This window comes from Acidocella aquatica (assembly GCF_030160635.1).
Lineage (GTDB): Bacteria > Pseudomonadota > Alphaproteobacteria > Acetobacterales > Acetobacteraceae > Acidocella > Acidocella aquatica.
In genome coordinates, this window is record NZ_BSOS01000006.1 from 1 (window position 1) to 57671 (window position 57671).

Annotated in this window: 43 protein-coding genes (1 of these 43 running past the window's edge); 8 read left to right on the forward strand and 35 right to left on the reverse strand. The window is 64.5% G+C overall.

The genetic code is table 11. From position 1 onward, the window contains the following. Positions 1–59 precede the first annotated feature (59 nt). The 5 genes from QQJ84_RS01515 to QQJ84_RS01535 all read right to left on the reverse strand — a co-directional run bounded on the left by QQJ84_RS01515 (position 60) and on the right by QQJ84_RS01535 (position 4156). Positions 60–551 (reverse strand): flavodoxin family protein, encoded by a 492-nt coding sequence (locus QQJ84_RS01515; RefSeq protein ID WP_284256149.1) that lies wholly within the window; start codon positions 549–551, stop codon positions 60–62. Positions 552–555: 4 nt separating this feature from the next. Continuing rightward, positions 556–1422, reverse strand: a complete 867-nt coding sequence (locus QQJ84_RS01520) for an efflux RND transporter periplasmic adaptor subunit (protein WP_284256150.1) — start codon at positions 1420–1422, stop codon at positions 556–558. 12 nt (positions 1423–1434) lie between these two features. Beyond that, complete coding sequence (locus QQJ84_RS01525; protein WP_284256151.1) at positions 1435–1641, reverse strand: DUF1656 domain-containing protein; 207 nt, start codon at positions 1639–1641, stop codon at positions 1435–1437. Continuing rightward, complete coding sequence (locus tag QQJ84_RS01530) at positions 1638–3641, reverse strand: FUSC family protein (protein ID WP_284256152.1); 2004 nt, start codon at positions 3639–3641, stop codon at positions 1638–1640. Before QQJ84_RS01530 ends, QQJ84_RS01525 begins: the two co-directional genes overlap by 4 nt. 221 nt (positions 3642–3862) lie before the next feature. Then, positions 3863–4156, reverse strand: coding sequence for a PAAR domain-containing protein (locus QQJ84_RS01535; protein WP_284256153.1), 294 nt, complete (start codon positions 4154–4156; stop codon positions 3863–3865). 129 nt (positions 4157–4285) lie between these two features. On the opposite strand from QQJ84_RS01535, the gene QQJ84_RS01540 reads away from it, so the two are divergent. The 4 genes from QQJ84_RS01540 (at position 4286) to QQJ84_RS01555 (ending at position 18056) form a co-directional block, all read left to right on the forward strand. Continuing rightward, a complete protein-coding gene (locus QQJ84_RS01540; protein ID WP_284256154.1) occupies positions 4286–6040 on the forward strand; it encodes a ShlB/FhaC/HecB family hemolysin secretion/activation protein in 1755 nt (584 codons plus the stop codon). A gap of 63 nt (positions 6041–6103) precedes the next feature. Then, complete coding sequence (locus QQJ84_RS01545; RefSeq protein WP_284256155.1) at positions 6104–13129, forward strand: two-partner secretion domain-containing protein; 7026 nt, start codon at positions 6104–6106, stop codon at positions 13127–13129. A gap of 13 nt (positions 13130–13142) precedes the next feature. Beyond that, positions 13143–16241: a CHAT domain-containing protein gene (locus tag QQJ84_RS01550; RefSeq protein WP_284256156.1), complete on the forward strand. Its 3099-nt coding sequence runs from the start codon at positions 13143–13145 to the stop codon at positions 16239–16241. A 6-nt stretch (positions 16242–16247) separates the two neighbouring features. Then, positions 16248–18056 (forward strand): serine/threonine-protein kinase, encoded by a 1809-nt coding sequence (locus tag QQJ84_RS01555; protein WP_284256157.1) that lies wholly within the window; start codon positions 16248–16250, stop codon positions 18054–18056. 26 nt (positions 18057–18082) lie between these two features. On the opposite strand, the gene QQJ84_RS01560 is transcribed toward QQJ84_RS01555, so the two are convergent. The 10 genes from QQJ84_RS01560 to tssA form a co-directional block, all read right to left on the reverse strand. After that, the gene (locus tag QQJ84_RS01560) at positions 18083–18961 is read right to left on the reverse strand and encodes a hypothetical protein (RefSeq protein ID WP_284256158.1); all 879 of its coding nucleotides are present in this window, start codon (positions 18959–18961) and stop codon (positions 18083–18085) included. 137 nt (positions 18962–19098) lie between these two features. Further along, positions 19099–19740: an OmpA family protein gene (locus QQJ84_RS01565; protein ID WP_284256159.1), complete on the reverse strand. Its 642-nt coding sequence runs from the start codon at positions 19738–19740 to the stop codon at positions 19099–19101. A gap of 84 nt (positions 19741–19824) precedes the next feature. Continuing rightward, entirely contained in the window at positions 19825–20868 is a 1044-nt protein-coding gene (gene tssG / locus QQJ84_RS01570) for a type VI secretion system baseplate subunit TssG (protein WP_284256160.1), read from the reverse strand. A gap of 13 nt (positions 20869–20881) precedes the next feature. Next, a complete protein-coding gene (gene tssF, locus QQJ84_RS01575; protein ID WP_284256161.1) occupies positions 20882–22705 on the reverse strand; it encodes a type VI secretion system baseplate subunit TssF in 1824 nt (607 codons plus the stop codon). Beyond that, positions 22698–23243, reverse strand: coding sequence for a type VI secretion system baseplate subunit TssE (tssE, locus tag QQJ84_RS01580; RefSeq protein ID WP_284256162.1), 546 nt, complete (start codon positions 23241–23243; stop codon positions 22698–22700). Before tssE ends, tssF begins: the two co-directional genes overlap by 8 nt. A 31-nt stretch (positions 23244–23274) precedes the next feature. Beyond that, positions 23275–24081: a type VI secretion system accessory protein TagJ gene (locus QQJ84_RS01585; protein WP_284256163.1), complete on the reverse strand. Its 807-nt coding sequence runs from the start codon at positions 24079–24081 to the stop codon at positions 23275–23277. 43 nt (positions 24082–24124) lie between these two features. Continuing rightward, positions 24125–25798, reverse strand: coding sequence for a type VI secretion system contractile sheath large subunit (gene tssC / locus QQJ84_RS01590; RefSeq protein ID WP_284256164.1), 1674 nt, complete (start codon positions 25796–25798; stop codon positions 24125–24127). A 53-nt stretch (positions 25799–25851) separates the two neighbouring features. Beyond that, complete coding sequence (gene tssC, locus QQJ84_RS01595) at positions 25852–27345, reverse strand: type VI secretion system contractile sheath large subunit (protein WP_284256165.1); 1494 nt, start codon at positions 27343–27345, stop codon at positions 25852–25854. Between the two features lie 3 nt (positions 27346–27348). After that, positions 27349–27933, reverse strand: a complete 585-nt coding sequence (gene tssB, locus QQJ84_RS01600) for a type VI secretion system contractile sheath small subunit (protein WP_348522655.1) — start codon at positions 27931–27933, stop codon at positions 27349–27351. A 74-nt stretch (positions 27934–28007) separates the two neighbouring features. After that, the gene (gene tssA, locus QQJ84_RS01605) at positions 28008–29111 is read right to left on the reverse strand and encodes a type VI secretion system protein TssA (RefSeq protein WP_284256166.1); all 1104 of its coding nucleotides are present in this window, start codon (positions 29109–29111) and stop codon (positions 28008–28010) included. Positions 29112–29351: 240 nt separating this feature from the next. On the opposite strand from tssA, the gene tssH reads away from it, so the two are divergent. The 3 genes from tssH to QQJ84_RS01620 all read left to right on the forward strand — a co-directional run bounded on the left by tssH (position 29352) and on the right by QQJ84_RS01620 (position 33274). Further along, complete coding sequence (gene tssH / locus QQJ84_RS01610) at positions 29352–31994, forward strand: type VI secretion system ATPase TssH (protein ID WP_284256167.1); 2643 nt, start codon at positions 29352–29354, stop codon at positions 31992–31994. A 34-nt stretch (positions 31995–32028) separates the two neighbouring features. Beyond that, on the forward strand, positions 32029–32514 hold the full coding sequence (locus QQJ84_RS01615) for an Hcp family type VI secretion system effector (RefSeq protein ID WP_284256168.1): 486 nt from the start codon (positions 32029–32031) through the stop codon (positions 32512–32514). Between the two features lie 97 nt (positions 32515–32611). Beyond that, the gene (locus QQJ84_RS01620) at positions 32612–33274 is read left to right on the forward strand and encodes a M91 family zinc metallopeptidase (protein ID WP_284256169.1); all 663 of its coding nucleotides are present in this window, start codon (positions 32612–32614) and stop codon (positions 33272–33274) included. A 269-nt stretch (positions 33275–33543) separates the two neighbouring features. Here the strand turns inward: QQJ84_RS01620 and QQJ84_RS01625 are convergent, their stop codons facing one another. The 15 genes from QQJ84_RS01625 to QQJ84_RS01695 form a co-directional block, all read right to left on the reverse strand. Further along, on the reverse strand, positions 33544–34263 hold the full coding sequence (locus QQJ84_RS01625) for a PP2C family protein-serine/threonine phosphatase (protein ID WP_284256170.1): 720 nt from the start codon (positions 34261–34263) through the stop codon (positions 33544–33546). A 6-nt stretch (positions 34264–34269) separates the two neighbouring features. Continuing rightward, a complete protein-coding gene (gene tagF, locus QQJ84_RS01630; protein WP_284256171.1) occupies positions 34270–34836 on the reverse strand; it encodes a type VI secretion system-associated protein TagF in 567 nt (188 codons plus the stop codon). Position 34837: 1 nt separating this feature from the next. Continuing rightward, a complete protein-coding gene (gene tssM, locus QQJ84_RS01635; RefSeq protein WP_284256172.1) occupies positions 34838–38377 on the reverse strand; it encodes a type VI secretion system membrane subunit TssM in 3540 nt (1179 codons plus the stop codon). Between the two features lie 8 nt (positions 38378–38385). Continuing rightward, positions 38386–39792 carry a type IVB secretion system protein IcmH/DotU gene (icmH, locus tag QQJ84_RS01640; protein ID WP_284256173.1) on the reverse strand — a complete coding sequence of 469 codons (1407 nt, stop codon included), beginning with the start codon at positions 39790–39792 and terminating at the stop codon, positions 38386–38388. 44 nt (positions 39793–39836) lie between these two features. Beyond that, on the reverse strand, positions 39837–41168 hold the full coding sequence (gene tssK / locus QQJ84_RS01645; RefSeq protein WP_284256174.1) for a type VI secretion system baseplate subunit TssK: 1332 nt from the start codon (positions 41166–41168) through the stop codon (positions 39837–39839). A 62-nt stretch (positions 41169–41230) separates the two neighbouring features. Then, a complete protein-coding gene (tssJ, locus tag QQJ84_RS01650) occupies positions 41231–41677 on the reverse strand; it encodes a type VI secretion system lipoprotein TssJ (protein WP_284256175.1) in 447 nt (148 codons plus the stop codon). Further along, positions 41674–43197 (reverse strand): type VI secretion system-associated FHA domain protein TagH, encoded by a 1524-nt coding sequence (tagH, locus tag QQJ84_RS01655; RefSeq protein WP_284256176.1) that lies wholly within the window; start codon positions 43195–43197, stop codon positions 41674–41676. The genes tssJ and tagH overlap by 4 nt, the downstream gene beginning before the upstream one ends. Beyond that, positions 43194–43787 carry a DUF6931 family protein gene (locus QQJ84_RS01660; RefSeq protein ID WP_284256177.1) on the reverse strand — a complete coding sequence of 198 codons (594 nt, stop codon included), beginning with the start codon at positions 43785–43787 and terminating at the stop codon, positions 43194–43196. The genes tagH and QQJ84_RS01660 overlap by 4 nt, the downstream gene beginning before the upstream one ends. Before the next feature lie 21 nt (positions 43788–43808). Continuing rightward, complete coding sequence (locus tag QQJ84_RS01665; protein WP_284256178.1) at positions 43809–45752, reverse strand: type VI secretion system Vgr family protein; 1944 nt, start codon at positions 45750–45752, stop codon at positions 43809–43811. 222 nt (positions 45753–45974) lie between these two features. Continuing rightward, positions 45975–47129, reverse strand: a complete 1155-nt coding sequence (locus QQJ84_RS01670; RefSeq protein ID WP_284256179.1) for an acyl-CoA dehydrogenase family protein — start codon at positions 47127–47129, stop codon at positions 45975–45977. A 64-nt stretch (positions 47130–47193) separates the two neighbouring features. After that, on the reverse strand, positions 47194–48414 hold the full coding sequence (locus QQJ84_RS01675; RefSeq protein WP_284256180.1) for an acyl-CoA dehydrogenase family protein: 1221 nt from the start codon (positions 48412–48414) through the stop codon (positions 47194–47196). A gap of 46 nt (positions 48415–48460) precedes the next feature. Further along, the gene (locus QQJ84_RS01680; RefSeq protein ID WP_284256181.1) at positions 48461–49549 is read right to left on the reverse strand and encodes an NAD(P)-dependent alcohol dehydrogenase; all 1089 of its coding nucleotides are present in this window, start codon (positions 49547–49549) and stop codon (positions 48461–48463) included. A 23-nt stretch (positions 49550–49572) separates the two neighbouring features. Further along, the gene (locus tag QQJ84_RS01685; protein WP_284256182.1) at positions 49573–51024 is read right to left on the reverse strand and encodes an aldehyde dehydrogenase family protein; all 1452 of its coding nucleotides are present in this window, start codon (positions 51022–51024) and stop codon (positions 49573–49575) included. A gap of 281 nt (positions 51025–51305) precedes the next feature. Beyond that, positions 51306–51899 carry a glutathione S-transferase family protein gene (locus QQJ84_RS01690; protein WP_284256183.1) on the reverse strand — a complete coding sequence of 198 codons (594 nt, stop codon included), beginning with the start codon at positions 51897–51899 and terminating at the stop codon, positions 51306–51308. An 18-nt stretch (positions 51900–51917) separates the two neighbouring features. Continuing rightward, positions 51918–52703 carry an SDR family NAD(P)-dependent oxidoreductase gene (locus QQJ84_RS01695; protein WP_284256184.1) on the reverse strand — a complete coding sequence of 262 codons (786 nt, stop codon included), beginning with the start codon at positions 52701–52703 and terminating at the stop codon, positions 51918–51920. Positions 52704–52888: 185 nt separating this feature from the next. Here QQJ84_RS01695 and QQJ84_RS01700 point away from each other — a divergent pair, with 185 nt between their 5' ends. Beyond that, a complete protein-coding gene (locus tag QQJ84_RS01700) occupies positions 52889–54028 on the forward strand; it encodes a CaiB/BaiF CoA transferase family protein (RefSeq protein ID WP_284256185.1) in 1140 nt (379 codons plus the stop codon). A gap of 42 nt (positions 54029–54070) precedes the next feature. On the opposite strand, the gene QQJ84_RS01705 is transcribed toward QQJ84_RS01700, so the two are convergent. The 5 genes from QQJ84_RS01705 to QQJ84_RS01725 all read right to left on the reverse strand — a co-directional run. Then, positions 54071–54406: a DUF1330 domain-containing protein gene (locus tag QQJ84_RS01705; RefSeq protein ID WP_284256186.1), complete on the reverse strand. Its 336-nt coding sequence runs from the start codon at positions 54404–54406 to the stop codon at positions 54071–54073. 21 nt (positions 54407–54427) lie between these two features. Next, complete coding sequence (locus QQJ84_RS01710; RefSeq protein WP_284256187.1) at positions 54428–55183, reverse strand: SDR family NAD(P)-dependent oxidoreductase; 756 nt, start codon at positions 55181–55183, stop codon at positions 54428–54430. A gap of 66 nt (positions 55184–55249) precedes the next feature. Continuing rightward, positions 55250–56392: an acyl-CoA dehydrogenase family protein gene (locus QQJ84_RS01715; protein WP_284256188.1), complete on the reverse strand. Its 1143-nt coding sequence runs from the start codon at positions 56390–56392 to the stop codon at positions 55250–55252. A gap of 77 nt (positions 56393–56469) precedes the next feature. After that, positions 56470–56871 (reverse strand): nuclear transport factor 2 family protein, encoded by a 402-nt coding sequence (locus tag QQJ84_RS01720; protein WP_284256189.1) that lies wholly within the window; start codon positions 56869–56871, stop codon positions 56470–56472. After that, positions 56868–57671 carry the 3' portion of a hypothetical protein gene (locus tag QQJ84_RS01725; protein ID WP_284256192.1) on the reverse strand. 438 nt of this gene lie beyond the right edge of the window, so 804 of the gene's 1242 nt are visible here — the last part of the coding sequence; the start codon falls outside the window, past its right edge; it ends in the stop codon at positions 56868–56870. Before QQJ84_RS01725 ends, QQJ84_RS01720 begins: the two co-directional genes overlap by 4 nt.

A 57671-nucleotide genomic window follows, 5' to 3' on the forward strand; every position in this document is an offset into this window, starting at 1 on the left:
GCGGTTGTGCAGGGATGGCCAAAGAAATCAAACCAAAACAGCTTCGTGAATAATAGCGGCTAGAAAATTCCCATCGCCAGCCCGGCGCCCAGCGAGGCGCCAAGTTCCCGGCAGCGTGCCAGCGCGGCGGCGCTGATGGTTTTTGGCGCCAGGATCGCTTCGGGCGTTTGCGCGTGGGTGCAGATGATCAGCGGGTCCGCCACAGCTTTCAGCCGCCAGCCGGTGGCGATGCGTTCAATCTGGCGCGCCGCGTTCTGGCCGTCGCTGCCGGCACAGATCAGCGTGGCGTAGGGGCGGCCGTTGATGCGTTCCAGCGCGGGGTAATAGCTGCGGTCGAAGAAATCCTTCATCATGCCGGACATGGCGGCGAGATTCTCCGGCGTGGCGAAGATATAGCCGTCCGCCGCCAGCACATCTTCAGGCTTGGTTGCCACCGCACTCTGCAACAATACGCGCAGCCCGCTCTCCGCCCGCGCACCGGCGGCAGCGGCCTGGGCCATCTGCCGGGTGCCGCCGGTGAGGGAGTGGAAGACGATCAGCAGAGTCTTCATGGCGTTATTGCTGGTTTATGGCCACGGTGCAGGTCAACCCCGCCACCAGCGGGGTGCCGGGGGGAACATGGTCGAGCGCGATGCGCACCGGCACGCGCTGCGCCAGGCGCACCCAGGTGAAGGTTGGGTTCACATTGGCCAGCAGGGTCGGGCTGGGGCCGCGCTCGGCATCGCTGATGCCCGCCGCCAACCCGGTGACATGGCCGCTGATCGCCGGGCCGCCGCCCAGCAGTGTTACGGTGGCCTTGTCGCCCACCGCGATGTGGCGCAGCTTGGTCTCCTCGAAATAGCCGTCCACATAGAGGGAATCGGTATCCACGATCGCCACGTCGGGCGTGCCCGCGCTCACGAAATCGCCCGGCTGCATCGAGAAATTGGTGACCACGCCGTTCACGGTGGCGAGCACCGTGCTGCGTTGCAGGTTGAGCTGCGCCACCGCCTCGTTGGCCTGTGCCTGCTGGTAGTCGGCGGCGGCCTCCATCGCGGCGGTGCCGGCGGTATCGCGCGTCAGGCTGGAGACGGCGTTGTTGGAGACGGCGGCATAGCGGCTGGCGGTGCGCTGCGCATCCTCCATCGCGGCCTTGGCTTTCAGCATTTGCGCCTGCGCCTGGGCCAGTGCGATGGTAAAGCGCGTGGGGTCGATCTGGAACAGTTTATCCCCCGCCTTCACCACTTGGTTGTCCTGCACGAAGACCTGCACCACCGGGCCGGAGACATCGGGCGCCAGGGCCACGGTGTCGGCGCGGACGCGGCCATCGCGGGTCCAGGGGTCTTCCATGTAATAAATCCAGAGCTGCCAGCCGATCACGGCGGCGATCAGCACGATCACCAGGGTCACGAGGAAGCGGAGCGGAAACGATACGGTGTTCATGGGGATCCGTTTCTAGAAAAAGCGGTTCATAACCAGGCTGACGCAGCCCAGCAGCACAATCAGCAGCGCCAGGTCAAACAGGGGGCGGTGCCAGACGAAGCGGTAGAGGCCAAGGCGCTTGATTGCCGCGCGCAGCAGGGTGGAGAGCAGCAGGGCGATGCCGAGCCACACCAGCAAAGGGGGCATCAGCACGCCGTAAAAGTCGATCTCGCCGATCATGGGCTGGTCCACCCCGCCAGCGCGGGCGGCGGGGCGGGGGCGAACAGCACGCTGCGCAGTCCCGATAACATCATCAGCGCCTCCTTGTGCACATGGGTATCAAATGCGGCGGCATGTGTCGCGGCATCAATGGCGGTGAGCAGGCCGGGCGGCGGCGGGGCCAGCGGGTTGCCCCGGTAGTGCGCGGCGACACCTTCCAGCACGGCGGCGCTCTGCGCCTGCGCCTGCGGAGAGAGCGTGGACATGCAGCGTTGCAGGCCGATCACGTTCAGCCCCACGCGCAGGTCTTGCAGCACGTCGGCGGTGGCGATGTCCGTCCCGGCGGGAATTGAAGCGAGCCTTGGCACCAGCAGGCCGAAGCGGTCCAGCATCCGCCCGCTGAGCACGGCGGGGTCGCCCGGCTCGCTGGCCCCGGCGGCGGCGGCGATGTCGCGCCAGCCGGCCTTGATGACGCGCCGCGCGCTCCAGGCCGCGCCCACGGAGCGGATCAGCCGGGTCACCACCAGCGCGGAGGTGATGCCGAGCAGCAAGGCGGCGGTGTTGTTGAGATAGGTGGCGAAATTGCCGGAATAGGTGTTGTCCAGCGCCAGATTGGTGGAGCCGATGGCGCCCAGCAGCATGCCGGTGCCAAAAGTGGCCGGGCGGGAGACGAGGATGCCGATGATGAGCCCGGCGGGCAGCAGCACCAGCACCAGCTCGGCGAAGGTCTCCATGCGCGGCAGCACCAAAAAGGTGTAGAAACCCGACCCCAGGGTGGCGATCACCGCGTTGCGGCTCATCTGGGCGATGGCGGGGGCGGGGTCGTCCTGCGCCGCGAAAAACGAGCCGGCGACGGCGACCATCACGGCCGCCCCGGCGCCGGCGGGCCAGGCGGTGACGATCCAGACCGCGCAGACCAGCAAAATCGCCAATGCGGTGGAGAGGGCGGAGAAGAGCGCCAGCCCGTGGTCGCGCAGCTGCGCCGCCACGGCGATGAACTCCGCCTTTATCGCGGCGCTCTGCGGCGCCACGTCGCCCTCGAACACATGGCGGCGGATGGCGCGCTCATGGCGGATGATGCTCACCAGCTCGCCGAGCCGCATGGCGAGGCTGGCGCGCAGCAGCCCGGTCCAGGAGAGATCGGCATCCTCCAGCGCGTTGATCTGGCCGTGCAGGGCGTCAGCATCTTCCGGCCCGCCGATCTGGATCCAGGCGGCTGTGGCATCCAGCACTTTTTCCAGCGCCGGGGTGATGCCGCCGTGGCGGCGCAGCTGGGCCACGCGGTCGCCGATGGAGCTGAGCACCGGCATCATGCTCAGCATGTAGATCCGCAGCTGGGCGATATAGGGCACGGCCGATTGCAGGTTCGAGGTGTCGTAGGCGAGCTGTGTCGTCATCATCGCCACATCGGTCGCCTCCACGGCCAGCTTGCGCCGCGCGGCATGAACCTCCGGGGCGTCGCCGCGGCCCTCGAGCGCCGCCGTTGCCCAGTCAATGCCCGGGCGCACCCAGCCGGCCACGCGCCGGGCCAGCACCGGCCCCAGCCCGCGCGGAAATATCACGGTGCCGACCACCGTGGTGCAGGCGATGCCGATGTAGATTTCCTCAACGCGGGTGAGGGCTGTTTCGAAGATGAGCCCGGGGGCGGCGACGCTAGGAAAGCCGATGATCCCGGCCGTGTAGCCCGCCAGCATGAACATATAGGCGCGCGGCGTGCGGTCCAGCAGGGAGAGATAGAGGCAGAAGCCGACCCAGAGCGCCATCGCCAGACTGGCCAGCAGCGGCGCGTTGACCAGATTGGGGATGATGGCCACAGCGGCGGTGGCGCCGACCAGCGTGCCGATGAAACGGTATACGGCCTTGGAGCGCATGGCCCCGGTGAGCGGTTGCGCGACGATGAAGGCGGTCGCCATCGCCCAATAGGGATTCTCAAGCCCCAGCCACAGCGAAATCCATAGCGCCGTCATCGCGCCGGCGAAGGTTTTCAGCGCAAAGAGTAATTCGTCAGTCTTGGGCATCATCGGGAAGAAGCATGAAATTGCGCGGTAGAGATAGGCACAAACCGCATCGCGGCAATGCGGGGAGCCTGATCGGCGGCATGGTCAGGAGCCGCGCGGCGGCTCTCTGCCGTGGATCAGCGTGTTTGGCAGGCCGGGGTGGCGTTGTTGCGGGTTAGCGAGGGGTGGTTCAATTCCGCCCGCGGTGCGTCTGGCTGGTTTTCGGCCGGTTTCCGCGGCTGAGCTTAGCCGCCGATCAATACGGTGAAACAACCTAATACGATCGAGCCGCCGTGGGCGCAGGAGTCGAGCATGCGCGCGGCGGGACGGCCGCCGATCAGGACGGTTGCGGAGCCTTTGACGATGGAATCCGGCGGGCCGACGCAGGTGACGATATCGCCGAGGCAGGCGGCGGGGAGGCCGCCGATGAGGACGGTGGGGGCGCCCGGCGCGGTGATCGGGCCGCCGACATGCGGCACCAGGACCGTCACCATCGGGCAGACGTGCATGTCAGTGAGGCGGGCTGCGGGAAATGCCATATTGTAACAATATCATTTTCAATCAGGGGCGTCACCTGATATACAGGAGAACATGTAGAGAGTGTTAAAAATCGGAAGTGCATAAGGCCGAAGTGGCTTTGGGCTGAATTTATGTGACGGGTGGGGTGGATGCGAGAAACGGACGGTCTTCCTTTGCGCGTTCCTGAAGCCGTTAGACTGGCTGCTGGCGCCCTGTTGCTGATGTTGGCTGGTGCGCATAAGGCGGCGGCGCAGAGCGCTGTGCCGAGTTTTCCCCAGGCATCGCCGTTGCCGCATATCGTGCCGCAGAGCCCGCCGCAGCTGGGGGCGGGGCTGCCGAGTTTTCAGGCGCCGGCGGCGGAAGGGGCGCTGCCCAGCGCGGTGATCCAGGTCCGTTCGGTCACGATCATCGGGGCGACGGCCTTCCCGCAGGCGCGGTTGGACGGATTGACCGGCGGGCTGGCGGGGCAGAGCGTCACGTTGCAGAAAATTGCGGCGGCGCGGCGGGCGTTGCTGGATTTGTACCGCAGCCATGGATTTATCCTGACGACTGTTTCGCTCGATATCGATGCGGCGGGCAATGTGCGGTTCATTGTCACCGAGGGGCGGATCGTGGAGGTGAAGCTCTCGCAGGATATCGGCCCGGCCGGGACGATGGTGCTGCGGTTTCTCGACCATCTGACCACGGAGCGGCCGTTGCGCGAGGCGTCACTGGAGCGGTGGTTGCTGCTGGCGCAGCAGGTGCCGGGGGTTTCAGTGCATGCGGTGCTGCAATCAGGCAGTGATGACCCGGGCGCGCTGACCCTGGTGGCGGAGGTGAGCAAGCAGAGTGTCTCCGGGGTGGTGACGGCGGATAATCGCGGCTTCAAGGCGGCGGGGCCGGTGGAAGGGCTGGCGGTGGCTGATCTGAACAGCATGACCGCGCAGGGCGACCAGACCGAGATTTCAATGTTTCATACCGACGTCGGCACCGATAATTTTGGCCAGATCGCGGAGAGTTTTTTTGTTGGTAATGATGGCCTGCGGTTGAAATTTTATGGTGGCGCCGGGCGGGCGAACCCCAATGGCGTGCTGGGCACGGTGCATTATCAGAGTTCCATCACAGTGTTCGGCGCGATGGCGAGTTATCCGCTGATTCTGCGGCGCAATCAGGCGTTGAATCTGATGCTGCATTTTGATGGCGTCGAGGATGCAATCAGCATAGCGGGGATTCCGACCAGTTATGACAGCCTGCGGGTGGCGCGGCTGGGGGGGCAATATGCCTGGCAGGATTTATGGGCGGGCAATGCGCGCGATGCGCTGAGTGTGCTGAACCTGCAGGTGTCGGAGGGAGTTCCGTATTTTGGCGCCTCGCCGGATGGAAGGACAGCGCCGCCGGCCGGGCGCAGCGAGGAGAAGTTTGATTTTTGGAAGGTGGGCGGCTCGATCAGCCGGACGCAGACGTTGTTCTCGCCGTTTACCGGCGCCACGGTGGCGCTGCGCACAGAGGCGGGGGGGCAGTATGCCAGCGAAATTTTGCCCTCGGAGGAGGAGTTTTATCTCGGTGGCAACCGGTTCACCCGCGGGTTTTATTCCGGCCAGGTGGTGGGCGACAAAGCCCTGTATGCGACGGCGGAACTGCAGCTCAACACCGGGTATGATTTTTCGGTGCTCAGCCGGGACATTGACCTGGGGACGCAGTTTTATGGGTTTTATGATTGGGGTGAGACCTGGTCGAACCTGCACACCGACCTTGAACATCGGGTCAGGTCTGTGGGCGGCGGGGTGCGGATGGGGCTGACCCGGTATCTGGAGATGGACGGCGAGGTGACGGAACGCCTGACGACGCGGCTGGAGCCGGCGGCGACCAAGCTGAGGCCGTTGGCGGAGACCGTGGTCTATTGGGGTGTTACGGCCCGTTATTGAATGTTGCCGTCGCCGCGGCGTTGGATATGCGCGCGATATGAAAGCGCGATGTGAGAGGGTGTGATGGAACGCAAAACACAGCGGTTGGCAGGGGCTGGGGCGAACGGGCGCATTGCGCGCGCGGCTTGGCTGGCGACAACGGCGCTGACGGCGATTCTGTTTGTTCCGGGCGCATTGCGGGCACAGACGGCGCTGGCGCCCGCAACGACCCCGCAGGGCGGCGTGGTGGTGGGCGGCAGCGCCACCATTACGCAAGGCACGGGCAGCACCACGATTGACCAGGGCAGCCAGCTTACCGCGATCAACTGGCAGAGCTTCAACGTGGGCAGCGCGGCGACGGTGCAGTTCAATCAGCCCTCCTCCAGCGCGATTGCGCTGAACCGGGTGGTGACGCCCGAGCCTTCGGTGATCGCCGGGAAGATCAACGCCAACGGGCAGATCGTGCTGGTCAATCAGTCCGGGGTGGTGTTCACCAAAGGCTCGCAGGTGAATGCGGAGAGCATTGTCGTCTCGACCTCCAACGTGGCGACCAAGGATTTCATGGCGGGGAAACTGGTGTTTTCCGGGGCGCCGAATCCGGGGGCGAAAATTATCAATGATGGGGCGTTAACCGCGCGCCAGGCGGGGCTGGTGGGGCTGGTGGCGCCGCAGGTGGCCAATAACGGGGTGATAACGGCGCAGCTGGGCCAGGTGGTGCTGGCCGGGGCGAGTGCGTTCACGCTCGATTTGTACGGCGACCGGCTGGTCTCGCTGGATGTAACGCAGGCGGTGCGCGCGGTGGATGTGGGCGGCAGGCTGGTGCCGGCGCTGGTGACCAACAGCGGGTTGATTCTGGCCGATGGCGGCAAGGTTACACTCACGGCGCAGGATGCTGACGCGCTGGTGACGCAGCTGATCAACGCTGGCGGGACGATCCGCACGAATACGGTGGGGGCGAATACGGGGACGATTTCCATCCAGGGGGTGGGCGGTGATATTCAGATCGCCGGGAATCTTCTGGCGCAAGGGACGCAGGCCGGAAGCAAGGGCGGCGCGGTCGAGGTGTTGACGACAGGCACGGTGAGCGTGGCGCCGGGAGCGGTGATCAACGCCTCGGGCGATGCGGGCGGCGGCGTGGTGGCGTTGGGCACGGATTTGCAACGGGCCACGGCGGGAGCCGTGGATACAACGGCGCCGCGCGCGGCGGCGGTGGTGGTGGCGGCTGGCGCGGTGGTGAAGGCCGATGCCACGGGCAGCGGCAATGGCGGCAGGGTGACGCTGCTGAGTTCGCAGGCGACGAATTTTGCCGGGGCGATTTCGGCGCAGGGCGGGCCGCAGGGCGGCAATGGCGGAATGGTCGAGATTTCCAGCGACGGGGTGATTTCGCTGGGCGGCACGGTGGTTGATACCGCGCTCAATGGCCAGCCCGGCGAGATATTGCTCGACCCGCAGACGCTGATCGTGAGCAGTTCGGGAACCAGCAGCGGGCAGACGACTTATATCGATCCGGCTTCGCTGGTAAGCCTGGCCGGCTCCATCGTGCTGAGCGCGAACAAGCTGGTGGATGTGGCGAGCGCGGTCAACCTGACCGGGGCCTCGGTTCTGACGTTGAGTTCGGGCGGCGATGTGACCATCGGTGCGTCAATTGATACGGTTGGTTCCTTGGAGATCGATGCGGCTGGGACGCTGTTGGTGGGGGCGGGGCTGACGGCCGGAAGCATTGCGTTGCTGGATCCTGGCGCCAAGACCTTGATTGATATCGGTGCGCCGGTTGTGGGGACGGCGCTGGTGGCGTTGGAGAGCGGCGGCGGGATCAGTGAAACCACCGGAGGCGTTATCGCTACGGCTTCGCTGGTGAGCGGCGCGGCGAATAGCGGTAACGATATGCTGGGCGGGGCGAACAGTGTGACCTCGCTGGGCGTGTTCACCTTGGGCGGCGCCGGGACGCTGACCTTTGCCGATACCGGATCGCTGAATGTGGCGGGCACGGTGAGCGCGGCAGATATGATTCTGGAGAGCAGCGGCGCGGTGAGCGAAGTCGCGGGTGGCACGCTGAACGTCGGCAGGCTGGGCAGCGGCGGCACGACGATTGGCGGGGCGGTGTCGCTGGGAAATGGCAATAATATCGGCACGCTGGGGGCGTTCGCGGCGGCGGGGGATATTCTGCTGGCTGACAGCACCGCGCTGGATATTGCCGGTGTGGTGCAAACGCCGGGGTTGTTGACGCTGCAGGATGGCGGGGCGGTGAGCGAAGCGAGTGGCGGCACGCTGAACGTGGGGACGCTGAGCAGCGGCGGCACGGCGATTGGCGGGGCGGTGTCGCTGGGCAATGGCAATAATATCGGCACGCTGGGGGCGTTCGCGGCGGCGGGGAATATCCTGCTGGCGGACAGCACCGCGCTGAATATTGCCGGTGTGGTGCAAACGCCGGGGCAACTCAAGCTGCAGGATGGCGGGACGGTGAGCGAGATCACTGGCGGCACGCTGAACGTGGGCACGCTGAGCGGCGTTGGGACTTTTGGCGGCGATGTGTTGCTGACCAATGGTAACAGCATCGGCACGCTGGGGAATATGACGCTGAGCGGCACGCATGTTCTGGCCGTGAGCGATGCCGGGTCTCTGAATGTGGCGGGCACGGTAGTTGCGCCGGCCGCGACTCTGAGCGCCGGAACGCTGGTTTTGGCGGGGCCGGTGTTGGTGACCAACGGCTTGGCGCTGGAGGCGGGCAGCGGCGGCATCAGCGAGGCAGCGGGCGGTACGCTGAATACCGGCACGCTGAGCAGCGGCGGCACGACGATTGGCGGTGCGGTGTCGCTGGGCAATGGCAATAATATCGGCACGCTGGGGGCGTTCGCGGCGGCGGGGAATATTCTGCTGGCGGACAGCACCGCGCTGAATATTGCCGGTGTGGTGCAAACGCCGGGGCAACTCAAGCTGCAGGATGGCGGGACGGTGAGCGAGATCACTGGCGGCACGCTGAACGTGGGCACGCTGAGCGGCGTTGGAATTTTTGGCGGCGATGTGTTGCTGACCAATGGCAACAGTATCGGCACGCTGGGGAATATGACGCTGAGCGGTACGCATGTTCTGGCCGTGAGCGATGCCGGGTCTCTGAATGTGGCGGGCACGGTGGTTGCGCCGGGCGCGACTCTGAGCGCCGGAACGCTGGTTTTGGCGGGGCCTGTCTCGGTGACCAACGGGCTGGCGCTGGAGGCGGGCAGCGGCGGCATCAGCGAAGTCGCAGGCGGCGCGTTGAATACCGGCACGCTGAGCAGCGGCGGCACGACGATTGGCGGTGCGGTGTCGCTGGGCAACAGCAACAATATCGGCACGCTGGGCGCATTTGCGGCGCTGGGGAATATTCTGCTGGCTGATAGCGGCGCGCTGGATATTGCCGGTGTGGTGCAAACGCCGGGGTTGTTGACGCTGCAGGATGGCGGGGCGGTGAGCGAGATCACCGGCGGCACGCTGAATGTGGGGACGTTGGGCAGCGGCGGCACGACGATTGGCGGCGATGTGTTGCTGACCAATGGAAACAGCATCGGCACGCTGGGCAATCTGCTCGCGGCGGGGAATTTGGTCCTGGACAATGCGGGAAGTTTGACGGTGGCGGGGCCGGTGCAGGCCAATGCGGTGACGCTGGTTGATAACGGTACGGTGACGCTGGGCGGGTTGTTGCGGGCGACGGGCGGGCAGGTGGCGCTGGTGGCTGACGGGCTGCTTGAAGCGACGGGCGGCGCGGTGAGCGTGGGCAGCGGCGGGACCATTGATATCGCGCCCTATATCGCCGGTGGGGTGGTTGATGTGGGTGGCACGGCGGCGGGCGGGCTGGAACTCTCCAGCCTGCTGTTAAGTGGGCTGGACCCGGCCGGGACGCTTGTCATCGGCAGCGCGGGCAGTTTTGGCGCGGGAAGTATCTACACTGAAGGGCTGCTGATTCTCTCCAACCCGGCGCTCGTGCTGGATGCCGCCGGGCCGATTACCCAGACCGGGATTTTGATCGGCAAAGTGATTGATATGAGCGGGAGCAGCCTGGCGCTGGATGGCGGGCTGGAGGCGAACACGCTGAATCTGGCGAGCGGCGGTAATATTACTCAGCCCAGCACGGGTGAGTTGTATGTCGGCACGTTGAGCAGCGGCGGGACGACGATTGGCGGCGATGTGGCGCTGAACGGATCGCTGAATTTGGTGTTTACGCTGGGCGGTTTTGCGGATGCGGGGAATTTCAACCTTGTTGACGCCGCGGCGCTGGTGGTGGACGGGCCGGTGACCGCCCGCAATATTGCGTTGAGCGATGGTTCGACCAGTGCCAGCAGCCTGGCGATTAACGGTACGCTGGCGGTGGGTTCAGGCGGCACGATCAGCCTCGCCGCGAATTCCATCACCTCCAGCGGCGCCAGCCTTGTGGCGCCCGGGGGAACCGTGGCGATTGCGCCTTACACCAGTGGCACGGCGATTGATCTGGGCGGCACGGCGGCGGGGTTGGACCTGAGCGGGGCGCTGCTGGGCGCGGTCAGCGGTTCGACATCGCTGGTGGATATCAGCACCACGGGCAGCATTGCCGCCGATGGCGCGGTGAGCGTGGCGGCGGGCGCGTTGTTGTTGAGCGGCAATGGCGTGACGTTTAATGGCACGCTGGCGGTTCCGGGGGCGCTGGAGCTGGCGAGCACGAACGGGGTGACCACCTCCTCCGGGGAGTCGCTGAGCGTTGGCACATTGCTGGCGGGCGGTGCGATCAGCGGGCCGGTGAATATGGCGCTGGGCAATAATGTGATCGGGACGCTGGGGGCTTTTTCGCTCTCGGGGGGCGATCTGGCACTGAGCAGCCAGACGCCATTGCTGGTGAACGGGGCCCTGAGCGCGGGCAATATCACCTTGAATGCTGCTGGGCTGACGCTGGCCAGTGTTGTCAACGCCGCCTCGGCGGTGACGCTGAACAGCGGGGCCGGGGTGGTCGAGACCGGCGGCGGCGCGATTGACGCGCCAAGCCTGACCACCGGGGGCGCCACGATTACTGGCGCCGCGCTGCTGGGCGGGGCCAATACCATTGGCACTTTGGGCGGGTTCATGGCCAGCGGGGATGTGCTGGTGAACGATGCCAGGGCATTGAGCGTGGCCGGGAGTGTGGCGGGGGCGGATATCACGCTTGATGCGGCCGGGCTGACCTTTGCAGGTGACGTTACCACGCCCGGCCTGTTGGCTTTGGCGAGTAGCAGCGGGGTTACGCAGAGCGCCGGTACGATCAGCGCCGCGACGCTGAGCAGCAATGGGGGGACGATTGCCGGGGGCGTGGATATGGCCTTGGCTGGGAATGCGTTGCGCACGATCGCCGGGTTTGCCGCGAGCGGCGATGTGAGGCTGGTTGACACTGGCCCGCTAAGTGTGACCGGGCCGTTCAGCGCCGCGAATATCGCGCTCTCGGCGGCCGGTATTGCGGTGGATGGCGGGATTTCAACCGGATTGTTGCAGCTTGCGAGCAGCGCCGGGGTGAGTGAGGGCGCGGGTGGCCAGGTGAGGGCGGCGACGCTGAGTAGCGGTGGCACGACGATCGCGGGCGATGCCGTGTTGAATACAGCGGGCAATCTGGTCAACACGCTGGGTGCTTTCGCCGCCACTGGCGGGTTGACCCTGAACAACGCCACGGACCTGACGTTAGCGGGGCCGGTGAGCCTGGGGGGGACGCTGGCGCTGCTCGATACGGGCAATATCACGCAGACGGGCGGCGCGATTACGGCGGCGGCGCTGACCAGCGATGGCGGCACCATCGGCGGCAATGCGCTGTTTGGCGGGGCGGGCAATGCGATACCCGTGCTTGGCGCGTTCGCGGCGGGGGGCAATGTGCTGCTCAACGATACCGGGGCGATGACGCTTGAGGGGAATATAAATGCCGGGAACATGCTCAGCCTGGATGCGGGCGGGGCCATCACGCAGGGCAGCGGCATTGTTTCCGCCGCGTTGCTGAATGCGGCTGCTGCGTCGCTGACGCTGCCGGATGCGAACCTGATTGGCGCGCTGGGCAGTGTGACGGCCAGCGGTGATATCAGCGCGGCGGGCGTTGGCGGCATCGCCGGGCCGGTGAGCGCGAATAACGCGACACTCTCCACCACGGGGAATTTCACGGAAACCGGCAATGCGCAGATCGCGAACGCGCTGTATGTGACCGCCGGGGGGAGTGTGATCCAGAGCGCGGGCAGCGTGAGCGCGCAGACCGCCACGCTTTCGGCCGGCGGGAGCATGAGCCTGTCTGGCACGACGGCGATAGCCAATGAGGTGGATTTGATCGCGGCCAACAGCATTACGCATGCGGCGGGCGCACTGAGCGCGGCGACGCTGGTGGGCTCGGCTGGGACCCTGGCTTCATTCGGCGCGTATACGAATATCGGCACGCTGGGCAGCTTTATCATGCATGACAGCCTGTTCGCGCTGGCAAATGCCGGGGCGTTGACGATTGTGGGGCCGGTTGTCGCCAATACCGTGACGATCACGGCGCAAGGGCCGATCACCCTGGCGGGGAGCGCCACGGGCGGGTTGTTCATAACGGGGACCATTGCCTCGAGCACGGCAACGGCGCCATCGCCGCTTGACTCGGTGATAAGCTCGAACGGAAGTGCGGCATCGATTTTGCAGACGGGAACCTTCCTGGTTAATTCAGGGCCGAATGCGCTGACCTACCTGAACAATGCGAGCCAGCCAGCCACGCTCTTTCTCTATACGCAGCCCAGCGGGACCATGAATTTCGCGGCGAATACCGGCGGGAGCCTGTATGCGCCGAGTTTGGATCTGGTGTTGGCGGCGGGGGCGGCCGGTGTGGTGACGGGCAATGTCAATCTTCAGCATCTCGAGGTTTTGAGCGCGCTCTCGGTTAATCTGAATGGGACGATCGCCGGTATTCCAGGGCCGACGGCGGCGGGCGGCGGCACGGCCTTTCCGTTCCCGCAGCCGGGTTACCGGTTTAATACGTGCCCGATCGGTTCGGTGAATTGTACGATTTTGCCGATCGAGATGCTGCCCGAGGGCAATCCGCTGGAGAATTTTGATATCTCGCCGCGCAAGCGCAAGCGGCTTGACCATGGTGTCCAGCTTCCCGGCATTGCGACACGCGATTTTTGAAGGCAGGCAGCAGATGACCGGTAAGCGGGTGAAATTGGTCAAGGCCGGGTTGGCAATGATGATGGGGCTGGCCCTGGCAAGTTGCGCCAGGCCGCCGGTGTCGGCCTATGATAATCCGGGCGGTGGCGCGAGTGCGGCTGCCAGCCTGCCGGTTGGGCAGAATACCGCGGGGGAGAGTTGCACGATCCAGCGCAGCGGCGATAGCGCCGATGTTTATTGCGGATCATGGGACCAGCCGAGCGCGCATGTGCGCAATGGCGGCCCGGCGGCGGCGGGGGATTTGGCGGCGCTGGCTGCGACCAGCACATGGCGGGCCTCACTGGAGGGCAGCTATGCCTGCAATGCGCCCACGCCGGCGACGATTTTGGATGGCGTGCCTGCCGAGGTGCTGGCCTGTACACAGCGTTTTGGCGGGTGGCCGCATGTGGCGGTGGCGAGCGTGATTAACGGCAATGTGTATTATGCCGATGGCGTGTTGCCAGCGCTGCCGCCGATGCAGCGGGCGATGGGCGTGATGAGCGGCAAGATCGCGGCGAGCGAGGCCGGGCAGGCAACGGTGGCGGCGTCTGACCAGATATTGGCGCAGCGGCTGGCGGCGCAGGCGTTCAGCTCCGGCGATATCGGCCATTACGAGGCGCTGATGGCGCTGGGGACCAAGGCCAACCAGGCGGAGGATTTCCCCGCCGCGGTGATTGCGTATCGTGCCGCGCTGGCGTTGCAGCAGAAGAAAATCGGCGCGGATAATCCGGGCACGGTGGCGCCGATGCTGGAACTGGCGCTGAACCTTTCGGACCAGGCGCAATATCCGCAGGCGGCGAATATGTTTGCGGCGGTGGCGAAGCTGGCGCCGCGGGCGAGTGACCCGACCGCGCAGGCGAGGCTGTTGCATTATGAGGGGCTGGACCAGTTGAACCAGAACCACCCGGCGCAGGCGCTGGATTTGCTGCGTCAGGCGGAGGCGCTCTACGCGGCGCTGCTGCCGCCGGAGTTGTTGCAGGCGCAGCCTGCGGCAAAGACCAATGAAGCGTTGTTCAGCGTGAGCGCGCAGCCAGGCATAAGTGGCCTGCTGGCGGAGCAGGCGACGTTGAATACCCCGGTGATGCAAAGCGCGCTGCTGGGGGTGATTGAAACGTGGCGTTATCAGGCCATCGCGCTTGATGCCAGCGGCGACAAGGCCGGGAGCGCCAAGGCGATGGCGACGGCGAACCGGATTGCGCTGGCCAATGATATCGCGCCGCCGATGCTGAGCGGGAGACTGAACCGGACCAGCGCAACGCTGGCGGTGGCGCAGGGGCAGACCGGCAGCGCGGTGGATTATCTGCAGGGGGCGGCAACGGATTTTGCAACCGCGATACCGGGCTCGCGGCCGGTGGCGGAGACGGCGCTGTTGCAGGCCGCGGCGTTGCATGACGGGAAAGATGACAAGGCGGCGCTGGCGGCCTGCCGCAGCGGTATTAGCCTGTTGACGAAGTTGCAGCTCGGAACCTCGGCGAGGCTGATCACGCCGTGCCTGGATGTGTTCGCGGCGGTGGCGGCTGGGGATCAGCCGGATGCGCAGGCGCTTTACGGCGAGATGTTTGCCGCCGCCGAGCTGGCGCAGGGCAGTGTGACGGCGCAGGAAATTGCCGAGGCGGCGGCACGGCTTTCGACGAGTTCGTCCGACCCGAAAGTGGCGTCGGCGATCCGCGCGCAGCAGGATGCGCAGGCGGCTCTGGTGAGCCTGTATCAGCAGCGCGACGAGTTGGCACACACGACGGGGGCGGGCGCCACGGCGGCTTTGACCGCGCTGGACAAGAAAATCGCCGGGGCCAATGTGGATTTGCAGCAGGCGACGCTGGCGGAACAGGCGGCGGCGCCGAATTTCGGGCAGTTGGTGCAGCAGGTGGTGCCGGCCAAGGCGGTGTTGGCCTTGTTGCGGCCTGATGAGGCGTTTTTGGGAATTACGGCGGGGCCGGACCATAGCTGGCTGTTTTTTCTGCATGACGGCGCGATGCGGGTGGCACGCAGCCAGACCAATGATTTCAGCATGGCCACGCTGGTTTCCGCCGTGCGCGACAGTATCGAGCCGACGCAGGCGGGGCTGCCGGCGTTTGATATGGCGGATGCGGCGGCGATCTATCAAGCGACGGTGGGGCCGTTCGCGGATGATATGAAGAATGTGCATGAGTTGGTGGTCGCACCCTCCGGCCCGCTGCTGGCGCTGCCGTTCGCATTATTGCCCACCGGGCCGGCTAGCGCCACTGACCTGGAGAACGCGCCCTGGCTGGTCCGCGAGACCACGCTGGCTTATGTGCCGGCCGCGGCGAATTTCGTTTCATTGAGGAAAGTGGCGGGAACTTCGGCGGCGGCGAAGCCATGGTTCGGGTTTGGCGATTTCAGGCCGGTGACGCTGGCGCAGGCGCAGGGGACGTATAACGTGGCGGCTTGCCAGGATAGCGCGGCGCTGTTCGCGAATTTGCCGAATTTGCCGTACGCGAAGCTCGAGCTGCAGGCGGCGGGCGCGATTTTTGGCGCCGGGCCGGGCGATGAGCTGTTGGGTACGAATTTTACGGTGCCGAATGTGGAAAAGGCGGACCTGAAGAATTTCAGAATTCTGCATTTTGCCACGCATGCGCTGCTGCCGACGGATCTGCCGTGCCAGAGCCAGCCCGCGATTGTGACATCGGCGCCGCCGGGTGCGGCCACGGCGGATGATGCGCTGCTGACCACCAGCGATGTGACGGGGCTGCATCTGGATGCCGATCTGGTGCTGCTCTCGGCCTGCAACACCGGGGGCGGAACGAATGGCGGCGAGGCGCTCTCGGGCCTGGCGCGCAGCTTCTTCTACGCAGGCGCGCGGGCGATGATGGTGACGCAATGGTCGGTGAACGACCAGGTGTCGGCGTATCTGGTGGCTGACACGTTGAGCCGGATTCATGCGGGGGCGGATGGCGGCGTGGCGGGCAGTGTGCGGGCGGCACAGCTGGCGTTGATCGCCGGGGCGGGGAAGGGGTTTCCGGCGGAGATCGCGGACCCGTTTTATTGGGCGGCGTTTTCGGTGATCGGCGACGGCGGCAATGCCGCCGATTTGCGGGAGTCGGCTCTATCCGGTTCGCCACAGACCGGACTATAAGCGTTTATGGCCGATATGCTTGGAAAATATGAACTGCGGCAGGTGCTTGGCAAAGGCGCCATGGGCACGGTGTATGAGGGGTTTGATCCGGTTATTGCCCGGCGGGTGGCGATCAAGACCGTGCGGCTGCCCGACCCTGAGGATGTGGAAGCGCAGGAGGAGCTGGCGCGCTTCAAGCGTGAGGCGCAGGCCGCCGGGCGGTTGACGCATCCCAATATCGTCGGCGTGTTCGATTACGGCGAGACGCCGGAAATCGCCTATATCGTGATGGAGTTTGTTGACGGCACGACGCTGAAACATGTCGTGGATAAAAAAGAGCGCTTCGAGCTGGCCGAGATCGTGCGGATCATGGAAGCGTTGATGGCCGGGCTGCAGTTCAGCCATGACCGCGGCGTTGTACACCGCGATATCAAGCCCGCGAATGTGATGTTGACGAAGGCGGGCGAGGTGAAGATCGCCGATTTCGGGATTGCGCGGATCGAGAGCAGCAGCATGACGCAGGCGGGCACCATGCTGGGGACACCCTCGTATATGTCGCCCGAACAGTTCATGGGCCAGACAGTGGATTCGCGCACCGATATCTATTCCTCCGGCGTGATGCTTTATCAGCTGCTGACCGGAGAAAAACCGTTCGAGGGCGGGCTGACGGCGATTATGCACAAGGTGCTCAATACCGAGCCGCCGCCGCCCTCGGCGTTATCGGTCACCGTGCCGCATGCGTTTGATGCGGTGGTGAAAAAGGCGATGGCGAAACGGCCGGAAGACCGTTTTGCCACCGCGAATGATTTTGCCAGGGCGTTGCGCGAGGCGTTCGAGGCCAAGGCGGCGGTGGAGGCCGGGGGGTTTGGCCTGGGGATTGCGGATTTTGGCGATGGCGAGGCCACGATGGTCGCGCCCAGCCGCCCGGCGGCGCAGGTGGCGGCACCCGCCAGGGCGATGCCGCAGCAGACCGCCGCGCCCCAGAAAAAAGGCGGTAATCTGGCGTTGATCGGCGGCGGCGCGGCGGTGGCCGTGGCGCTGTTGGGCGGCGGGGCGTATTTTTTGTTGGGCGGGCACAACGCAAGCCGGCCGGCGCAGACCACGGCGGCGCCGGCTAGCGCGCCTGCCGCGCAACCCGCTGCTCCGCCAATGACGCAGGCGCAGCGTGAAGCGGCGTTCACCTCGATATTGGGCTCGCTGCCGTGTACCCTGCTGAATGGCAACGATAGCGGCGCGGCGCCGGAGATCTCCGGCCTGGCCGGGGCGGGAGCGCCGCAGGCGGCGTTGAATGGGGCTGTGCAATCCTTGCCGGATGCGGGGATGCTGACCAATGACACGCAGACCATCGACGGGCCCTATTGCGATGCGCTGAACGCCATTCGCCCCTATCATCCGCTGTATGCGGGAGTGGGGGCGGTGTTGGGCCTCAGTCTGGCAGGCGGCAAGACCACGCTGCATGACGGCGATCTGATTACCGTGGCGGAGAAGATGCCGGGTTATGCCGGGTATTTGGAAACCGATTATTTCTCCAGCGACGGCAGCGTGCTGCATTTGTATCCGACGCCGACGGATGCTCAGACGGTGCTGGCGGCAGGGTCTGCGAAGACGCTGGGGGACCCGAGCCATGGCGGGGCGAGCTGGCAGGTGAGTGCGCCTTATGGCACGGATATGATCATCTCCATTGCCTCATCGGTGCCGCTGTTCACGAAGTTGCGGCCGCAGGATGAAAATGCCAGCGATTATCTGCCTGCATTGCGAGCCGCATTGCAGAATGCGGCGTCATCGGGGGCGAAAGTGGCGGTGGCCGCGTTGCCGGTTGTGACGCTGCCGAAATAGGCGGTGCGTTGTGCCCAGCTGCCGTTTCAGTTGGCGGCGAGACAGGCGGTTGCGGCCGCGGTTGACGGCAGGGGGGCGTTGGCCATCGGGGTTAGCCAGAAATTGGGCATCCCGGCGATATAGCCCGCGCGCAGCTGGCCGATCTCCGCTTGCGTCATGCCGACGGCATCAGCGTTAAAAAAGCGCGGATCCCTGGTGAAGATCAGGTAGGCCTGGGTTTCGTTCAGCATCAGCATGGTGTTGTTTGTGTCGTAGCCCTGGCGGCCGAGGAAGCTTGTGAAGGCGTCGCGGTCGGCTGCTGTCAGGCTGTACCAGAAGGACACCGCATATTGGCGGTAGGCGGGATTTGTGTAGAAAGCGCCGTGCGAGATTTCGTGGTGCAGGATGACCGCGCGCATCTCCGGCGTTACCGCGCCGCCGGCCGCGGGCAGTGTGATGATCGCCCCGTTGGCGCCGGGTTTTAACCAGCCGAGTTGGGTGAGCAGGGTTTTGAGCCAACGCTCCTGCGGGTTGAGCCGGATGTTTTCCTGGGCCGCGAGCTGGAAGAATTCCGCGAGGTCGGCGGCTGGATAGTCATGGCCGTAGTAGTAACTCTCGACGGTATCGCCGTGGCTGGCGATGGCTGTGCGCAAGGCGGTATCATCAAGGAGCCGGTCGCGCGGGAGGCCGGCTTTTTCGGTTAGCGCGGCGACGCGGTCGAGCGCCAGGCCCTGGGTGAGCAGGCTTGGGAAGTCGATGACCACGATGGCGTGGTCGGGCGCGAAGTAGGAGACCTGGATGTGGCACGGCTGGGTAGCGTCGATCTGCGCTTCGGTTTCAATGTCGATGGGGATGGCGGCGGGGCGGCTGAGGATGGCCCAGGCGGCGCCGATTGTCAGCAGCGACAAAACGGCGGCGCCAGCCATGAAAAGTCTCGCGCGGCGCGGGTTGTGCCGGGGCCGGGGGCCACCGGACGTTACGTGCTGAACCGTAACACCCCGGACCATGACGATGGTGTCATCGTCATGGGTTCCGGGTTTGCTCACTTCACGCAACGATCAGTCTATTGGCCGAGATTGATGATCTGGACGCGCCGGTTGCGCTGGTCGGGCGTGTTGGGCGGGGTGGGAACCAGGAGGTCGGACTCGCCGACGCCTTCGCTCTGCAGCCGGGTATCGGCTACCCCGAATTTGGTTTCGAGATAGGATTTCACCGCGGCGGCGCGCTGCTCGGAGAGGGTCTGGTTGGTGGCGGCATCGCCGGTGGTGTCGGTATGGCCGACGATTTTGAAGTTATAGGCGGCCAGATCGGCGCTGGTCAGCGCCTTGCCGAGCTGGTCGAGCGCGGCGGTGGCCTCGGGGGTCAGGCTGGCTGACCCGGAGCCGAACTGAATGTCCAGATTGGTGGAGGGGGCCGTAGCCGTGGCGGCTTGCGTGGGGGTGGCGGGCGTGGCGGCGGGGGCCATGCTCATGTTGCTCATCGAGCTCGCGGCGGGGGTGACGGGCATGGCCGGTGCCACGGTGCCGCTGGGGCCGGGAGGCAGGGGCTTGATGCCGCGGGTGGTGTCGCTCAGCATGCCGCTTGGCTTCAACTGGTTGATGATCTGCTGGGCGGAGGGGTTGGTCTGCGCGGACGCGGCGCCGCAGAGGGCGGTTGTGGCGAGCAGGGCGCCCGCCAGGGCCGCGCGGAAGGATGGATTTCGCATGGTCGATGCTCCTTGAAATTTAGGTTGTGTATTAGCACGGTTTGGGAACGAGGGATATAATTTAGGGCCGCGCCCGGCTTGGGGTCATGGTTGCAGGGCTTCTACCAGCGTGGCGCTGAAGATGGCTTCATCGGCGCTTTCCTGGCCGCGGATGGCGGCGCTTGGCGAGGGGAGCCAGGTGGTCCAGCCAAGCCTTGGTGCCGCTCCGGCGCTGGGGCCAGCGAGATGCAGGGGGGGGATTTCGGGTGCGGCGAGGACAAGATTGACGGCGAAGTCAGCCTCCCAGCCGGCATAGGCGCGGATCAGGGAGACCAGGGCGGGCAGAGTTTTTTGGTCTGGCAGCAGGGCCTCGAAAGCGGCGCGGTGCAGCGGCCCGACGCGGACGATGAAGCGGGCCTGTTGGTCCCATGCGCGGGTGCCGATGGCGGCGTTGACCCCCAGCTCGTGATAGGCGCCGGGCAGCCGCCCGCGCGGCAGGCGGCTTTGCTGGTCGGGCGGCAGGGTTAGCCAGGCACCGGCGAATTCGATGATGTCCACGCGGCGGCCGAGATAATCGGAGACCATGGATGCCAGGCGGTCGGCCGAACGAGGGTGGGCGGCGAAAAACCCCGCATAATGGCGCAGGACATCGGCTCCGGCGGGGAGGCGGTCGGCCAGATGGGCGGTGCCGAAGCCGGTGAAGGCGAGCAGGGCGGCGCCGATGGGCTCCTCCGGTGAATTTTCCAGCAAGGCGGTCTCGGCTGAGCGGTGCAGCCGGTATTTGATGCCGGCGCGGGCGAAGGCGGTGATGAAGCGTTGCGCCAGCAGGTCGAAAAAATCCACGATGCCGCGGGATTTGGCGCGGGCGGCCTGGGCGACGAGTTCGGTGTACCAGCGGGGCATCACGCCCGAGGGGCCGATGAGGCCGATCAGCGGTGTGGTCAGCTGGGCGCGCTTGCCCCCGGCCGGTGGTTCGGCGGTTGTGACCTCGGCGGCGGGTTGCGAGAGCAGAGGTGCCGCGATGAAGGCGATTTTATCGGTCTGGTGGGGCGAGGATTTGGAGGCGGCCAGAAGCAGCCGCACCGCGGCGTCAAACTTGAAGGCCTGCGGCAGGGATTTGAGGCGCTCGAGTGGAGATTTCTCAGCCATGGGCGGGGCCTGGTTACAGCAGCACGCGGGCGCCGGCGCGCGCGGGGAAGCGGATTTCAGGGTCCACCTTGCCGCGCAGCTTGACCGTGGTGCGCACGAAGGAGTTGACGCTGGCGTGCAGGGCGAGAAAGCGTTCCAGCACGGAGCTGAGAAGATATAACCCGGCGCCCTGGAAGGCGCGCGGCTCGAACTCCAGTTCGACGTCGAGCCCGCGGCAGAAGGCGCCCAGGCGCGAGCCGGGCACGCGGGCCGTGCCGGGCTTGGCGTTGACCGCCAGCAGGGCCTCCAGCGCGGCCCTGGTTTCGGCGGTGTCGCGCAGGTCATAGAGGCGGAGCACCTCTTTCAGCGCGGCGGCACCTGCGCCGCCGCCGGTTACCGAGAGATGGCCCAGCGAGAGATGCGAGATGAGCCGCCAGGCGCCGCGCGCGCGCAGCTCGGGCCGCAACGTGTTGGTCGGCGGGGTGATGCAGGCGATGGCGGCGAGGCCGGTGTGCGGGTTGAGGGCTTTGAGCGTGGGATGGCCGCCGCCGAAGGGCAGCTCGGAGGGGAGGTCGCGGTTGAGGCAAAGGGCTTCAACGGCCAGGACGCTGCCGGCATTTTGCGCTGGGTCGAAGCCGGTGTCGAAGGTGGCGAGGAAGGTATCGCCGCCGCCAATCGAGGGGTTGGCGGGGCGGCGGATCTCGTGGAAGGAGCCGCCCTCGCTGTTGGCCGAGGGGGTGGTTTCGCTCAGCCGGTAAAAGGGTTTCCAGGGGCGGGTTGTGGTGTCCTGCCGGACTTCGGTCACGCTGGTGACGCCCCAGACCTCCATGACGCTGGAGCGGCGCGCGTCTGGCAGGACGCGGTATTCGATGGTGGTGTGGTCGAGGTTGATGGGCTCGCAGCGCTGGGAGAACAGGTTGACGACCGGGGTGCAGCCAAGTTCGAACACCTCGGCGTTCACCGCGCGTTCCAGCTCGCCGGAGGTGCGGTTAAGGTAGATGAAGATCTCCAGCCTGTTGGAGTCATGCAGCAGGGTTTTCGCGGCCAGCCCGGAGATATCCAGGAACATGAATTTTTGGGGAAAGGCGAAATATTCGCTGAGCAGGCGGAAGCCGGAAAAACTGCGCGCGGGCCAGGGGAGGAGCGCGTCCTCCGGGGCGAAGCCGGCATCGCTGATCGCGGTTTTGGGCAGCAGGATGGGCGCGGGGTCGTTGGGGGTGTCGGCCAGGGCGACGCCCAGCGTGTGCCCGGCCAGAAGCTCGAACAAGGGGAGCGAGGTTGCGGGGCTGCCGCAGAGGAAGAGACGAAGCTGGTCCATGCCCAGGGCGCTGAACTTGACCTCGGGGTTCACCGTGGTGAGCACCAGGCGCAACACCGCCGTGGCGCCGTTGGCCAGGGTGTTCGCCGGGGCGGTGAAGGGCAAACCCATGAGGCGGGCGGATTCGATGCGTATGGGCCACAAGGTGAGTTTGCTCGTGGTGCGGTAGCGGCAGGATTGGCCGCGGACGGCTTCGGTGTCGATCGCGAAGCCGGGTTGGACTTCAACCATTGTCTGCAGATCGGGTTTGGGGGTGAATTTGGCGATGGCGCAGGAGGGAAACGGCGCCAGGTAATGCGGGTAGAGCACGCCGAGGAGGGTGTCGGTCAGCTCGGGGAATTCATCATCCAGGCGGGCCTGCGCGCGCGCGGAGAGGAAGGCCACGCCGTCGAGCAGGCGGGCGACGTGGGGGTCGTCCACCGCATCCGGGCTGAGGCGCAGCCGGCCGGCGATTTTGGGGTGGGCCTTGGCGAATTCGGCCGCGAGCTGGCGGACCGCGACGAGTTCCTGGTTGAAATAGGGGAGCAGAGTGTCAGCCACCAAGACCTCCCGAGACTTCGATGTCGGTGGTCGCGGCGTTCACCACGGTATCGAAACTGATCGGTTCGGGGGCGGGGTCGGCATGCAGCAGGGCCTCGATACGGAAATGCAATGTGGTGTCCAGATCATCTTTGGGTTTCAGCATGATGACGCTGACCTGCACCAGGCGCGGTTCGAACTGGCGGATGCAGCGTTCAATCTCCTTGCGCAAGACCTCGCGCGAGGAGATCTCGCTCATGGCGCCGGAGGTGTAGTCGGGCAGGCCGAAGCTGAAGCTGGAATTGGCAAGCTCGGGGTAGGCCTGCGGAATGGAGGCGAAGCGGCGGCGCGCGTTCAGCAGGGCTTCCAGGTCGCGCCGGACGGCCCGGCGCAGCACGGTGAGCGCGTCGGTGGCGGAAAGGGGCCGGTCGCGCTCCATTTCGGGGGCGTCGTCGAGCAGGCGGTCGAGCACCGATAGCTTCACCCTGGCGCCGGAATCGCGCATCCGGTCCAGGAAGATATTGGCGCCGGATGCGCGGTTTAAGGTTTCATCGCTCATGGGGTTGCGGTGTTATGGTGGGGGAACGGGTTCATTTGTTGAATTCAAGTACATCCAGGTCCATGATTCCGACGGCTTCCTCACCCATGAGGAAGACGCGCTGCCCGTTACCGCGCACGGGGCTGGCGGGGTCCTCGCTCCAGGAGGTGGCGCGGCCCAGGCGGTGGGCGTCGTCGGTGGTCTCCGTCTCGGCGAAATAGGTGACGGGGATGTAGACATCGCCGTCCGGGCCGTTGAGGACGCTCATCGAGCAGCGGCGCCAGGCCAGGTCGCGCGGGCGTTTGGGCGGGTGGAAGGCCATTGATTCGATGCGCGAGAGGGGAATCCAGTAATATTTACCGGTGGTGGTCAGGGTTTCGATGAAGCCGGGGAGCATGTCGTCAGCGTCGCGGAAGTCATCGAACACGGTGTTGCCGGCGGTGCCGGGGGCGCGTGGGCGCAGGGTTTCGGCCTGATCGGCCATGGCTTTTGCATTTGCCGTGTCGCCTGCGCGCAGGGAGACGAAGGCGGCCAGGGAGGCGCGCTCGGTTGCCTCGGGCTCGCCGAGGAACTCGGGCACCCGGCCGTCGCGGTAGAGCTGGCGGCGGGCGGTTTCGGCGCGCAGCAGCTGCCGGAATTCGGAGACCACGATCAGCGCCGTGGGGTCGATCTGGCTGGCGGCATCGAGGATGATGTCAGCGCGCTCCAGATTGCCGCTGAAGAGGAGCAGTTCCGCCAGCAGGACGCGGGCGCCAAGATCGGTTGGCGTCTGCTTCACCGCGGCGTTGGCGGCGGTGATAGCCTCGGTGAGTTTACCGGCGCGCAAGAGGCCGGCGGCCTGAAGATCGGTTTCTGCCATGTTCGATGTCCTATTCCTGCAATGACGCGTTGGGTTATGAAGCTTAATGTTTGCCGGGAGCGGAGAGCTCCGTCATCAGACGGAACGATGCCGTGACATCGTCGAGTTGGAAATGCGGTTGCAATTGCACGATACAGCCAAAAACCCCCGGTTTTCCAGGGGATTCAGTGACGGTGACGGCAGCGCTGCGCAGCGGGTAGCGGGCCATGGTTTCAGGCCCGGCGCTGGTGTTGGCGTTGGCGAACTGCATGAGCCAGTTTTGTAGAATGCGTTGGATTTCGCTGCTGGTTTTGAGGGAGCCGACCATGTCGCGCCCCATGATTTTAACATAATGGGCGAAGCGTGAGACGCAGACCATGCTGTTGAGCTGGGCCGAGAGCTGGGCGTTGGCGGCCGCGGCGGCGGCGTTGGGGCCGGCGTAGCGGGTGGCCGCGGCTTGCAGGCTGCGGGCGGCGCCCACGAGTGCCTGGCCGCCAAACGGCAGGGAGCTGACCGGTAGTAGCCCGGCGGCGACGAGGGCGCGCTCCTGGCGGTCGGTCAGCATGAGTTCGACCGCCGGGCGGTCGAGGCCGCCTGGGGGGTCGGTGGTGAACCAGGGCTCGGGCAGATCCTCAATGATACCGCCGCCGAGCCGGTCGATGTCGTAGCCGCGCATGTCGGCGGGCCAGGAGTAGTCCTCGAATGCGCGGATGACGCAGGCGGCCACCAGATACCCGGCATTGCTGAAGACGCGGTCGGAGGCGGTGAGGATTGTTTCGCGGTAGCGAAAGCCGCGGTGGCGGTCGAGGGCTTCCTCCCAAGGCAGGCGGGCCAGGGTGCGCGGCAGGGCGACGGCGAGAAAGCGCGCGTCCTCAAGCGTGGAGAGGCGTTTCCATCGCTGGTATTCAGCGGAGGACAGGACGGATGCAGGGTCGGCCACGCCGCTCAGCTCGGCGAACTCATCGACGCCCAGCAGGGCGGGGGAGGCGCCGACGACGATGGGGGCGAAAGCGGCGGCGGCGACGCTGGCCAGTGAGGTGAGGGCGGAGATATCGTCAGTGAGAGCGCCGGGACCGGGACGGTGGCGGACCTCGTGATCGGCGATCAGCAGGCCATAGGGTTCGCCGCCGGCGATGCCGAATTCGTCTTCGTAGATGGAGCGGAAGAGCTGGCTCTGGTCAAACTCGGCGGCGCGCTCAAGGTCGCGGCAGATTTCCGCCCAGGAGACGTTGAGGATGCGCAGCTTGGTCCGGCCGGTGATGTTGAGGCGCGAGGTGAGCCAGGCGAGGCCCCGCCAGCTGCCCTCCAGGCGGCGCAGGCGCGGGTGGTGCAGGATGCTGTCGAGCTGGCGGGAGATCAGGGTGTCAATCGCCGCGATGTCGCGGGTGAGCAGGGCGATGAGGGTTGCCGGGTCGCGGGCAAGGGAAGATGCGGCCGCGGAGCCGAACCAGGCGTGCAGCGTATCGGCCTGGCCGGCGATGAGGCTGGCGAGACGTTCGGCTGTTTCGGCGTGGGCGCTGGTAAAATAGGCGCCGCGCAGCACGGCTTCACGCAATGGCGGCAGCGGGGGCGGGGGCGGGGCGGGTGGTTCGGTTGCCGCAGGTTCCTCCGTGGGCGGGGCCTGGGGCGGCGGCGAGGGTGGGGCGGCGGTTGCGGGCGCAGGTGTGGGCGGGGCGGGCGTTGTCCGCGCCACTACCCTGATGATTGTTGCGTCGGGATCCTCGTCATCGCTGGTCATGCTCTCTCCATCCTGACCGCGCGCCCCGCCGGGACGCGCGGCTGGGAGCGGATTCAGGCCTTTTGCGGAATACGCGCGACCATGCGCATGCTGGTCGTGAGTTCTTCCATTTGCAGCCAGGGCCGCAGATAGGCCACGGCGTTGTAGGACCCGGGTTTGCCGGGGATTTCCTTCACCTCGATTTTGGCTTCGCGCAGCGGGTATTTGGCCTTGGTTTCCGGTCCGGCATCGGGGTTGCCGCTGACGTAGTTGTTGATCCACCGGTTGAGCCATTTTTCGCACTCAGGGGCTTCCATGAAGCTGCCGATTTTGTCGCGCGCCATGACCTTGAGGAAGTGCGCGAAGCGGCTGGAGGCCATGATGTAGGGCAGGCGTGCCGAAATGGCGGCGTTCGCCGTGGCGTCCGGGCGGTCGTATTTCTTTGGCTTCTGTACGGTCTGCGCGCCGAAGAAAACGGCGTAGTCGGTGTTTTTGTAGTGGCAGAGCGGCAGGAAGCCAAGGTTGGACAGCTCAAACTCGCGGCGGTCGGTGATGCCGATTTCGGTCGGGCATTTGCCGTCCATGTCGCCATCGTCGGACTGAAAGAGATGCGTCGGCAGGTTCTCGACCTTGCCGCCGCCCTCGGCGCCGCGAATGGCGACGCAGAAGCCCGATTCAGCGAAGCTGGTGGTCATGCGCACACCCATGGTGTAGGCGGCGTTCATCCAGCAATAGTTTTGGTGGTTGAGCGCCTGGGCGGCGCCGGTGGCGTCGTAGGGGGCTTCCTCGTAGCCGAATTCGTCAACCGGCTTGGTGGCCGCGCCGTAGGGGACGCGGGCGAGCACGCGCGGCATGACGAGCGAGACGAAGCGGGCGTCTTCAGTGTCGCGGAAACCGCGCCATTTGGTGTATTCGGCGGTGTCGAAAATCTTTGCCAGATCGCGCGGTTTGGTCAGTTCGGTCCAATCGTCGAAGCCGAACATGCCAGCGCCGGCGGCGGAGATGAACGGCGCGAAGGAGGCGGCGGCGACATTGGAGACCAGGCGCAGGGATTCGATGTCGTCAGGGTGGTTGACCCACTCATAGTCGCCGATCAACGAGCCGTAGGGTTCGCCGCCGGGGGTGCCGAACTCGTTCTCGTAGATTTTTTTGAACAGCTGGCTCTGGTCGAACTCGACGGCCTTGGTCAGGTCGCGGTTCAACTCGCGCTTGGTCATGTTCAGCACCTTGATCTTGAGGCTGGTGCCGGTCTCGGAGTTCATCACCAGATGGTGCAGGCCGCGCCAGCTGCCTTCCAGTTTCAGGAACTTCTCATTGTGCATCACCGCGTTCAGTTGCGCCGACATTTTCTGGTCGATCGCGGCGATGGCCTTGTCGATCGTGCGGGTCAGGTTTTTGTCGAAGCTGATGGTGCCGGCCAGGGCCTGCTCGACCAGGTTTTTGACCAGGTCTTGCGCGCGGTCAGGCTCGGTCTGCTTGGTTGCGGAGACAACCTGATCGAGAAAGCTGACGCCTTCGGTGGTGGTGGTTGCCGCGCCGCCTTGGGGATTGGTTTGGGTTCCAGACATGGTTCAGCCCTCCTTCTTGTCGAGGCCAAGCTCGCTGGAAAGCGCCTTCAGCTCATCGTTGTTTTGCAGCACTTTTTCCAACAGGCCTTCCAGCTCGTCGGAACGGTCGGCCTTGCTCATCAGGTCACGCAGCTTGTTGCGTGTTTCCAGCAGGGATTTCAACGCCGGGACCTGTTCGACGATGCGGGCGGGGTCGAAATCATCCATTGAGCTGAACTTAAGGTTCAGGGCCATTTCGCTGCCGTCGTCGGCGAGGGTGTTGTCAACCTTGATGTTCAGGCCGGGGTTCATACGGGCCATGACGTCGTTGAAATTGTCGCGGTCGATCTGGGTGAACTTGCGATCGGCCATCGGCCGCAGCGGCTGGGTGGGGTCGCCGGAAAAATCGCCCATGACGCCGACCACGAAAGGCAATTCACGCACAATCTGTGCGCCGTCGGTTTCCACTTCATATGTGATATGAACGCGGGGTTTGCGGACGCGGTTTAATTTGCTGTGTACGCTGCCACTCATTTTTTGTCTCCTGAAAAGGCTTACAGTCAATTTAACGTAGGAAATATCCGGCGGTGCGGTCAGGGCAACGGCCATCAGGCCAAAGCGATTATTCCCCTAAAACGCCGCCGGGTTTCCCGGTCGAACAGGCGCGCTGACAATTTGCCAGGTTAATCCCCAGTCTTGATGCCAAGGCTGGTAAGAATATTGATCCGAACCTGGTCGTCCTTCACTAATTCGGCGATCAGTTCCGGCCAGGTCAACCGGCCACGGCGGATGGCTTCGTCGATTGTGTAGGCCAAAGGAGACTGCGGTTCAGTACGGCGGAAATAGTCGGCGATTTCAGTCAGGCTGGCAAGAGCATCCTCACGGGTGACGGCGCGTTTGGCTTTTGCCGGGGCGCCCGCGGTGCCGGTATCGGCTGTTTCTGATTGCGCGGTGGCGGTCTCGTCTGGTGTGTTCTCGTTGGTGGCGGCGGGGGGCGGGCCGTAACGGTTGACGATGGCCGCGACCTTGTCCAGCGTTTCGCTGATTCTGCGGGTCGGGGGGCTGTCGGCTCCGGCGGCTTTCTCAAATTGTTCACCCATGGCGGTCCAGGCGGCCTGGGCGGCCTCAAGATCCCGCCGCAGGGCCGCATAAACGCCCGCAGGGACCGCGCGGGCAGCGTTCTTCATTTTGTCATAAGGGATAACGCCGGCATTGATGCGCGCTTCGACACGTTTGGGGTCGGCGATGGTCTCGAGTTCGGCGGATTGCTCATACTGAAAAAGCATCACCGGTTGGCCATTGGCATCGTTGAACAGCGGCAATTTGAGGAGCGGCTGGCTGAGGGTGCCGTCGCCGCCTTCGCCGTTCAGGCCCGTTACCGGAGAGATGCGGGTTTCTATGCCGTCTTCATCGGGCATGGGGTAAAGATTGTCCCAGTAGCGCTCGACCAGGCCGCCGATCAGGCTGGCGCCAAAGGCGAGGCCGGCGAGGCCATCGCTGCGGACCAGGGCCTCGGTCAGCCAGGCGGCGGCTTCAAGATCCTTGGCTTGTTCGGTCAGGATTTTTAACGCCAGGGTGCGGACGTTGCGCCAGCTTTCAGGCGGGGCGGTGTCGCCGCCGGGGTTGGCGTCAGCCGCGCGTTCGGCGGCCCGGGCTTCGGCCCGGGCGTCGCGCAGCCGGAAATAGCTGGACGTTGGGGAGAAGTCGGTTCTGACATCATTCCCGGCGGGAGCGCTCTCGCTAATCGGCGCGAGCAACGATTCGAGATCCAACCCTTCTATGGCCATTACTTCATCCCCAGATACCAGAAAGATTGTAACGGCTTTATCCAGTTGCCACAATCGTTAAAGTTAGTGTAACAATCCTCCCGTCCTGGCGCCTCAAGCGATGACTGGACAGTTTTGGTTTGCTCAAGGTATCGATACTACCATGGGGAGAAGTGTGTTTCTCCGCCATAAGTTTGTTGCGCCGGAAATAAATTAGCTGTGCCGATTTGATATGATTTCGTCAGCAGGCAAGGGGGGTAAATGGTCGCAATTGATCTTAAATCTTTGATCAACCGGTTGGACGATCATTGCCGCCGCGCATTGGAGGCGGCTGCCGGGCTGACATTGTCGCGGACGCATTATAACGTTGAGATCGAGCACTGGCTGATCAAGCTGGCGGAGGGGACGGACACCGATATCGCGGCGATATTTCGCCAATATGATATCGACCATGGCCGGTTTTTGAGTGATCTGAACCGTGGCCTTGATAAAATGAAAACCGGCAACGCGCGGGCGCCCGCACTTTCGCCGGAAATTGTTGACCTGGGCAAGCAGGCCTGGTTGCTGGCTTCGGTTGAGCAGGGCTTGTCGCGCGTGCGGTCCGGCCATTTGCTCTGGGCGCTGCTGGCGGATGAGACGCTGGCGCGCCGCGCGCGGGAAGCTTCAGGGCAATTGCTGAAGATTCAACCGGATATTTTGAAACGCGACATGGCGGTGATTACCGCCAACAGCATTGAGGCGCAGAGTGCGCCGGCGGTGGTTGATGGTCCGGGGCCTAATGGCGCGGGCGCGGATGGAATGGCGCGGCCGGCGGGAACCGGGGCGTTGGATTTGTATACTTACGACCTGACCGCGCGGGCGAGGGCTGGCAAGATCGACCCGATTTTGGGCCGGGATTTTGAGATACGGCAGGCGATCGATATTTTAACCCGGCGGCGGCAGAATAATCCGATTTTGACCGGCGAGGCGGGCGTGGGCAAGACCGCGGTTGTCGAGGGGCTGGCGCTGAAGATCGCCGAGGGCGATGTGCCGGAGTCGATGAAGAACGTGACGTTGCGCACGCTCGACCTGGCCTTGCTGCAAGCGGGCGCCGGGATGAAAGGCGAATTCGAGCAGCGGCTGAAGTCGGTGATCGACGAGGTCAAGGCAAGCCCGAAGCCGATTATTGTTTTTATCGACGAGGCGCATACGCTGATTGGCGCCGGTGGGCAGGCGGGGCAGAACGATGCCGCGAACTTGCTGAAACCGGCGCTGGCCCGCGGCGAGTTGCGCACGATCGCGGCGACGACCTGGGCGGAATATAAGAAATATTTCGAGAAGGACGCAGCCCTGACGCGGCGCTTCCAGGTCGTGAAGGTTGAGGAACCATCTGAGCCGATGGCGATTGCGATGATCCGGGGTCTGACGGATACGCTGGAGAAGCACCACAAGGTGCGCATTCTCGATGAGGCGCTTTCGGAGGCCGTGCGGCTCTCCGCGCGGTTCATTCCAAGCCGCCAACTGCCTGATAAGGCGATCAGCCTGATCGATACCGCCTGTGCGCGTGTGGCGATGAGCCAGGCCGCTGTGCCGGCTCCGATTGAGGATTTGCGGCGGCGGATTGATCTGATTGATACCGAGCTTGGGATTTTGGATCGTGAGATGGCGACCGGCGGCGCGCATGAGGCGCGGGTGGCCGAGATTAGCGAAGAAAAGGCCAGGGCGCAGGTTGATCTTGCTGCGCTGGAGGTTCGTTTTGAGGAAGAAAAGAAGCTGGCGGCGGAAATTGCCGGCGTGCGCGGCCAGATAGAGGATAAAGAAAACGCCGAGGACAAGGGCGAATTGCGGAACCGGCTGAATAGACTGCATGAAGATTTGAAGACGTTGCAGGGCGAGACGCCGCTGATCTTTCCGGTGGTGGATGGCCAGGCGGTGGCGGAGATTGTGGAAAGCTGGACCGGCATTCCGGCTGGGCGGATGCAGTCCAACGAGATAAATACAGTGCTGAACCTGAAGACGGCGATGGAGGAGCGCATTGTTGGCCAGCCGCATGCGCTGGAGGCGGTGGCGCAGTCGATCCGTACCTCGCGGGCGAAACTGACTGATCCGCGCAAGCCGATCGGGGTGTTTTTGATGGTTGGAACGTCGGGCACGGGCAAGACCGAGACCGCACTGACATTGGCAAACCTGCTGTATGGCGGCGAGCAAAATCTTACGACCATCAACATGACCGAGTTCAAGGAAGAACATAAGGTCTCGCTGTTGATGGGCAGCCCGCCGGGTTATGTGGGCTATGGCGAGGGCGGTATCCTCACCGAGGCGGTGCGGCGGCGGCCTTATTCGGTGATTTTGCTGGATGAGATGGAAAAGGCGCATCCCGGTGTGCAGGATGTGTTCTTCCAGGTGTTCGACAAGGGCAATATGAAGGACGGTGAAGGCCGGGACATCGACTTTAAGAACACCGTGCTGATCATGACCTCCAACGCCGGAACCGAGCTGATCGACAAATTGTTCGCCGATCCGGAGACCGCGCCCGATGCCGCGCAACTGGCGGAAGCGTTGCGGCCGGAGTTGATGAAATATTTCAAGCCGGCGTTTTTGGGGCGGGTGACGATCGTACCCTACTTCCCGCTGTCGGAAGATGTCATCAAGCAGATCGTGCGGCTGCAACTTAACAAAATTGTCAAGCGTGTGCGGGATGGTTATAAGGCAACATTTGCCTATGCGCCGGAATTGGTGGACGTGATTGCGGCGCGCTGCAAGGAATCTTCGTCAGGGGCACGAAATGTCGAGAATATTCTTTCGCGCACATTATTGCCTGAATTGTCGTCCGAGGTGCTGAGCCGCCTGGCGGCGGGGGATGCGATCTCGCATGTGTCTGTCGGGATCGGCCCGGAAGGGGCGTTCCAGTACGAGCTTAGCTGAACATTTTCACTTAAAACCACGAGGAGTCTAAATTATGGCGATCTATGTAAAATACACCTCCCCAGCGATCGACGGCGGTGTGACCACAAAAGGCTATGAAAAACAGTTCGAGGTTAATTCCTTTCAGTTCGGTATTGGCCGTGGTGTTGGTTCGCCAACTGGCGGGTCGAGCAACCGTGAAGCCTCGACGCCCAGCGTGTCGGAAATCGTGTTGACGAAGGTCCTCGACGAGGCCTCAGGAAATCTGATCAAGGAAGCCTATAGCGGCGCTGGTAAGGCGACCGCGGTGATCTCGTTCGTGCGGACCGATGGCGGCGGCGGCGTAACCTATCTGGAGTACACGCTCTCGGACGTGATGCTCTCCGGCTACAGTATCAGCAGCGGCGGGGACAAACCCTCGGAGTCGATTTCGCTCAACTTTACCAAGATCGAAACCAAGATCATTCCGCAGAATTCGGACGGCACCGCCGGTACCGCGTTCCCTGTCACCTACGACCTTGCAACGCAGGTCATGAGCTGATTCCAATCGAGAGCGGCCGGCGCGAAAGCGCCGGTTTTCTCGTGTTTCATCAACCTGATCGTAAGATTGAAGCCGATTAAAGCAAAGGGGTGTCGTGATGGGTACCGTTAGTAAAAAATTACCCGAATTCCCGGGCTTTGCCGTGCAGTATGATCCCTCTGCAAAACCGTTTTTTGTGTCTCAGGTTGTTGAGGACCTCAGGCGCATCGCGACAAGAGAAGTCGGCCGGGAACTCCTTAAGCAAATTGCTGATGCAAGACCTCGTAGCCGGTCAGCCCTTGGGAATGCCAGCGCTGAGGTCAAGGCCATCAAATTCAGTAAAGGCATTAATGTGGTGATGGTGCCAACATCGGTGGCCTTCACCCAGTCAGGCTACAAAATGGCCTTCACGGGCAGGGGGATGGAAAAATCCCTGACGGCTTCCACGGCAGCTTCACATAATATCCAGGACTGTCCGTTTCATATCGCTGGTGGCAGTTGCGCCGAAGCTGTGGATATCATGGCGGCAGGCAATGGTACCGGCACCGTCTCGATCATGAAATATACGAATGCGCAGATTATAACAGGCAAGGGTGAGGCAACATCCTCGTTTATCGTGCTTGCGCACGAGTTGATCCACTCACTTCATCATGTGACCGGGACACGTAAGGATAATGTCGAGGAGCTCTGGACAACCGGCCTTGGCATCTACGCGGATGAATTAATGACGGAGAACACGTTCCGTAAGATGTTTGGTCTGCCGCCGCGGATAGATTACTAGGGCGTGGTCGCTATAGAGCAATATGCGTTTGGATTGACGCAGAGCGTTCAAGCTAAACGTATGAAATTGCGCGCTCAAACACAAACTTAGAGTATTCATCTATTCGCTGAATGCTCTAAGTTTGATCATTCTCCAGCCATTTTTCTGAGGACGATTCACGTTTTGGCCCGCTCATGCGGGGCAACTTCATGTGATCGCGCTCTGGAGCCGCGGATAGAGCAGGCCGGTTATGTTTTGAGCCGGTTTTCCTTATGTGGCGACTCGATATTTTAAAAAACTTCCACCACAACGGCCGTCACATTATCATTCACCCGATGCGCCAACGCCGCCGCGATGAGCAGTTCCGGCGGCGGAACGCCGTCTGGCGCGCCGAGCAGTTGGGTGATTTCGGCTTCGGACAAGGTTTTGCTCAGGCCGTCGCTGCAGAGCAAAAACCTGTCGCCGGGTTCGGTCTGGCCGATTACCTTGTCGAGGTCCAGCGTGTCGGAGTCTGAGCCGACGGCGCGGGTGATGACGTTGGCATGGGGGTGGCGTTCGGCGTCCTCGGGGGCGAGGTTGCCGCTGTCGACCAGCTCCTGCACCAGGCTGTGGTCGCGGCTGATTTGTTGGAGCACGCCGCCGCGCAGCAGGTAGGCGCGGGAGTCACCGGCCCAGAGGCAGGCGAAATGCCGGTCGCGGATGATCAGCGCGACAAAGGTGGAGGCGATCATGCTATGGCCGCCGCGCTGGGCGGCTTGCGCGCGCAGGGCAGCGTGAACGCTGCTGATCGTGAGCCGCACTTCGGACAATAATTCGGAGCTGGTGAGATGTGCTGGCAGGCGCGCGAGTTCATCGACGATCATGCCGGAGGCGACTTCGCCGGAATCGTGCCCGCCGGCGCCGTCGGCGACGACCCAGAGGCCGAGGTCCGGCCGGGAGAGCATGTTGTCCTCGTTATGTTTGCGGACGGCGCCGGTGTCGGTCATGGCCCAGGATCTGGTTGTGGACATGATGGTTCAGGACTCCGCCGGTTCTGGGTCACGCAACATCGCGCCGGACTGGCCGGGCGGCAGCAGGCCGGAAATTTCGAACCGCCGGGGTTTGACGAGAGGGCTGCCCTCGGTCCACCAGCCGGGTGCCGGCAGGGTGCTGTCCGCCACGGGCATTTGCAGGATGCGGGCGATGGTGCCGTGGGGGGTGTCCTCGACGATCCCGGATAATCCCGCTGCCTCGGCGGCATCGGCCCAAAGGCCGCCGGTTTCAAGCTCGGTGGTTGAGGGGGCCAGGGCGCAGAGGATGAAGGGGTAGTGACGGCCGGCTTTGTCAACGCTGGGGAGCCAGACGCCGAGCACGGCCTGAGCGCCGCAGGCGCCGGGGGGGAGGAGAAAGCGCCAGATGGGCGCGGTCATCCAGGCGGTTTCCCAGCTCTCGCCCAATGCCTGGCGGGAGGCGGCGAGGCATTCACGGCACCAGGTGTCGAGCGGGGCGATGAAATCCTCCGGCAGGTTGGCGCGGACAAAATCGCCCTTGGCGGGCAGCTTGCCGAAAAAGCCGGTGCTGGCGGGGCGGAAATTTCCCATCATCTCATCCGTGCAGGCTCGGGCAACGGAAATCGGTGAGGACGCCGGGGGCGAAGGGGTTGAGCACGGAGTTGGCGCTGATGCTGAAGCTGGCGGTGTGGCCGCCCTGGTTGAAGGTGAGCGTATATTGGTCGGAGGAGCCGGCCTCGGTCAGGCTGCCCTGTGCAAACAGGCGGAAGAGGGCCCAGGGGCCGGAGGCGTCGATCTCAACCGGGTTGCCGCCAGCGGCCGGGGTGATGATGAGGCGGGCGGTTTGCATCCCGTCGGTTCCCGGCCAGGAAATCTGCGTGGGGACCGGCGGGCCGTGGGCGTAGCTGACCGTGAGGGCGCCGAGTTCGATGGAGACCTGGGCGGCGCCGGCATCGAGAGAGGTGGGGGTGATGCTGAACTGCACCGCGGGTTGCGCGCTGGAGGCGAAGAAGAGTTGCTTGATGTTTTCGGCCCGCTGGAATTCAGCCAGGGCGCCCTGGCTGATCGGCGGGGTGACACCGTTGACCGCCTGAATACGCCAGGTGGGACCTGACATGTCAACGAACTGGCGCACCTGCTGGGAGAAGAAGGTGTCGATCATGCCGTTGGGGGCAAAGAGGTGCGAGAAATCGCCCAGGGGGATGTCGGTGCTGGAGGATGGCACGAACGGGTAGCGCCCGGCGACGGCCTGTACGCAAAGCTGGCCGGGGCCACCGGCACCGTTGAAGGCCGCCGCCGCCGCCTGGGCGGCGCTGCCGCCGCGCAGGGCATTGGCGTTGGCGACCAGCGTTTGCAGCCAGCGCGAGACGGGCTGCGGATCGTTCACGGCCTCGCCCTGGAGCAGGGATGCGGGGTCGCCCCCGGCGGCCGGGGCGGCTGGCGCGCCGCTGCCGGGAACGCTGGCGGCAAGCTGCGCCAGTTGTTGCTGCAGGCTGTTCATCAGGTTGAGGGTGAGCGAAATCGGCGCGCCGGTGCCGGTGCCGACGTAGTTGATCAGCGGTGCGTAATAGGCATCAACCTCCGCGCCCGGCAGCGCGGGGGCGGCGCCGGTGGCGGCGGGGGTCATCAGGCCTTGCAGAGCCGCGGTTTCGGCGCTGACCGCCGAGGCGCCGGGCAGGGCCTTGGTGGCGGCGGCCTGCGCGCCGGCAGGCAGGGCCGGGGCTTTGGAGAGCTGGAGTTGGGTGACGATGCTGCTCAGCAGCTTTTGCATTGGCGATTGCGGGGATGAAAGCACATAGAGGTTCTGCGTTGCCTGGCCAATGTTGCTGGCGGGGGCGAGGTTGAGGTCACCCAGCATGGCGTTCCACTGGGTCTCGTAATCCTGTTCGTAGAGCTTGATGACGTTTTGTTCGAGGTTGAGCATGTCAGGGCTGTTGGGGTCGACCTGTTGCGTGGTGCCGAGCACCCAGCTTTCATTCGCCACATCCTGCGCGGCGTGGGTGAGGGCGGGCAGCAGCACGAGGTGGAAGCCGGTGGGGGTGTAGAAGCCGGGGACGCCCTCGGTCAGCGGTTTGCCGGAGGCGCGGGTGAACAGCCCGGCGCCGGCGGCGCCCATGGCATCGCCTGGAACCCAGGGCGCCATTTGCGCGGCGGCGGCGGAGTCACGGATGCGCGAATAGACGCGCTCGGCCACGGAGACGCGGCTGAAGGTGGCGCGCGCGGATTCCACCAGCGCGCCGTCCAGCGGGACCGGCGGCAGCGGGGCGCCAAGCAGGGCGACGAGGTGCTGCATCAGGTCATCGCGCACCGGCTGAGCGGCGAGGCCGGGGTAGAGCCGTTGCCAATCCAGTTTCATCCAGGCTTCGACGAGGGTTTTGTCGAGCGGGCCCTGGCCGCCCAGCATCAGGTAGACGCGGGTGGCCTGATAGAGGAACTCCGGCCGGTCGAAGCCGCCGCGCATTTCGGATTCGAGCTGGAGGATCAGCCGGGGCAGCATCGCGTTGTCGAGCGCGTTGTGATAGAGCGCGGAGGCGCCCGCGCGGAGCTTGCCGCTCTGGTTCAGCCCGAAACCCATGCCGCCGTGGGCGCTGGTGTCACCCTGGCTGAAGGGCATGTCTCGTGCCTGGTCCAGCATGGGCAGGATGGTGAGCATGTTGGGGTCCTGCACCGGGTTCAGCGGCAGAGCCTGGGCGGTCGTGGTGTAGGTGGCCAGTGCCGCGTTGCTGGCGGCGATGGCGCTGGCGTTATGCGCGCGGCTGACCACCAGGCCGGCGAGCAGGCCGAGAAACACCATCCCGACGGCGGCGAAGCCTCCGGCGCGCAGCATGAGGCGTTTGCGCGTGGCGGCTGGGTTGGCGCTACCCAGCATCGCCTCGTTGAAAATGACATCGCGCAGCAGGCGGCTGAGGAAATAGCTGCGTCCGGAGGCGGCGCGCAGGCTTGGCGCACGGCGTTGGTCAATGCCGAAGGCGCGGGCGAGGGCGCCGGTGAGGCGGTCGATCGGAGTGCCTTCCTGGGTGCCGGAGGTCATGTAAACGCCGCGCAGATAGGGGGCGGGGTCGAGTGAGGAGCCGCCGAAGGCTTCCTGCATGAACTCGTTCAGTGGCGCGGCCAGGCTGGCGACCTGGGCGGGGAAACCGGCGATGAGGGCGCGGCGGTCCGGGCTGCGCTCGCCTTGCAGCAGGTCGATCAGGCGTTCGTCCAGCCTTGCGGCCAGGGCGCTGAATTCGCCGGCGAAGGCACCGGCGGGACCGGATTGGCCGCCGCCTTCCGCCGGGAAGGTGACACCCCAGACCTGGCCGCGTTTTTCAGCGTCCAGATTGTCGAAGAATTCGGTGAAGCCGGCCAGAAGGTCGGCCTTGGTGAGCAGTGCGTAGACCGGCAGCTTCAGGTTCAGGCGCTCGGTGATCTCCTTGATGCGCTTGCGGATGGCGCGCGCATGGGCCAAGCGCTCCTCGCGCGGGGCGGAGGCGATGTCGGCCAGGGAGATGGCGACCATGACGCCGTTGAGGGCCTGGCGCTCGCGGGTGCGCTTGAGCAGGTCGAGGAAGCCTTCCCATCCGGCCTTATCGACGCTGGCATCGGAATCCTGGGTGGTGTAGCGGCCGGCGGTGTCGATCAGCACCGCGTCCTCGGTGAACCACCAGTCGCACAGCCGCGTGCCGCCGACCCCGGCGACCGCGCCCTGGCCAAGCTCTGCCGCGAGCGGGAATTTGAGGCCGGCGTTGAGCAGGGCCGTGGTTTTGCCGGCGCCCGGCGGGCCGATGATGACGTACCAGGGCTGCTCATAGATGTAGCCTTTGGTGCCGCGCGCCTTGCGCAGCAGCGCCAGCGAGGTTTTGAGCTTCTCGCCCATGGCCGCGAGTTCCTCGGCGGCGGCGGTGTCCCGCGCGGCGGGGCCGGTGGCGGCGACGCCTGCCGCCAGCTGGGCCTCACGCATGGCGCGGCGGCGGCTGAGCAGCAGGTTGATGCCAAGCCAGACGGCGAAAATGACCAGTATGATGACAAGGCGGATGACCCACCCGGCCAGCGCCGCGACGAATGGCGCGAAGAACCAGACCAGCGCCGCCAGCACGGCGGCGCCGATGAAGCTGAGGAACCAGCGGGAGGCAAGAAAACTCAAGACTTTGCTCATGGGTTCGCTCAGTTCTGGATGGCGTGGTTAAGCACGATTTCGATGCGGCGGTTTTGTGCCCGGCCGGCCGCGGTGCCGTTCGGCGCGACGGGGTCGGCGGCGCCCATGCCTTTCGCGGTGATGCGGCTCTGATCGCCGATGGTCTGGTCCATGATCGCGGCGGCGGCCTGCGCGCGGGCGGTGGAGAGTTCGAAATTGGAGGGGAATTGCAGGGTGTGGATCGGCTGGTTGTCAGTGTAGCCGGTGACCACCACCGTGCCGGTCTCGCGGCCCAGGGCCGTGCCGATTTTTTGCAGCAGGGGCACATCGTCATCCTCAACCACGGCGCTGCCGCTGCCGAAGAGGCCCTGGTTGTTGATGCGCACGACCGGCGTGTTGACGGTGCCGAGCACGCTGACCTTGCCGGCGGCGATCTCGGGCGAGAGGAAGCCGCTGATGCGGTCGAGGATGGTGGGGCCGGGGGCGGCGGGTTCAACCGGCGCCACCACCGGCTGCGCGCGCACGATGGCGGGCAGGGCGCTGGGCGGGGCAGTGACGGCGGCTTCGAACTGGGCGTCCGACTGGCGGCCGAGAGACAACAGGAAGGCGCCGTAGAGGATTGCGAGGACGCCGAGAGCGGCGACGCCGGCCAGCCAGACGGGAACGGAGAAGCGGCTGGGCCGGTAGGGGGCGGTGACACCTTGCCAGTGCGGCGAGAGGGCGGCTTCGCCGGCGGGGCGGAGGCGGCGGATGACGGCGTAGGTATCCTCACGCAATTTGTCGATTTCAGCGGGGCCGCGGGGCGAGAGCCGGTAGCGGCCCATGTAGCCGAGCGAGAGGCAGAAATACATCAGCTCCAGAACGGGGAGGAAGTTGCCGGGGTTTTGGCGCAACTGGGTCAGTACGTCGAAAAACCTTTCGCCGCTGCGCACTTCCTGGTGGAAGGTGGAGACCATGGAGCGCGCGGCCCAGGCGCCCTGGCTGCCCCAGGGAGTGGCAAGCACCACATCATCCAGGCTGGCGCACAATGCGTAATGGGCGGGGCGGAGCTGTTCCATCGGGATGTTCTGGGCGCGGGCGGCCTCCTCGAACCGGCGGATCTCGCGGGCCGCGCGTTCGCGCAGGTCGCCGGAGTCGGGTGCGTTCAGGGTGTTGCGCAGCCGGGCCAGCAATTGCAGCAGCGGGCCGGCGGCGGCGATGAGCGGCGAGCCGCCCATGCCGATGCTCTCCGGCGCGTCGCTGGCCGCGCGGGGGGCGGGCTGGGGCGCGTATTGCGGCGCGGCGGGCTGTTGCGCCGCATAGGGGGCGGCTGGCGCATCAAACGGTGAGGCGCCGGGTGGTGGCGCTGCGGGGGCCGCGGGTTTTTTGCCGCCGGGCATCGGGCGGATGATCGTGCGGTCGGAATCTTCCGGTTCGGAGAAGGGATTATCGGTCATCGTCTTACAATCCTCGTCGATGCACGCGTTTACGTTTTAAAAGCTCAGCCTTTGATCGCCCAAAGTTCCATGCGCAGGTTGGGGAATTCGCCGGAAACATGAATGGCGAAGCCGCCGGAGGTTTGCATCTGCTGCCAATGGGGGCTGTTGCGGTCCAGCTCGAAATAGGTGGCCCCGGCGTAAAAGGGGATCTGCCGGGGGGCGACAGGCATCGGCCGCACGGCGATGCCGGGCAACGCGACGTTCACCAGCTCGCGAATATGCTCGACCGCGCCGATTTTGACCTGCGCGGGGAACAGACGGCGCAAGGTTTCGGTGGGGACATCGGCCTGGACGCTGAGCACGAAATTGGCCGCGCGCAGCACGTTGCGGTCGTTGATGGGGCCGACATGCACGCCGTGACGGCGCTCCTGCAACGGGATCGCCACCGCGTTTTGTTCGATGACCGAGGAGAGCGAACGCCGCAGATCGGCGATGACCGGGGCGAAGCTGCGCTGCAGATCCTCGTGGCGGTAGCCGGGGTAGGCGTTGGGGCGGCGGTTCGCATCGGTGAAGGTGGCGAACTCAGCGGCCATTTCAACGTAGGCGGCGTAGAGTGTCTCGGGGTGGATGTTGGCGGCGTCGGCCCAGTGCTGCAGCAGCGCCTGCCAGCGGTTGATGGCCTGCAGCAGCATGAAATCAGCGACCTCGGCGACGCCGCGCGCGCCCGGCGCGTTCACCCGCGCCGCCAGCGCCTCGCCGCGCTGGTTGATCATGCCGGCGAATTCGGTGATCAGCCCGGCCAGCGGCGGGACGGCATTGCAGACCAGCGCGGGTGGTAGCCAGTTGTCATCCAGGGTTACGCGCTTGTCGGAGGAGACCTCCATGATGCGGGCGAGGGGGATGCAAAGATAACCGCCGCGGTCGTCGGTATCGAGCAGGTAGCGCAGCTTGAGCCGCCCGACGAGCAGTTCGGCGGCCTGGGGTGAGCTGGAATGGGTGTCGTAGGCTTCGAAGGATTGCGCCTTGTAGCGGCCCTCGGCGCTGCCATCGGCGGCGGCGATTTCCACAGCGCCGTTCTGGCGGATTGGCAGGGCCAGATGGATCAGCACGCCGCGCGTGTTGTCGGGCACCTCGAAGGGGGCGGGGTGTTCGGTCTCGCCGGGGAGGGAGAAGGGTGTGCCATCCTCGAACACGCCGGCGGCGGCGGCGATGGCAAAGCGCCCGGTGCCGAGCAGGTCTTTATCGAGCGTGATCTGCGTCAGCCCCCAGGGATGGGGCCGCAGCGCCGCGACACGGCCGCGCACGAAGGCTTCCAGCCAGCGATCCTGCTGTTGGAAATGCTGCGAGCGGAGGAACATCCCCTCCTGCCATACAACGCGGTTGGTCCAGCTCACGGGCGGCCTCGCATAAAGTTCAAATCCCCTTAAATTTACCGTTCAGCCGGTCAATTCATTACTTATTGCAGTGTCGCGGTTAATCCATTTATTCGCAAGGTCAAAGCGGTGGTGCCGCTGGGGGCGAGAGGCGCCACCAGTTTCCAGGTGGAATGGTTGATGTCGCGGAAGAGAACCGCCACGCCGAGCGAGGTGACGGTTGGTTTCAGGCTGCGTGTTTCGCTCAGGCTTTGTCCGGGCGCGAGCAAAATCTGTTCGGAGGCGCCGGCTTCATCGGTGCCGAGTACAGTGGATTCCTGGTTCATCAGGGAATAGACATCGGTGGATTGAAACTTGCCGGTGGCGGTTAGCTGGTAGAGCCGGATGGCCACGGCGGTGCCGTGACCGGCGGGGTCAGGGTTCTGCCCGGCGCTGCCGGTGATGGTGAGCGACAAAACCGCCGGTGGGGGTGGCGGCGCGGCGCAACCGGCCAGCGCCAGGAGAAGCAGGCCGGCGATGAGCTTTTTCATGATGGCTCCCTGGCGCTGATGTCCCGCAGAGCAGTCTCGTAGGCGCGGGCGAAGGTTTTGCCGAATACGCTGTCGAAATCATCGGCGAGCGCGCGTGTGACGCTATCGTGAAGTTTCTCGTATGCCTCGAAAGCACGGGCCTTTTTTTGTGTGGGCAGCACGGCGAGGCCGCCTTGTTCATCGGCTTCGGCGCGCAGGCGGGCTGGGTCGAGCTGCGCCAGCAGGGCGCGCACTGCATCCTGCATGGCGGCCATGGTTGCCAGTTCGTGCAGGCGCATGTCGCGCAGAGCATCGGCGACGGCGGCCTCGGGCTTCATGTCGATCCGGCGGCCGATGCCGAGCAGGGCGCTCAGCGCGTCGTCGTCATCGGCGGAGAATTTCAGGGGGTTGTTGCCGCGCGAGCGGATCATGGTCTGCTCGATGCGGAAGCCGCCTTTGATTTCGGCGCGGGCGATGAGCGCCTGGCGGATGCCCGAGACGGTGGCGCGGAAGGCGGCGCCGATGGCGCGCATGGTGCTCTCGGCATTCTCCGGCCGCGCGCCGTGCATCCCGGCACCTTCGAGGAAGGCGGTGAGCGCTGCATCTGGCGTAGCTGACGCAATGGGCTGCGCCAGGGTGATGACCGGCGCGGCGGGGGGCGCCTGCGGGGGCTGTGCCGGAGGCTGGGCCTGGGGCTGAGCCTTAGGTGCGAAGGGGTCTTCCTCGAACGGGTTGGGTTGCGGCGGCGCTGCGGGTATTGGCGCGGGCGGCGCGGCAGGCTCGGCGAAGGGAGACGCGCTGCCGCCAAAGCCGCTGTCAGGGCCGGTATCAAGTGAGGTGAACATGCGCTCAGGCGGCGGCGGTGGTGCTGGCGGCTGGCTGGGCGCAGCGGCGGGAAAGCCGAGGTCCCAGTCGTCATCGGGCAGCAACTGTTGCTTGACCGGGGGCGGCTTGAACGCATCGCTGAAGGATTGCGAATGATCGGGCTGTGTCGGCGCGCTGAAGAAATCATCGTCCGATGCCGGGGCCAGGGGGTCGAACTGGTTGGGCATGGTGACCGAATTGCGCGGCGGCGGGCCACCGAACAGCGGGTCGTTGCCGAAGGCCGATGAGGTGAAGGTCTCGGCGGGTGCTGGTTTTTGGGCAAAGACGTCGTCACCGAAAGGGTCGTCGAACGGGGATGATGATTTGGCGCCGAAACCGGGCGCGGCGCCAAAGCCCTGTTCCTCGGCGATGCGCACCTCGATCTCGTAGGCGCCGAGCCGGATGCGGTCGCCATCAGCAAGATTGCGGATCTGGCCCTGGCCGATGGGGTCAGGCTCGTTGTTGAGGAAGGTGCCGTTGGTGCTGGTGTCGGCGATTGCCCAGCCGCCGTTGCGGTAGGCGATGACGCAATGTTTTTTGGAGAGCATGCGCTCGGGGTCCGGCATGATCCAGTCGTTATCGTGACCGCGGCCGATGCGCAGCTCGCCGCCCGTGATGCGCTTGGTTTCCGGGGGAACGGTGTCAGGGCATCGTAGAACGCTGAGTGTGAGGGTCATGCCGCCTCCACGGGCAGCCGGCCTGGGCCGCCGCCGGCGATATCTTGGGCCGACTGCAGGAACAGCGCAAGGCGTTGCCGCTGGCGGTTGGGCTCGCCGCGCACGGAAGCCAGCGCCACCGCGCCAGCGACGGCGACGCCGGTGAGATGCGGCGGGGCGGGAACGGGGGGCGTGTTGAGGGGCGTAACCGAATCGCCGCTCCAGAACGCGGCGACGGCGGCCCAGGATTCCGGGCTTTTGAAGCCGGCGCGTTTGGCTTCCTCCATGCCGGCCCGGCGGACCTCGTCGCTTTGCTGGCGCACCCAGGTTTCGGCGAGTTCGCGCATCTTTATGTCCTGCGGGGGGATTTGCGCGGCGGGGGTGTGGGTTGCGCACATGCAGGCCCACCACACGGCCTCGCGTTTGGGCAGCGCATGAGCGAACACGCGGGTGGCCTCGATCAGAAAGCCGGCGTTGGCCAGGGATTGGATGATGCTCATGAGATCGCCCAGGCCCGCGGTCAGCACCTCGGCCTCGGGCGGCAGGCTGCAGCGTTGCAGCACGCTGGAGACTTCGGCGGCGGAGAGCTTGTTGGTTTTTGTGGCACTCATGGCGTCCTCAAACTGCTATCGTCATGAATTGATGTTCACCAGGCCGCCGGTCAGATTCAGCATGCCGGTACCGGTGACGCCGGTTGAGGCCTGGCCGGTGATGTTGACCTGGATGCCGTTGATGGTGACGCCGGATTCAGAGAGTTGAACCGAGTTGGCGCCGACGGTGAGGGTAATGCCGGAGGTATTGATGACCAGCGTGTTGCCGCCGACCTGAAGTGTGATGGATTGCCCGGCTGTGTGCGAGATGGAGCCGGTACTCACGGTGAGGGATTCATTGCCCTGGCTGACCGTGGTGGAGAGATTGCCCTCGCTGACCGTGAGGGTATGGTCGCCTTTGACCGTGTCGGTTTTTTTGCCGTCGATTTTGACCGTTTCGTCCTTGGTGACGGTGAGATTGCGGTCGTTCTGGATTGTCAGGGTCTGGTCGTGTTCGACTTCCAGTTTGTAATCTTTCTCGGCGTGCAGGAAGAAAACCTCGCTGCCCATTGTGTCGTCGAATGAAAGTTCGTTGAAATTGCTGGTGCCGCCGCCTTTGGTTGAATGCGTGCGCAGGCCGCTTTTGTTTTTATCGGCGGCGGCGAAGGTTGGCGAATTGTCGCTGTTGTAGAGGCAGCCGACTGCCACGGGGTGATTGACGTCACCTTCCATGAAGGCAATGGCAACCTCCATGCCGATACGCGGAATAAACTGCATGCCCCAGTTATTGCCCGCCCATGATTGCACAACCCGCACCCAGAGGGTTTTCTCGGTGGTGATGTCGCCCTGGTTGTCGGCGGGGAACTGCACCTGGATGCGGCCAAAATCATCGGTATCGGTGTAGATCTCCTCGCTCGAAGCCCCGATCACTTTGGCCGAATAGAGCCCGGACATGATGGGCGGCGCGACCGTGGGCTCGGCGCGGTAGGGCGTTGCCGCGGGGATGGCCCGGCAGCTCATGGCAATGGAGCTGCCGCCGCTGCCGCTGGAGCCGTCTGAGGTGTCGCTCACCTGATAGGAGACCGAATGGATGATATAGTCGCTGGGATCGCCGTTGTTGAGCGGATCGTTGGTGAGTGAGAACTTACCCCCGGAGATGAAATGCGGCATCTGGCCGCTGCCGCTCAGCGTCTGCGCCGCCGCCTCGGCCGCGAGCATGCGCCATTTGGCGCGCGCCTGGGCATCCTGCGTGGTGCCGCGCACCGCCGGCCAGGTGTAATGCGTGCGCTGGTTTGCCGCGCTGGCCTTGAGCACGGTGGTCTCGGTTCCCGTGATCGCGCCGGGGGCCAGGCTGTTGGTATCCATGCGGTAGTCATCGACACGGACGGAGCCGATGGCTGTGCTGTCAGTTTGTTCCCAGGTGTTCATCGTGCCGAAGCCCTGGCCGGTTTGATCCAGGATGACCGAGGGCAGGGTGATCGGCTGAAACGCGGTGTTGCTGTCGGCCAGTATCAGCGTGTGGCCGCTGGCATCATGCGTGAAAAAATAGAAAATCCCCTCGTCTTCCAGCATGCGCTGAACGAAATCGAGGTAGGATTCGTTGAATTGTACGGTATAGTCGCGCGCGGTGTAGGTGTTTTGCAGCTTCGAGGTGTAGGTGACGTTGAATTTCCCGAAAATCACCGCCATGATGTCTGGCACGGTCATTTTTTGGTAGAAACGGCAATCCTGCGTCTGCCCGAGGAACCAGAGCTTGGGGACGACGGTGAGCTGGTAGCGCCATAGAGCATTTGAAGCATAGGGCATCTGGCGGACCGAGGAGACGATGCCGCTGATATAGCGGCCATGCCCCTCGGGGTTGGCCAGCGTGATGGTGACCGGCTGGTCCAGCAGGCTGTTGGGGTCGAGCAGGGCGGTTCCCGAGTGCAGGCTCACCGTATAGCTGAAGGGGCGGTTCAGCTCTTCCTCGCCGCTGATGCCCGATACCCCGAAAGAGGTGGCGGGGAGCGGCGTCGTGATCGAGAGGATGTCTATGGTGGCGCTCATATTTCATCCCTGCATCAATGATCCGGGGGCGGTGAGCTGCCCCAGGATTTCGCGTTAAACTCTCCTAAACGGTAACATAAAGCAAGGACCACGTTGAGGGGAAGTTTTGGCGGCCAGGCGGAGCGCGGCTGGCAGGGCACCGGCGGCGTAATGGATGTTATGAAAAGAGCGCGATGATTTTGCCATCATCGCGCTCTGGCTCATGTGGGGCGGGGGCGGGTATTACTTGATATAGGCACGGCCCATCAGGGATTTTTGCAGCTCGGTGGCGCCAGCATAGATGCGTTGGACGCGCGCGGCGGTGAACATGCGCGAGATCGGGTTTGAGTCCATCCAGCCGTTGCCGCCCCAGAGCTGCACGCAGGTGTCCAGGGTGCGGAACTCCATTTCGGGGAACCAGATTTTGGCGCGCCAGCCGTCGCGGTCGTCAAACGTGCCTTTTTGGTATTTGCGCACCAGATCGTCCATGTAGGCGCGGCCGATGGCAAGGTCGGTTTCGATTTCGGCTAGTTTGAACTGGGTATTCTGGAAGTCGATGATACGCTGGCCGAAGATTTTGCGGTTGCGGACATATTCCAGAGTCATCTCAAAAGCCTGGTTGGCGGCGCCGAGCGAGCGTGAGCAGACCTGCATGCGATCGAGCGCCATCTGGGTCTGGAAGATGCGCAGCGCGCCGCCTTCTGGCCCGAGGAGGTTGGCGGTGGGGACGCGGACGTTGTCGAGAAAGATCTCGCCAGTGTCGCCGCCGGCGTAGCCCATGGTCTTCATGCGGCGCTGGGTAAGGCCGGGGGTGCCGGTGGGGACAAGGATGATGCTCATGCCCTTGGCGCGGGCGGCGGGGTCGGTTTTGGCGATGATGTAGAGCAGGTCGGCCTTGGCGCCGTTGGAGATGAAGCATTTGGAGCCGTTGATGACGTAGTCGCCGCCGTCGCGCACGGCCGTGGTGCGGATGGCGACGGCATCGCTGCCCGATTCTGGTTCGGTCATGCCCATGCATTGCACGGTGTCGCCGGAGATGATGGTGGGGAACCAGCGTTGTTTTTGTTCTTCCGTGCCGTGGCTGGCGAGGAAGAGGGTGCAGATATCTGTGCCAAGGAAGGCACCGGCCGAGGCGCCGGCGGGGGAGTAGCCGAGTTCCTCGGCGCCGATGACGATGGAGAGGCCCTTATCGCCAGCGCCGCCGTATTCCTCGGGAACGCAGGTGCCGAGCAGGCCGGCGGCGCCAGCCTTGCGCCAGATGTCATGGCCGACGCCGTCGACCTCGAAGTTTTTGACGTTCGGCTCGACTTCGCGGCGGTAGAACGCGCGCAAGGTGTCGCGGAACATTTCCAGATCTTCGCCGTAGACGCTCTCTGTGGCGCTTGTGAGAAGACTCATACCCATTTCCCCTGTTCATGCCCGGCGGGACGCCGCCGGTTTGGTTGGCTTTTGAAGCTTTGAGTTATTGTGCGGCGGGCTTGCTGGCGGCGCGGAAGGCGCGCTGGCGGGTGAGTTCGAATTTGCCGACCAGTTCGCGGTGGACTTCGTCAGCGCCTTCGCCAATTCGCACGGTGCGCTGGTGCGCCCACATTTCAGCGAGCGGCGTGTCATAGCTGAAGCCGGCGCCGCCGTGGAACTGCATGGCGCGGTCGATGACCCGTACGGCCATTTCGGGGGCGAGGACCTTGGCCTGGGAGACTTCAGAGCGGGCGGCCTTGATGCCCTGGGTCTGGACGAGATTGGCGGTGTAGACGAGGAAGGCGCGGGCCTGGTCAATTTCGATGCGCGAGCGGGCGATGGCATCCATGACGACGCCGCGTTCCACCAGCGGGCGGCCGCCGATGACGCGGGTTTCCACCCAGCTGCACATTTCCTGCAAGGCGCGCTCGGCGGCGCCGACGCAGCCCATGCCGAGCTGGATGCGGCCGACGCCGAGCGTGGTTTGGACCAGGGCAAAGCCTTCGCCCTCGTTGCCGAGGCGGTTGGTGACGGGGACGCGCACGTTGTCGAAAATGAGGTCGCAATGGCCGTAGGGGGCGTCATCGAAACCCATCACGGTCTCGATGCGGCCCTTGGTGAGGCCGGGCGCATTGGCGGGGACGAGGATGAGGGAGTGGCGCGCATGGCGGGCGGCTTCTGGCGCGGTGGCGCCGAGCAGGAGGATGAATTCGCATTCTTCCATGGCCGCACCGGTGGCCCAGGATTTCACGCCGTTCAGCACATAGTCATCGCCGTTGCGGGTGACGGCGAATTTAAGGTCGGTGGGGTCGGAGGAGGGAACGTCGCGCTCGGTGATGCTGATGCAGGAGCGGGCATCACCGGCCAGCAGGCGGGAGAGGTAGCGGTCTTTCAGCTCGGCGCTGGCGGTCTGGTCCAGGATGGTGGCGTTCGAGATGGTGCCGGAATAGCAGTTGAAAATGTCCGGGCCGTAGTTGGACCAGTTCATGCGTTCGGCCAGCGGGGCGTATTCGGTAAGGCTGAGCCCCTTGCCGCCGAGGCGCTCGGGCAGCGGGAACAGCCAAAGGCCGCGCGCCTTGGCCTCGGCGCGCAGCTCGCGCATGACCTGCGGGTAGGTCCAGCGGTTTTTCGCGGCCGCCAGCTGGTGGTGGATGGTGGGCTCAGCGGGGATGACCCGTGAGACCATGAAGTCTTCCAGTTCCTTGACCAGCGCGTTGGTTGTCATACGGCGTTTACCCTTTTCGTCTTGTGGCAGGCTTTGGTTGAATGATTCAGAAACGGATGATCGGTTTGATGGTTTTGCCAGACTGGGAGTCGGCGAAGGCCTGGTTGATTTCAGCCAGTGAGTAGAAGGCGCAGAGCTGGTCGAAAGGGAAGGTGCCGGCCAGGTACATGTCAACCAGTTTTGGGATGAGCTCCTGCGGGTCGCAATCGCCGTTGGTGACGCCGCGGATGGAGCGGCCGGAGATGAGGGGCAGGACGCTGAGGTGAAGGTCAGACTCCGAGCTGGCACCCAGCACGGCGCAGGTGCCGCGGACTTTGAGGGCGGCGACGGCGGCTTCGATGAGTTTGGGCACGCCGGAGGTGTCCATCGCGAAGTCCACGCCGCCCAGCGCTTTAAGGGCGTCGGCGAGGTTTTGCCGGGAGGTATCGACGGTGTCCGACGCGCCGAGTTTGCGGGCAAGTTCCAGACGGCTGGCGACGCGGTCGATCGCAATGATGCGTTTCACGCCGAGCGATTTGGCGGCCATGATGGCGGCGCAGCCCAGCGCGCCGGTGCCGAAGATGGCGATGGTGGTGTCCGGCGTGGGTTTGGCGACGTTGAAGATGGTGCCAGCGCCGGTGGAGAGGCCGCAGCCGAGCGGCCCGAGGAGTTCCAGCGGGGCATCTTTGCGGACTTTGACCACGTTGCTCTGGGAGGCCAGCGCGTGGGTGGCGAAGGAGGATTGCGCGAAGAAGGCGCCGCCGATGGCGCTACCGGAGGCGTCGGTGATGGTGGGGGTGCCGTCGGGGCGGCGGGTGCCGAAGTTGAGCGGGGCGTAGTGGTCGCAATAGGAGGGGTGGTGGTCCGCGCATTGGTGGCAGTGGCCGCAGCTGGCGAAGGTGAGGACGACGTGGTCACCCACCGCGATGCCTTTGACGTTGGCGCCAACTTCCTCGACGATGCCCGCACCTTCATGACCGAGCACGAGCGGCAAGGGGAGTGGCATGATCTGTTCGATGATGGCCTGGTCAGTGTGGCAGACGCCGGTGGCGGCGAGCCTGACCAGGATTTCGTCAGCGGTGGGGCTGGCGAGGTTGACGGTTTCAACGGAGAGCTTGCCGTGGATTTCACGCGCGACGGCGGCCTGGATTTGCATCGGCTGTTCCCTGGTTTTTGATTTTAGAGTTCGGCGAAGACGGATTTGGTTTGCAGGAAGGCATCGACGCCTTCGTAACCATTCTCGCGGCCCCAGCCGGATTGCTTGTAGCCGCCAAAAGGCATGCTGAGGTCGTTGGCGAGCTGGCAGTTGAGCCAGACGGTGCCGGCCTGGAGTTTTTTGGCGAGGCGGTGGGCGCGGCCGATGTCGCGGGTCCAGACGCCTGCGGCCAGGCCGTAGGAGGTGTCGTTGGCGATACGCAGTGCCTCGGCCTCGTCGTCAAACGCCATGATGGCGAGGACGGGTCCAAAGATTTCCTCGCGGAAGAGGCGCATGTCCTCACGCACGTTGGTGATGATTGTGGGTTCGACGAAATAGCCGGGACGCTCCACGCGGTGGCCGCCGGTGACGATTTGCGCACCTTCCGCACGGCCATCCTCGATGTAGGACATGACCCGGCCGGCCTGCTTGGCGGTGATGAGCGGGCCGAGATGGGTGGAGGGGTCGAGACCGCTGCCGAGCACCATGGATTGGGCGATGGCGGAAATGCCGGCGACCACCTGGTCATACACCTTGCGGTGGACGAAGAGGCGTGAGCCGACGATGCAGGCCTGGCCGGAGTTGGCGAAAATGCCCATGGCGGCGCCGGGGATGGCCTTGCTGAGATCGGCGTCGTCAAAAATCAGGATGGGCGATTTGCCGCCGAGTTCCAGGGTGACTTTTTTGAGATTGCCGGTGGCGGCCTTGACGATGAGCTTGCCGACCTCGGTGGAGCCGGTGAAGGCGATTTTGTTGACGTCCGGGTGGGCGGCGAGGGCGGCGCCGGCGGTGTGGCCGTAGCCGGTGACGAGGTTGACGACGCCCGCGGGGATTCCGGCCTCATGCAGGATTTCGACGATTTTGATGGTGGTGAGCGGAGTTTCCTCGGCGGGTTTGATGATGACGCTGCACCCTGCGGCCAGCGCCGGGGCGAGCTTGGCGCAGGCCATGCCGATGGGGACGTTCCAGGGGGTGATGAGACCGGCCACACCCATCGGCTCCTTGCGGGTATAGGCGTGGTATTCGGTGCGGCCGCCGCCGATGGCGCCGTCGGTGACGACGTCGGCGGTGAGGCCGTGGATTTTGGTGCACCAGCCGGCGTTGTAACGGAAGGTCTCCGCGCCGTTGCGGATGGTGTATTGGGCGAGGGGGAGGGGCATGCCGTTGTTGCGGGTCTCCAGGGTGACGAGTTCATCGAGGCGGGCCTCGATGAGATCAGCCGCGCGCCAGAGGATACGGGCTTTGGCCGCGCCGCTGAGGCCGCTCCAGATACCAGAGTCGAAGCTGACGCGCGCAGCCCGCACGGCGGCGTTGATTTCGGCTTCACCGCAGCCGGGGACGGCGCCGATTTTCTCACCCGTGGCGGGGTCGAAAACCTCGATCATGCCATTAACCAGCAAATCCTCGGGCTGTTCGGAAACGATGACGTCGGGCATTGGCGTTGGTTCCCTAAAAATAAGGTTCAATTAGGCGGTGGCGTGGACGGCTTTACCGCCAGGGGGGTCGTTCATCCGGCGATTTCCGCGGTTTTGTTTTTCGGGCGTAAAATTCATACACCAGCATACAAAATGGGTCAATAATACATACATCAACTCATAGTTAGGTAGTGTTCTTTTGTGATGGACTGGCGGCGGCGCGTGTCCTAATCAGCCGGTTGGAGGCCGCCCGCGTAAGGCAGCGAAATGCCGGTGAGCATGAGAGGCGCGGGTGGAGCGGGTCAGCCGAGGGTTTGGACTTTTTGCCAGGCGGGGCGGGCGAGGCATTTGTCGAGCCAGGATTTGGCGGCGGGGAAGGCTGACATGTCCAGCAAGGCTGCTCCCATGGCGAGCGCGGAGGCGGCGTTAATGTCACCGATGGTGAAGGTGGCGCCGGCGGCGTATGCGCTGGCGGCGAGGTGGCGCTCCAGCGGGGTGAGGGATACGGCTGCATTTTCGAGGTATTTGGTCATAAGCGCGGCATCGGCATTGCCGCGTTTTTCGCGAATCCACATGGTAAGGTGGAACTCCAGCTCCGTGGTGGCCCAGCTTGACCATTGATAGATGCGGGCGCGGGCTTGCAGGTCATCGGGCCAGAGCGGCGTGGGCTGAAGAGAGGCGAGATAATAGCAGATGGCGACCGACTCGGTGAGTATGAAGTCACCATCAGTCAGGGTGGGGACTTTGCCGAGCGGGTTGAGCTTGAGATAGGCCGCGGTGCGGGTGCCGCCGGTGTGGGGGGTTACCGGGTTGTGCTGGTAGGCGAGCCCGAACTCCTCCAGCGCCCATAGGCACCGCCCGGCGCGGCTTTGTTTGGTTCCGTAGATAGTTAGCATGGTGCCTCCGTTGATGTTTTAAAGATGCATGCCGCCGTCGATGACCAGGGTGGCGCCGGTGATGAAGCTGGCGCGCTCGGAGGAGACGAAGACGACGCCTTCGGCGACCTCGGTGGGGGTGCCCAGGCGCTTGAGCGGAATTTGGGCGACGATGGATTTCAGGGCTTCCTCGTTCAACTGCCCCTCGATGCCGTCTGAGATTTGCCCCGCCATGACCCAGCCGGACTGGATGACGTTGGCGCGGATTTTGAAGCGGGCGTTTTCCTTCGCGGTGGCGAAAAAGAGGGCCTCGACCGCGGCTTTTGGCGCGGCGGAGAGGACGCCGCGGACCTCGGGGCGGAATTTTTGCGAGGAGGTGATGGCGGTGATGGAGCCTGCGGATTTGGCGCTGATTGGGTGGGCCTTGAGGAAGGCCAGCGCCGCCTTGACGAAACTGAAGCAGGCGATGGTGTCATGCTCGAAAATGTTGCGCCAGTTTTCGACCGTGAGGTCGCTGACGTAGCCAACATTGACGGTGGGGCCAGAGGCGTAAACGAAGCTGTGGATTTTGCGGCCGCTCGTGGCGATTTCGGTTAACACGGCATCCAGCGAGGCGGGGTCTTCAAGTTTGACCTGGCGCATCTCGACCTTGACGCCGTGTTTGGCGGCGCGCTCGGCGACCGCCTGCGCGCGTTCAACACCGTTGCGGTAGGTGAACACGACATCCGAACCGGCGCGGGCGAATGCCTCGACAATGGCGCCGCCGATGCCGCCGCTCCCGCCGGTGACGAAGGCGATACCCGCCGGGAAATCCTCATTGGCCATTTTTGTAACCCCCCTCGATGTAGGCGGCGCGCGGGCCGCGACGTGATTTTTATGCCGAACTTCTTCCGCGGGTCCGTAATCGGATAATTTCGGGGCGGCGGATATTGCTCTAATGGTTTTTGCGATTAACATGGATGTGTAAAGTGCGCTAGCGTAGTAATTGAGATCGGCTTGGGGGGAATAGAATGCTGGAGAGGTCGGGGCCGTTGAAGGGATTCCGCGTGCTGGAGATTGCCAGTGTTGGCCCGGGGCCGTTCTGCGCGATGATGCTGGCGGATATGGGGGCTGATGTGTTGCGGATTGAACGCGCCGGGGCGCCGCCGAATGTGCCGCCGATTGATCCGGTGAAAAATGTGCTGCACCGGGGGCGGCGGGCGATTACCATCAATCTGAAAGATGCGCGCGGTGTGGACACGGTGCTGCGGCTGGTGGAAGAGGCCGATGTGCTGCTGGAGGGGTATCGCCCCGGTGTGATGGAGAAACTGGGCGTGGGGCCGGAACCTTGCCAGGCGCGCAACCCGAAGCTGGTGTATGCGCGCATGACGGGTTGGGGGCAGACCGGGCCGATGGCGCATATGGCCGGGCACGATATCAACTACTTCGCGATTTCCGGCAGCCTGCATATGTGTGGCAAAGCCGGGGAGCCGCCGCACCCGAATTTGAATATGGTGGCGGATATGGGCGGTGGTGGCATGATGATGGCCTACGGGATTACCTGTGCGCTGTTGGAGGCCGGACGCTCGGGCAAAGGGCAGATTGTCGATGCCGCCATGGAGGAAGGCACCGCACTGCTGGCCGCGATGATCCATGGCTACCGCGCGATGAACCGCTGGCCGGGCGCGCGGGGGGAGAATCTGCTGGACGGCGGGGCGCCATTTTATAACGTGTACGAGACCGCTGACGGTGGCTACATGGCTGTGGGTTCAATTGAACCACAATTCTATGCGCTGCTGATCAAAGGACTTGGGGTGGACACCAGCGGCCTCCCCCTGCAGCACGATCGCGCGGCCTGGCCGGCGATGAAGCTGCGCTTCGCTGAAATTTTCAAGAGTAAAACCCGTAAGGAATGGGAAGCCATCTACGACGGCACCGATGCCTGCGTGACCCCCGTGCTGACCCCCGACGAAGCCGCAAATTACCCGCATAACCTGGCCCGCCAAAGCTTCGCGGCTCCCGGTGGTGTGCAACAACCCATGCCCGCGCCCAGGTTCAGCCGGACCCCCGGCGCCATCGCCGCGCCCCCCCCAACGGACGACAGCGGCGGTCTTGCCGCCTTCCGCGACTGGGGGCTGAGCGAGGGTGAGATTAAAGACCTCGGCTGGTAAGGGAGAGTCAGTAAGGCCAAGGGGCAAAGCCCCTGGCCTTGCTTACTTCCCGCTAACCGGCAGAAGTCTTTGTTCCACCGGCACGTTACCGCCGCCGTCGACGAAGATGGTTAGGAAGTTCGCACCTTCGTGGCGGAGTTTTTTGAAGGGGGCGTAGGCGGCGCTGTTGTACCAGGTTTTGGCGTTTTCGTAGGTGTCGAATTCGGCGATGACGACGGCTTGGAATTCTTCGTCGCCTTCGACAATTTCGAAATCTTTGTAGGCGCTGAGCATTTTGACGTTGTAGCCGGCGAAGGAGGATTTGGCGGTGGCCCAGTATTCCACGAGTTTGGTGCGGTCGTGGACGGATTTGACGAGGAACAGGCAGTAGGCGGGCATGCTGGGTGCTCCGTTGGGCTTTTAGAGGATGGCGGGGCCTTGTTTGAAGCCCTGGACGCGGGTTGGGCCTTCGCCGGAGAGGCCGGGGTGGCCGGTGTTGTCGCGGCGCGTCATGCGCCAGATGGTGCCGGGGAAGGCGGCGGGGTCGGTGAGCATGGCGGCGACTTGTTCGCCGATTTCAGTCTCGGTCACCCAGAGCGGGTGGGCGTCGGCGCGGGTGCTGACACTGTTGACGACCGAGGCGATGGTGAGTTCTTTAAGGGTGATCGGCTGGCCGTCCAGTTCGTGGGCGATGCCGCGGTAGAGCATGCGCAGGCCGGCCTGGGCGGCGGAGAGGTGGACGCCGCCTTCGAGGATGAAATCGGCCGAGCCGCCGCCGATGGCGAGGTAGACGCCACCGGGCGCGATGGCGGGGATGAAGCAGCGCGCGGCGGTGAAATGGGTGACGAGATCCTGGGCGATGAGGGCGGCGAAGTCATTGGAGGAGTGGCTGAGGACATCGGCGGTGGCGCGCGGGCCGTTGACGGAGACGACGACGCCGTCAATGCGGGGGAAGGTGTCGCGGAGGGATTCGAGCAGGATTTGCGCGGTGGCGTCGGTTTTGAGCGAGCCGGTTATGGTGCGCAAGTTAGCCGGGTCACCGAGTTCCGCGGCGAGGGTGGCCAGGCGGCTGGCATTTTGGCCGATGGCGGCGACCTTGAAGCCGTGGGTGAGCAGGACGGAGGTGATGCCGCGGCCGACTTCACCGCTGGCGCCGATGACGGCGATGTATTCCATGTTGTTTCACTCCCGATAGGTAGGCACGCGGGTCAGGGTGGTGCCTCCTTCCTGACCCGCGCGGTATCAGGCGAAGACTTTGCGGCTGATGATGTCGCGCATGACTTCCGACGAGCCACCGGCGATTTTGCGGATGCGGGCGTCGAGGTAGGCGTGCGCGATCTGGTATTCCATCATGTAGCCGTAGCCGCCGTAGAATTGCAGGCATTCGTCGGCGACTTTGCATTGTAACTCGCCGGCCAGCATTTTGGCCATGGCGGCTTCGGTGGAGTCGAGTTTCTTCTCGACGGCCAGCTCGACGCAGCGGTCGACGAAGACGCGCAGGGCCTGGGTTTGCGCGGCGAGCTCGGCGATTTTGAATTTGGTGTTCTGGAAGTCGGAGACGGTCTGGCCAAAAACCTTGCGTTCCTTGGTGTAGGCGACGGTGTATTCAAGGATGCCCTCGCAGGCGCCGATGGCGGAGACGGCGATGGAGAGGCGTTCCTCGGCGAGGTTGTGCATGGCGATGGCGAAGCCCTTGCCCTCGGCGCCGATGCGGTTGGTGACGGGGACACGCACATCGGTGAAGAACAGCTCGGAGGTATCCTGCGCCTTCAGGCCGAGTTTTTCGAGGTTGCGGCCGCGCTCGAAACCCTTGCGGGTGGTCTCGACGATGATGAAGGTCATGCCCTTGGCACCGGCGGCGGGGTCGGTTTTGCAGGCGAGGATAACGATGTCGCAAAGCTGGCCGTTGGAGATGTAGACTTTTTGGCCGTTGATGACGTAGTCCTCGCCGTCACGGATGGCGGTGGTGCGGATGGCTTTGAGGTCGGAGCCGGCGCCGGGTTCGGTGAGGCCAAGGGCGGCGATGACTTCGCCGGAGGCCATTTTGGGCAGCCACTGCTTTTTTTGTTCTTCGCTGCCGAAGTTGAGGATGTAGGCGGCGGCCATGTCCGAGTGGACGCCAAAGCCGGGGCCGGTGATGCCCGCGCGGCCGAGTTCCTCGGTGAAGATGGCGTTGTATTTGAAGTCCACGCCAGCGCCGCCGTATTCTTCCGGGGCGTTGGAGCAGAGGAAGCCGTTGGCGCCGGCTTTCAGCCAGACTTCGCGCGAGACCTTGCCGTCTTTTTCCCACTGGCGGTGATAGGGGGTGACTTCCGCGGCGATGAATTTTTTGACGGAGTCACGGAACTGTTCATGTTCTTCAGTGTAGATATATCTCGGGATCATGTGATCTGACGGGCTCCCAGGTGGGGGTTAGGTTGGTTGAGGTATAGTAAACAAGCGAACCATGTCAACGTATGGGGTCAACTTGCGGGCGGTGGGCCGCCGCGCTGGGCGTTGACGGCGGCGAGGTCGAAATAGTCGCGGATGGATGTGATAAGCCCGTTTTCCACGGTGACGGCGCCGGCGCAGGGGATTTCCAGGCGTTTGCCGTCTTTCCACATGTAATCCAGGCGTTCGTTGAGCACGGTGCGGCCGTCGGCGGCGGTGGCGAGGCTGAGCACGTCAAATCGGAAGGCGTCATAAGCGGTGAAATATTGCGCGAACAGGGCGCGGATGGCGGGAGCGCCGGTGGTGGTGTTGATGGTGCCGTTGATGAAGACGCAGTCCGGGCCGAGGTGGCGCATGATGGTGTTGAGGTCGTGCGTGGCCCAGGCGGCGAAATAGGCCTGGGTGATTTCCTCTGGGGTGAGGGGCTGGCTCATGCGATGCCGCGGCCGGTGAGGCCGCCGTGGACGGACTGGGCTTCGAAGCCATAGGGGCTGTAGCGGCCGTTTAGGAAGATTTCGATCTGGGCGCGGCCTTTGCTGATTTTGCCGTTGGGGGCGGTGACGGTGACATTGGCCAGATGCTCGACGCCGAAAACCTTACGAGTCTCGCCGTTGCCCGGAAAAATGTGGTCGCAGGGCTGGGTGGAGAAATCGAACTCGTCCCATTCCAGGGCCGGGCTGGCGCCGTGGTAGGTGTGGATGGTGCCGCCGTCGCGCCAGGCGCCGACGTGGTAGCCGACCTGGCCGAGGACGTGCGGCGGGTGGGGGACGTGCATGTCCAGCAGCCATTTTCCGCCGTTGGCGTCGGTGAGGGTGAGGGTGCCGCCGGTCATGGAGCGGGTGCCGGGGCGCCAGGTGAGTTGGTGTTTGGCGGCGGTGAGGGGCAGGGCCGGGCCGTCCCAGCCGAAATTGATCCAGCCTTCGAAAGGGGTGCCGAAGGCGTCGTTGAGGTAGACGTTTTCACCGTCCGGGCCTTCGTGCAGGTGGAAATAGGAGGAGAATCCATCGCCTTCCAGGAAGCAGGAGAAGCGCAGCGCGCGGGGAATGGCGGGCGGCGGGGCGGGGGGAAGGTAATGCGCGGCGGCGGCCAGCGGCGGGCGGCTTTCGTACAGACCCCAGGAGCGGTCGCGCACGCCGCCCCAGGGGGCGTTTTCGGGGAGTTCGTAGCGCCGGCCGTCGATCTCGATCCAGCCGGTGGCGGTGCCGACCTGGTTGAAGCGGCTTTGGTCGGTGGT

Bases quoted from the DNA above. Each gene is read 5' to 3' on its own strand.
- QQJ84_RS01515 (WP_284256149.1), bottom strand. From the start codon at position 551: ATGAAGACTCTGCTGATCGTCTTCCACTCCCTCACCGGCGGCACCCGG.
- QQJ84_RS01520 (WP_284256150.1), bottom strand. From the start codon at position 1,422: ATGAACACCGTATCGTTTCCGCTCCGCTTCCTCGTGACCCTGGTGATC.
- QQJ84_RS01525 (WP_284256151.1), bottom strand. From the start codon at position 1,641: ATGATCGGCGAGATCGACTTTTACGGCGTGCTGATGCCCCCTTTGCTG.
- QQJ84_RS01530 (WP_284256152.1), bottom strand. From the start codon at position 3,641: ATGATGCCCAAGACTGACGAATTACTCTTTGCGCTGAAAACCTTCGCC.
- QQJ84_RS01535 (WP_284256153.1), bottom strand. From the start codon at position 4,156: ATGGCATTTCCCGCAGCCCGCCTCACTGACATGCACGTCTGCCCGATG.
- QQJ84_RS01540 (WP_284256154.1), top strand. From the start codon at position 4,286: ATGCGAGAAACGGACGGTCTTCCTTTGCGCGTTCCTGAAGCCGTTAGA.
- QQJ84_RS01545 (WP_284256155.1), top strand. From the start codon at position 6,104: ATGGAACGCAAAACACAGCGGTTGGCAGGGGCTGGGGCGAACGGGCGC.
- QQJ84_RS01550 (WP_284256156.1), top strand. From the start codon at position 13,143: ATGACCGGTAAGCGGGTGAAATTGGTCAAGGCCGGGTTGGCAATGATG.
- QQJ84_RS01555 (WP_284256157.1), top strand. From the start codon at position 16,248: ATGGCCGATATGCTTGGAAAATATGAACTGCGGCAGGTGCTTGGCAAA.
- QQJ84_RS01560 (WP_284256158.1), bottom strand. From the start codon at position 18,961: ATGGCTGGCGCCGCCGTTTTGTCGCTGCTGACAATCGGCGCCGCCTGG.
- QQJ84_RS01565 (WP_284256159.1), bottom strand. From the start codon at position 19,740: ATGCGAAATCCATCCTTCCGCGCGGCCCTGGCGGGCGCCCTGCTCGCC.
- tssG (WP_284256160.1), bottom strand. From the start codon at position 20,868: ATGGCTGAGAAATCTCCACTCGAGCGCCTCAAATCCCTGCCGCAGGCC.
- tssE (WP_284256162.1), bottom strand. From the start codon at position 23,243: ATGAGCGATGAAACCTTAAACCGCGCATCCGGCGCCAATATCTTCCTG.
- QQJ84_RS01585 (WP_284256163.1), bottom strand. From the start codon at position 24,081: ATGGCAGAAACCGATCTTCAGGCCGCCGGCCTCTTGCGCGCCGGTAAA.
- tssC (WP_284256164.1), bottom strand. From the start codon at position 25,798: ATGACCAGCGATGACGAGGATCCCGACGCAACAATCATCAGGGTAGTG.
- tssC (WP_284256165.1), bottom strand. From the start codon at position 27,345: ATGTCTGGAACCCAAACCAATCCCCAAGGCGGCGCGGCAACCACCACC.
- tssB (WP_348522655.1), bottom strand. From the start codon at position 27,933: ATGGCCGTTGCCCTGACCGCACCGCCGGATATTTCCTACGTTAAATTG.
- tssA (WP_284256166.1), bottom strand. From the start codon at position 29,111: ATGGCCATAGAAGGGTTGGATCTCGAATCGTTGCTCGCGCCGATTAGC.
- tssH (WP_284256167.1), top strand. From the start codon at position 29,352: ATGGTCGCAATTGATCTTAAATCTTTGATCAACCGGTTGGACGATCAT.
- QQJ84_RS01615 (WP_284256168.1), top strand. From the start codon at position 32,029: ATGGCGATCTATGTAAAATACACCTCCCCAGCGATCGACGGCGGTGTG.
- QQJ84_RS01620 (WP_284256169.1), top strand. From the start codon at position 32,612: ATGGGTACCGTTAGTAAAAAATTACCCGAATTCCCGGGCTTTGCCGTG.
- QQJ84_RS01625 (WP_284256170.1), bottom strand. From the start codon at position 34,263: ATGTCCACAACCAGATCCTGGGCCATGACCGACACCGGCGCCGTCCGC.
- tagF (WP_284256171.1), bottom strand. From the start codon at position 34,836: ATGATGGGAAATTTCCGCCCCGCCAGCACCGGCTTTTTCGGCAAGCTG.
- tssM (WP_284256172.1), bottom strand. From the start codon at position 38,377: ATGAGCAAAGTCTTGAGTTTTCTTGCCTCCCGCTGGTTCCTCAGCTTC.
- icmH (WP_284256173.1), bottom strand. From the start codon at position 39,792: ATGACCGATAATCCCTTCTCCGAACCGGAAGATTCCGACCGCACGATC.
- tssJ (WP_284256175.1), bottom strand. From the start codon at position 41,677: ATGAAAAAGCTCATCGCCGGCCTGCTTCTCCTGGCGCTGGCCGGTTGC.
- tagH (WP_284256176.1), bottom strand. From the start codon at position 43,197: ATGACCCTCACACTCAGCGTTCTACGATGCCCTGACACCGTTCCCCCG.
- QQJ84_RS01660 (WP_284256177.1), bottom strand. From the start codon at position 43,787: ATGAGTGCCACAAAAACCAACAAGCTCTCCGCCGCCGAAGTCTCCAGC.
- QQJ84_RS01665 (WP_284256178.1), bottom strand. From the start codon at position 45,752: ATGAGCGCCACCATAGACATCCTCTCGATCACGACGCCGCTCCCCGCC.
- QQJ84_RS01670 (WP_284256179.1), bottom strand. From the start codon at position 47,129: ATGAGTCTTCTCACAAGCGCCACAGAGAGCGTCTACGGCGAAGATCTG.
- QQJ84_RS01675 (WP_284256180.1), bottom strand. From the start codon at position 48,414: ATGACAACCAACGCGCTGGTCAAGGAACTGGAAGACTTCATGGTCTCA.
- QQJ84_RS01680 (WP_284256181.1), bottom strand. From the start codon at position 49,549: ATGCAAATCCAGGCCGCCGTCGCGCGTGAAATCCACGGCAAGCTCTCC.
- QQJ84_RS01685 (WP_284256182.1), bottom strand. From the start codon at position 51,024: ATGCCCGACGTCATCGTTTCCGAACAGCCCGAGGATTTGCTGGTTAAT.
- QQJ84_RS01690 (WP_284256183.1), bottom strand. From the start codon at position 51,899: ATGCTAACTATCTACGGAACCAAACAAAGCCGCGCCGGGCGGTGCCTA.
- QQJ84_RS01695 (WP_284256184.1), bottom strand. From the start codon at position 52,703: ATGGCCAATGAGGATTTCCCGGCGGGTATCGCCTTCGTCACCGGCGGG.
- QQJ84_RS01700 (WP_284256185.1), top strand. From the start codon at position 52,889: ATGCTGGAGAGGTCGGGGCCGTTGAAGGGATTCCGCGTGCTGGAGATT.
- QQJ84_RS01705 (WP_284256186.1), bottom strand. From the start codon at position 54,406: ATGCCCGCCTACTGCCTGTTCCTCGTCAAATCCGTCCACGACCGCACC.
- QQJ84_RS01710 (WP_284256187.1), bottom strand. From the start codon at position 55,183: ATGGAATACATCGCCGTCATCGGCGCCAGCGGTGAAGTCGGCCGCGGC.
- QQJ84_RS01715 (WP_284256188.1), bottom strand. From the start codon at position 56,392: ATGATCCCGAGATATATCTACACTGAAGAACATGAACAGTTCCGTGAC.
- QQJ84_RS01720 (WP_284256189.1), bottom strand. From the start codon at position 56,871: ATGAGCCAGCCCCTCACCCCAGAGGAAATCACCCAGGCCTATTTCGCC.